Consider the following 55,200-nt stretch of genomic DNA (forward strand, 5'->3'; position numbering starts at 1 on the left):
GCCGTGGCGTAGGCGACGAAGGAGCAAGCCACGGCACCTGATCGTCGGGACTTGCGGGGCCGCGAACCTCGAGCGCGCCAGCGCTCCAGGGACATAAGCTATCCACATGCTTGCCGAGAAGGCCGCCGAGGCTATCGCCGAACGTACGGGAGTGCCGCGTCATCGCGTGGCCGTGGTGCTCGGATCGGGGTGGCAGCAGGCCGCGGCCGAGATCGGTGCGCCGCAGGCCTCGATCGCCATGCCGGAACTGCCCGGCTTCGGCAGGCCGAGCGCGCAGGGGCACGGCGGGATGGTGCACTCGGTCACCGTCGACGACAACAATGTGCTGCTGCTGATGGGCCGTCAGCACCTGTACGAGGGCTACACACCCCAGCAGGTGGTGCACCCGGTGTCGGCGGCGATCGCGGCCGGTGCGGAGATCGTGCTGCTCACCAATGCCGCGGGCGGGATCAGGGGCGGGCTGCGGGTGGGTGAACCGGTCCTCATCGCCGACCACCTGAACCTCACCGCGCGCACCCCGCTGGAGGGGGCGCGGTTCGTGGACCTGGTCGACGCGTGGGACCCCGAATTGCGCACGCTGGCAAAGGAACTCGACCCCTCGCTCGGTGAAGGCGTGTACGCCGGACTGCTCGGGCCGCAGTACGAGACACCCGCCGAGATCCGCATGCTTGCCACTCTCGGCGCCGACCTGGTCGGAATGTCGACGGTGCTGGAGGCCATCGAAGCCCGCTCACGCGGGGCGCGGGTCCTCGGCATCTCGCTGGTCACCAACCTGGCCGCCGGGGTCACCGGCCAGCATCTGTCGCATGCGGAGGTGCTGGCCGAGGGGCAGGCCGCCGCACCCCGGCTCGGCAAACTGCTGCGCGGCATCCTGGAGCGGGTGTAGATGCTGCGCTTCGGGACCGCGGGCCTGCGTGGCCCGTTGCGTGAGGGACCGGACGGGATGAACGTGACCACCGTGTCGCGGGCGACCGCAGGACTGGCCGACTGGTTGCGGGCGCGGTGTCTCGGCGGCGGCGCGGTGGTGGTCGGGCGCGACGCCAGGCACGGTTCCGCCGAATTCGCGACCGCGACAGCCGAGATCTTCACGGCAGCGGGCTTTCCCGTGACCCTCTTGCCCGAGCCCGTGCCGACGCCGGTGGTGGCGTTCGCGGTGCGTGTGCTGGGTGCGGTGGCGGGCGTGCAGATCACCGCCTCGCACAATCCGCCCGCCGACAACGGGTACAAGGTGTATCTCGACGGTGGCTCGCAGCTCATCGCACCGGCCGATACCGAGATCGAGCAGTACATCGAGAAGGTCGTCGAACCAGTTGAGCGGGCGCCTGTTTCGCCGTCCGGAGCCGAACTGGTCGACCGTTACCTGGCGCGGGTCGCCGAACTGCCCGGTGTGCTCGGCGGTCCCGGGGCGCGGGCCGAGGTGCGGATCGCCTTGACGGCCATGCACGGTGTGGGCGGCGACCTCGCCGTGCGGGCGCTGCACGCCGCGGGTTTCACCGACGTGCACGTGGTGGACGAACAGTTCGCCCCCGACCCCGACTTCCCCACCGTTGCCTTTCCCAATCCCGAGGAGCCGGGGGCGTCCGATCTGCTGCTCGCGCTGGCCGAGCGGGTGGGCGCCGACGTGGCGATCGCCCTGGATCCCGACGCCGACCGGTGTGCCGTCGGCGTGCCGGGGCCGGACGGCTGGCGCATGCTGCGCGGTGACGAAACCGGTGTGCTACTCGCCGATTACGTGCTCCGTACCGCCGCCGACGACCCGCTGGTAGCTACCACGATCGTCTCCTCGCGCCTGCTCTCGAAGCTGGCGGCCGCTCGTTCGGCCCGCTACGCCGAGACGCTCACCGGCTTCAAATGGCTGGCCCGTGCGGGTGACGGACTCGTGTACGCCTACGAGGAAGCCATCGGCCACTGCGTCGACCCGTCGAAGGTCCGCGACAAGGACGGCATCTCCGCCGCGGTGGCAGCCGCAGACCTGGTCGCTCTGTTGAAGGCGCGGAACCGCACCCTCCTCGACGAACTCGATTCCTACGCGGTCGAATTCGGCCTCCACGCAGGCGATCAGGTGTCGCTGCGCCTACCCGACCAGGCCGCGGCAACCACCCTCGCCGCCGCCCTGCGCACGAACCCACCCGTCGAGATCGCGGGCACACCGGTTGAATTCACCGATCAGGCCCAGGTCCGCGGCCGGATGCGCACGGACGCACTGATCTTCGAGGCCGACGACTTCCGCATCGTCGTCCGGCCGTCGGGCACCGAACCCAAACTCAAGTGCTACCTGGAAGTCTTCGCCCCTGTCCCCGCCCTGGCGGCCCTGCCGGCCGCCCGCACCGCCGCCAGAACCCGCCTCGACGAACTCGCCCACTTCTGCCGAGCGCTCAGCCCTGCTTGAACATCGAATCGCCCCAAGACTCCGTCATCTCGACAGGTAGCGCCGAACTGTCCTGATGCCCATCCTCGACCGAGCAGCGCCGGAAGGGGCCGTTCGGGGCTGTCAGCCGTCTGACGTGCGGGTCGGCATGGTCGAGGAACCATGTGCTTATGCCTGGGCCGCCCCGCGCACGGTAGTACTCCCAGGCACGCCACAGCGCGTCGAGTCGCACCGCGGCACCGGGATGGCGCCACCACTCGGGGCACCACAGCACCGGTTCTCCCCTCCGGTAGGCCAGGTCGTCTCCGTACAGCACGACGAAATACTCCGCGACCCACTCCACCACCGAGTCGTACGCCTGTGGCGGCGATTCCGAACTCCCCATGTCAAGCAGGGTCGCACGAAATCCGTTCGGCGGTAAGCCGATTCAGCGAGGGCCGAATTGGCGGTCGCCCGCGTCGCCGAGGCCGGGGACGATGTAGGCGTGTTCGTTGAGTTTCTCGTCGACGACGGCGGTGACGAGCCGGACGGGTAGGCCCGAGTCGGACAGGGCGGCAACGCCTTCGGGGGCGGCTACGACGCAGACGGCGGTGATGTCGGTGGCGCCGCGGGCGACGAGGAGTTCCAGGGTGTGGATCATCGAGCCGCCGGTGGCGAGCATGGGGTCGAGGACGAAGACGGGGAGGTCGGTCAGGTCGGTCGGCAGGGATTCCAGGTACGGGACGGGCTGGTGGGTTTCCTCGTCTCGGGCGATGCCGACGAAACCGACGCGGGCCTGTGGCACGAGATCGGCGGCGGCATAGACCATGCCGAGACCCGCGCGCAGCACCGGGACGAGCAGCGGTGGGGCCGCCAGCCGTACACCCTCGGTGACAGCTACCGGCGTGTTGATCGGTTCACGGACGACGGGCGCGTCACGCAGGGCCTCGTACATCAAAATGCCCGTGAGGTCGGCCAATGCGTTGCGGAAGGTGGCGTTGTCGGTGCGTGCGTCTCGCATCGTGCTCAGCAGAGTGGCGGCGAGCGGATGATCGACGGTGTCGGTGCGCATGAAAAAACGATAGGGTCACCCACGCGCTTCCGGTGCGTCCGCTGGGGAAATTTCGCGGAAGAGGGAACCGAACGCGGAGCCGGTGCGTCGAATCAGGTGAATGACGTACTCTGCCCGGGAACTCGAGGATTGGGGGAAGTTCGATGGTAAAGATGTCGGCCGATGCCGAGGGCATCGTCGCCTATAGTGCGACCGCCGGAACCATGTCCACCGAATTCGCCACGGCGGCGGCCGCATCGGTGGCGTCGAACCCGGCTCTGCTCGGCCCGGTGATGGGACTCATCGGTGGGGATTTCGTCACCGCCTACGCCGCCGCCCAGGCCGGTCACGTCGCCGCGATCGCCCAGCTCTCGGCCGTGATGGCCAGCATGGGCACCGCAACGGCAGGCGCGGCGACCACCCTCGTCGACACCGACACGGGCAATGCCGCCGCCATCGAATCGGCAGCGGGCGAACTCGCATGATCGACCTCAGCGGACTGGCTCAACCCCTGTACGACCTGCTGTCCAGCTTCGGTAGCGGTGTCCTCGGCACCGGCGGCGCGTCCGACGGCCTGCGCAGCACCTCCGCCGAGATCGACCAGATCTACCAGCTCGGCCGCACCGGCATCAACGCGGTGAACACCGCCTGGGACGGTCTGGCCGTCGACGCGGTCACCTCGAAGGCGCTGCGCGTGCAGACCTCCTCGGCCACCCTGTCCGACACCGGCAACGAGATGGCCACCGTGGTCGACCAGGCCGCCGCGTATGTGCAGACCGGGCAGAAGGAACTCGACGGGATCGTCAACTCCTTCCTCACCGAGGTCTCCGCGCTCAGCCCGGTCCTGGCCACCCCGGCGGGCCTCACCGCCGTCGTCGCCTCGGCGATCGACCACATCGGCCAGGGCATGGGCGTGGTCGGACGGGTACAGGACGAACTCGGCACCCAGACCGCCGCCATCAAGGAACTCACCCCGGCACCGTCGAGCACTCCGCTGGCCAACACCGCCAACCTGTCGACCTCGGCCGCCTCCACGCTGCTGTCCACCGCGACGAGCGCGGGCGGTTCGATGCTGAGCGCGGTGTCGTCGGGCCTGTCGACGGCCATGGGCGGCGGCGACTCGAGCAGTTCGGGCGGGACGAGCACGGGCAATTCGACCAACAACGGCAAGACCTCGACCCCCACCGGCTCGTCCACGGGCTCCACCGGCACCGGTGTCAAGGTCACCCTGCCCGACGGCAGCGTGGTCGAAGCCCCCAACGAGGAGGCCGCCACGGCGGTGCGCTCGGCCATCGGCGCGGTCGGCACCCCGTACGTGTGGGGCGGCAACGACCCGGGCTCGGGCATCGACTGCAGTGGGCTCACCAAGTACGCCTACGGCGAGGCCGGGGTGGAACTGCCTCGCCTTGCCCAGGAACAGCACATCGGACACCCACAGGTGTCACCCGGTGACCTGATGCCCGGTGACCTGGCCGTATGGGACGGCCACGTCGCCATGGTCGTCGGTAACGGGCAGCTCGTGGAGGCGGGCGACCCGGTCTCGATCAGTTCGATCCGAACGGAGAACAGTGGCATGGAGTTCTACGGCTTCTACAGGCCTACCTCATGAGCGAAACCCCGATCCCCGAGGTTCCCAATGTGGAAACCGCGGTCAGCACCAACCGGTCGGGCACCATCTCGGTGCGTGCGACCAGCATGGGCCTGCCGATCGCGCTCAAGTTCGAGCGCAGCGAATACCAGTACGGCGCGCAGGCGCTCGCCGATGAGATCCTTCGCCTGACCAGGCGTTCGACCATCGCGGCCGCCGCGCGCCTGCGTGAGGTGTACAGCGAGCAGGCCGGCATCCCCGATGCCCTGCTCGACAAGATGAACCTGCCGACCCGGCGTCAGGCCGTCGACGAGCTCGACCGCATCGACGACGCCGACACCGGTCAGACGAGCTGGATGAGGCCCCTGTGAGCGCGGAGATGGACGCCCTGGTCGCGGGCGTGACCGAGAAACTCGAGGCACTCGAGGCGGCGCTGTACGGATTGAAGCAGGTCAACGGCAAGTTCACCACCGAGGACGGGCTGGTCACCGCCGAGGTGAACAGCGACGGCGCGCTGGTCGATCTGCGCCTGGACGAGGGCATCACCGCCCTGCCGCCGGCGGAGGCCGCGCAGCTGATCCTGTCGGCGTGCAGGCAGGCCACCGAGACCGCGGGTGAGGCGCGCTCCAACATCATTGCGACACTGAACGAATCGCTCACCGGCGGCACTGCACACCCGCCCGGGGAATTAGCACCCGGGCCGGATAGTGCGCGGCGCTGAAGCTCGATAGGCTTCGCGTCATGGCTTCTGGAGACATCGTCCCGATCGAGCTCGGTCTGACCGATGGCGATCTCGTCACCCTGTGGGCACCGCGCTGGCGTGACGGTGACGACGAGTACATGGCGTTCCTCGGACACGAGGACGACCTCTACGGTTTCGAGTCCGTTGCGGAGTTGGCCGCGTTCATCCGCACCAACACCGACAACGATCTCGTCGAGCATCCGTCGTGGGCGGTGGTCGCCGGTCTGTCGGCCGCCGAACTGGAGCCGGAGGACAACTTCACCTTCGATCTGGTCTCCGTGCCCGAGTTGGCCGCGGGCGAACCCGACGGCGAGGTGGTCGGCGAGCTCGAGGACACCCTGGCCATGGTCCGCAACGTCGGCGACGTGTGCGAGCTCGACGTGGTGACGGCGTTCTTCGACGACAACCCGGTACTCGGTGTGCTGGCCAACGGTGTCGGCACCTTCACCGGGCGCGACGGCGAGGAGCTGTGGGACCAGGTCGGTGCCGCCATCGTCAAGGGCTGGGACGACGTGCTCGACGCGATCGACAGCATCGTCACCACCCCCGAGGTGGATGCCGCGGCGGTCGAGGTCGCCGAGGCCGAGCTCTTGGCCGCCGAGGAGAACGTGGTCGACGCCGACGACGTGGTCGAGGAGGACGAGGAGTTCGAAAGCGTCGACCTCACCGCCGACGACGAGGACGAGACCTTCTGGCACGAGGTCGGCATCGACCCGGTCAAGATCGTCACCTCCGACGGTGAGCACTTCACCCTGCGCTGCTACCTCGACGACGAGCCGATCTTCCTCGGCAACGGCCGCACCATCACCGTGTTCGGTTCCGAGCGCGCGCTGGCCCGCTACCTGGCCGACGACCACGAGCACGAGCTGGCCCGGGTGTCGACCTTCGGCGACGTACAGACCGCCGCGGTCGACGGTTCACTCGAGGTGGAGGTGAGCGACGAGAACGTCTACGTGCTCACCGGTCTCGTCGAGGACCTGGCCGAGGGACCGGAGGCCGTCGACATCGAACAGCTCGACCTCGCCGTCGAATTGTTCACCGACGCAGCCGATTACGCCGACGACGACAGCGTGGAACAGGCGCTTGCCGCGTCGAACCCGCTGGGTTGGTATGTCTCCTACCTGCTCAACCCGGACCCCAACCGGCTGGCTCCGAACCCGCCGTACACGGCCGAGGCCCAGCAGTTCCGCGAACTGCAACGCACGTTCGAAGCACGGCTGGTCAGCGAGTAGCGAGACGGGAAGGGTGGCACCGACGAGGTGCCACCCTTCTTCGTCATCCGACCAGGACCGCGTAGCGCGGTTTGATGATCTCGTCGATGATCTTCAGACGATCGGGGAACGGGATGAACGCCGACTTCATGGCGTTGATGGTGAAGCGTTCGAGGTCGCTCCAGCCGTAGCCGAAGGTTTCCACCAGTTTGAGCATCTCCTGGCTCATGGTGGTGTCGCTCATCAGCCGGTTGTCGGTGTTGACGGTGACCCGGAACCGCAGCCGGGCCAGCAGGTCGAAGGGGTGCTTGTCGAGCGAGGGCACCGCACCGGTCTGCACGTTCGACGACGGGCACAGTTCCAGCGGCACCCGCATGTCACGCACGTAGTCGGCGACGATCCCGAGTTGGGCGTCCTCGACGGCGCCCGGCACGCTGATGTCGTCGGTGATGCGCACACCGTGCCCGAGCCGATCGCACCCGCAGAAGGCGAGCGCCTCGTGGATCGACGGCAACCCGAACGCCTCCCCCGCGTGAATCGTGAAGTGCGCGTGGTTGACTCGCAGATATTCGAAGGCGTCCAGGTGCCGGGTGGGCGGGAACCCGGCCTCGGCCCCCGCGATGTCGAACCCACCGACCCCGCTGTCGCGGAAGCGCACCGTGAGCTCCGCGATCTCCCGCGACCGCGCGGCATGCCGCATGGCGGTGAGCAGACATGTCACCCGGATGATGTCGCCCTGCTCCGCCGCGATCGCCTCCCCCTCCCGGAACCCGGCAAGGGTGTGCTCGACCACTTCGTCGAGGGTGAGCCCCTTCTCCAGATGCTGCTCGGGTGCGAACCGCACCTCGGCGTAGACCACCCCGTCGGCGGCCAGATCGATGGCACATTCCCGAGCCACCCGTCGCAATCCCTCCGGCGTCTGCATCACCGCGACGGTGTGGGCGAACGTCTCGAGGTACAGCTCGAGCGACCCGCTGTCGGCGGCGTCCCGGAACCACGCCCCCAAACTCTCGGCATCCTGCGCGGGTAGTTGGTCGTAGCCGCACTCGGCGGCGAGCTCCAGCACCGTCTCCGGCCGCAGCCCACCATCGAGGTGGTCATGCAGCAGGGCTTTGGGTGCACGTCGGATCGAAGCGAGGTCAAGGGGCGCCGGTCCAGTCATATCCAAACGTTAGCCGTTCCGCCTCTCCGCGTCTTCAGACCAGCCGCTCAGCCGACCCGCCCGAGCACCAACTCCCCCGGCTTTCCCTCCGGCGCACTCTCGATCCCCACAGCCCCCGACAGCGACTCCAACGCCACCCCGAAAGCCTCCGGCGTATCCGTATGCAGCGTGAACAGCGGCTGGCCCGCCACCACCGAATCCCCCGGCTTCGCATGCATTTCCACCCCGGCGCCCGCCTGCACCTTCTCGCCCTGCCGGGCACGCCCGGCGCCCAACTGCCATGCCGCGAGCCCCACCCCCATCGCATCCAGGCGCATCAAGACCCCTGCCGACTCCGCACGCACGACCTCCGTGTGCCGAGCCGTGGGCAGCGGCGCATCCGGATCACCGCCCTGCGCCTGGATCATCGCCCGCCAGTGATCCATCGCCCGGCCGTCGGCGAGCACCTGCGCCGGATCCACATGCAGCCCAGCCTTCGCGACCATCTCACGCGCGAGGGTGAGCGTCAGTTCGACCACATCGGCGGGTCCACCACCGGCCAGCACCTCGACCGACTCCGCGACCTCGAGCGCATTACCCGCGGTCCGGCCGAGCGGGGTGTCCATCGCGGTCAGCAACGCGACGGTCTTCACTCCGGCATCCCGCCCGAGCTCGACCATCACGGCGGCCAGCTCGCGCGCCTCGTCGAGGGTCTTCAGGAACGCCCCGGTCCCGACTTTCACGTCGAGTACCAGCGCCGCGGTCCCTTCGGCGATCTTCTTGCTCATGATCGAGCTCGCGATCAGGGGAATCGACTCGACCGTCCCGGTCACATCACGCAGCGCGTAGAGCCGTTTGTCGGCCGGAGCGAGTTCGGCGCCCGCCGCGCAGATCACCGCGCCGATCGCCGGGTCGGCGAGGACTTCACGCATCCGTGGCACGGTGATGTCGGCCTGCCAGCCGGGGATCGACTCGAGCTTGTCCAGGGTGCCGCCGGTGTGGCCGAGGCCCCGTCCCGACAGCTGCGGCACCGCCGCGCCGCAGGCCGCCACGAGGGGCGCCAGCGGCAGCGTGATCTTGTCGCCGACGCCACCGGTCGAATGCTTGTCGACGGTGGGCCGCGGCAGGTCGGTGAAGTTCATCCGGCTCCCCGAGCCGATCATCGCCGCCGTCCAGCGCGCGATCTCGCGCCGGTTCATGCCACGCAGCAGGATGGCCATCGCCAGGGACGACATCTGTTCGTCGGCCACGATCCCCCGGGTGAACCCGTCGACCACCCAGTCGATCTGCTCGTCCGACAGCTCGCCGCCATCCCGTTTGGCCCGAATGATCGATACCGCGTCCAGTGCCGTCATGCGGCCAGTCTGGCACGCGACATCGGCCGCGGCACTCCGCACGCCGAGCCTCGGCCGCGCCTTCATCGGCTCGGATCAGGACGCGCCGCGTACCCGATCACCCTCGTTCGGGTCGGTCACCGGCTGAACCGGTGCGATCAGCGCTGCCCGGCCGCCAGATCATCGGGCCCGAACGCGTACGGCAACAGCTCGCTCAGCGTCTTGGCCCCCTCGGCATGGTCCACAACCAACTCGCCTCCGCCGTGCTCGAACAGCAGCTGTCTGCACCGCCCACACGGCATCAGGATTTCGCCACGGGAATCGCTCACCGATACCGCCAGAAGGCGACCACCACCCGATCCGAATAAGTTACCGACGAGTACGCATTCGGCACACAGGGTTAGTCCATATGAGACATTTTCCACATTGCAACCGCTCACAATTCGACCGTCCGTCGTGAGAGCAGCGGCACCGACCGGGAAACCCGAGTACGGGGCATACGCGCTACCCATTACGCGAATGGCCATGTCGCGCAAGGTATTCCAGTCGATTTCGGACATCGCGAACCTCCAGCCGATACCGCCGAACGTGTCCGCGCGGGGGCTCGGACACCAGTATTCGGCATCGAGAAAGGTAAACCTAACTCGGCCGATTCGTGCACAACGCACGGCACGCCGAATTAGTTCCGCGAAACAGAGAGGATTAGAGTCAGCCGAAGATCGGTTCAGGTTCCCGGCGGCGGGCCAGCGCTCGAGAACACAGCGCAGCCACCTGGGCATTTGCCTCTCCACGCAGCCGGCGTCGGATCTGTGACCGGGTCCATCAACGACGTTGGAGGCACCGCACTCTATGACCACGATAGAAGCTCCGGCTCCGGCCCAGCCGAAGCGGAAGACGCTGTACCGCGGCGACCCCGGCATGTGGTCCTGGGCGCTGCACCGGATCACCGGTGTCACGATCTTCTTCTTCCTCTTCGTGCACGTGCTGGACACGGCACTGGTTCGGGTCAACCCCGACACCTATGACCAGGCGATCGAGCTGTACAAGAACCCGCTCGTCGCGCTCATGGAGATGGGCCTCGTCGTCTGCGTGCTGTTCCACGCGCTCAACGGCGTCCGCGTCATCCTCGTCGACTTCTGGTCGCAGGGTCCGCGCTTCCAGAAGCAGATGCTGTGGGTCGTGCTGACCATCTGGGTCCTGGTCTCCGCCGCCGGCGTCGGCCGCCAGTTCTTCTACCTGCTGACGGAGCACTGATCATGACCGCACCTGTCCTCGGCAAGTCCTACGACCGCCCCGCCAGCCTGGACGCGCCCCGCGCGCCGCGTGGCAAGGCCAACAGCAACTTCGAGAAGTACGCGTGGCTGTTCATGCGCATCTCGGGCCTGTTCCTGATCGTGCTGGTCATCGGCCACATGTTCATCATGCTGATGATCGACGGCGGCGTGAACCGGCTGAACTTCGCGTTCGTGGCCGGTCGCTGGTCCAGCCCGTTCTGGCAGTTCTGGGATCTGTCCATGCTGTGGCTGGCTCAGCTGCACGGCGGCAACGGCCTGCGCACCGTCATCGATGACTACTCCCGCAAGGACTCCACCCGGTTCTGGCTCAAGACCATCCTCGTGGTCTCGATGATCCTGGTGATGAGCGTGGGCACCTACGTCATCTTCACCTTCGACCCCAACATCACCGGTTAGGAACAGGCCACCTCGCATGAGTGAATCCCGTCCGATTCAGGAACATCGCTACGACGTGGTCATCGTCGGCGCCGGTGGCGCGGGCATGCGCGCGGCGATCGAGGCCGGTCCCCGGGCTCGTACCGCGGTCCTGACCAAGCTCTACCCGACGCGCAGCCACACCGGCGCGGCCCAGGGCGGCATGTGCGCCGCGCTGGCCAACGTCGAAGAAGACAACTGGGAATGGCACACCTTCGACACCGTCAAGGGTGGTGACTACCTGGTCGACCAGGACGCCGCGGAGATCATGGCCAAGGAGGCCATCGACGCGGTCATGGACCTGGAGAAGATGGGCCTGCCGTTCAACCGCACGCCCGAGGGCAAGATCGACCAGCGTCGTTTCGGCGGCCACACCCGTGACCACGGCAAGGCGCCCGTGCGTCGCGCGTGTTATGCCGCCGACCGCACCGGTCACATGATCCTGCAGACGCTCTACCAGAACTGCGTCAAGCACGACGTCGAGTTCTTCAACGAGTTCTACGTGCTCGACCTGGTGATGACCGAGTCCGACCGTGGCCCCGTCGCCACCGGCGTCGTCGCCTACGAGCTTGCCACCGGCGAGATCCACGTCTTCCACGCGAAGTCGATCGTGTTCGCCACCGGCGGCTCGGGCCGCATGTACAAGACCACCTCGAACGCGCACACGCTGACCGGTGACGGCATGGCGATCGTGTTCCGCAAGGGCCTGCCGCTCGAGGACATGGAGTTCCACCAGTTCCACCCGACAGGCCTCGCGGGCCTGGGCATCCTCATCTCCGAGGCGGTTCGTGGTGAGGGTGGCATCCTGCGCAACGCCTCCGGTGAGCGCTTCATGGAGCGCTACGCCCCCACCATCAAGGACCTCGCGCCGCGTGACATCGTCGCCCGCTCGATGGTCCTCGAGGTGCTCGAGGGCCGCGGCGCCGGGCCGAACAAGGACTACGTCTACATCGACGTGACCCACCTCGGCGAGGACGTGCTCGAGGAGAAGCTGCCCGACATCACCGAGTTCGCACGCACCTACCTGGGTGTCGACCCGGTCAAGGAACTCGTGCCGGTCATGCCGACCTGCCACTACGTGATGGGCGGTATCCCCACCCGCATCCGTGGCGAGGTGCTGCGCAACAACACCGACGTGGTCCCCGGCCTCTACGCCGCCGGTGAGTGCGCGTGTGTGTCGGTGCACGGCGCGAACCGTCTGGGCACCAACTCGCTGCTCGACATCAACGTGTTCGGCCGTCGCGCCGGCATCGCGGCCGCCGAGTACGCCCAGCGCACCGAGTTCGTCGAGATGCCGGAGAACCCGGCGCAGATGGTGCAGGACTGGCTGGCGCTGATCCTGAGCGACCACGGCAACGAGCGCGTGGCCGACATCCGCACCGAACTGCAGTACACGATGGACATGAACGCCGCCGTGTTCCGCACCGAGGACACCCTCAAGCAGGCCCTCACCGATATCCACGCGCTCAAGGAGCGCTACACCCGGATCACGGTGCAGGACAAGGGCAAGCGCTACAACAGCGACCTGCTCGAGGCCGTCGAGCTGGGCTTCCTGCTCGAGCTGGCCGAGGTCACCGTCGTCGGCGCGCTCAACCGCAAGGAATCGCGTGGTGGGCACGCCCGCGAGGACTACCCGGATCGCGACGACGTGAACTTCATGCGGCACACCATGGCGTACAAGGAGGGCCCGGAGCTCATCTCCGAGATCCGTCTCGACTTCAAGCCGGTGGTGCAGACCCGCTACGAGCCGATGGAGCGTAAGTACTGATGACTGCTGTAGCAGAACCGACCACACAGAAGCCCGCGCCCGTCCCCGAGGGCTCGGTCATGGTCACCGTGAAGGTGGCCCGGTTCAGCACCGAGAACGACAAGGGCGCGTACTGGGATTCGTTCCAGGTGCCGGTCCTGCCGACCGACCGCTTCCTCAACGTGCTGATCTACATCAAGTCCTACCTGGACGGCACGCTCACCTTCCGGCGTTCCTGCGCCCACGGTGTGTGCGGTTCCGACGCGATGCGGATCAACGGGGTGAACCGGCTGGCCTGCAAGGTCCTGATGAAGGACATGCTGCCCAAGGGCGACAAGACCCTCACCATGACCGTCGAGCCGATCCGCGGCCTGCCGGTGGAGAAGGACCTCGTCGTCGATATGGAACCGTTCTTCGACGCGTTCCGTGCCGTGAAGCCGTACCTGATCACCTCGGGTAACGAGCCGACCCGCGAGCGCATCCAGTCCCAGCACGACCGCGCCCGCTTCGACGACACCACCAAGTGCATCCTGTGCGCCTGCTGCACGACCTCCTGCCCCGTGTACTGGAGCGACGGCAGCTACTTCGGCCCGGCCGCGATCGTGAACGCCCACCGCTTCATCTTCGACAGCCGTGACGAAGGCGCCCGCGAGCGCCTCGACATCCTCAACGACGTCGAAGGTGTCTGGCGCTGCCGCACCACCTTCAACTGCACCGACGCGTGCCCCCGCGGCATCGAGGTCACCAAGGCCATCCAGGAAGTCAAGCGCGCGCTGCTCTTCGCCCGCTGACCCGGCTTCGAACGAAGGCCGCCTTCATCTTTCGATGGAGGCGGCCTTCGTCGTTCCCACAACGACACAGCCCCATGGTCGACGGGTGCCAATCCAGAAGCCTTGTAGAGCTGCGACTTCCACGCACCTAGGCTCCATGCATGACTTCTTTCTGGGCGTCCAGACTCATCCGAATTAGTCAGAACGGGTACGCGATCACTGCCCGGAGCGGGGCCCTGATCACTCTCCTCGTCTTGCTGATTCTGCCTGTCTTCAGCGGCAAGATCGGCTCGCACCGGGCGGAGGCGACATCCCTGTGGGGGCTGCGCGAGTGGGGTGTGCCGGGGGTACCGGCACTCGGAATCGGGGCGTTCCTTGTCCTCGCGGGAGCGATGTTCCCGGCGGACATGCCCGCACGCCGACTACGCGCGTGTGTTGCGGGCCTGGCCGTTGCCGAGACCCTCGGCATCGTGGTGATCACCTCGTTCGGGCTCACGTTGGCTGTCGCGAGCGCGAGCAGTGTGCGCGATGTCGAACTATTGCCCGGCCTGCCGGTGCTGTTCTTCGGCTCGGCGGCGATGCTCGTCGGAACTTGGGGGCAATGGCTGGCGAATCGTGCGGATGCTGCCCCACACTGAGAATCAGGGTTCCGTGCGGTCGAGCTTCGAGTAGCCACCGGGCTTATTGTTCTTGTGCGAGGTGGGTTTTCGCGTCCTCGTAGGACCCGCTCGGGGCGGTGTCGTCCTTGGTGTAGACCAGGTGGAGTACTCCGGTTCCGAAGGTCTCCGAGGAGAGGAGGCGGAGGGGAATCGTCGTACCGTTCTCGAACAGCCGCTCCCCCTTGCCGACCACGATCGGGTGGACGAGCAGGTGCAGTTCGTCCAGGAGGCCTGCGGCCAGGAGTTGGCGCACCACCGAGACCGAACCGCTGATGGCGATATCCCCGCCCGAGCCGTTTCTCAGTTCGGCTGCGGCGGTAGTCAATTCGCCGGTAAGGCGCTCGGAGTTGCGCCAGGTGAAATCGCGGTCCTCGTGGGTCACCACCAGTTTGCGCGCGTCGCCGAGCTTCTTCGCGAACGGCGCGTCCGGTCCGCCTTCGGCTTCCCGGCCGGGCCAGGCGCCGGCGAAGCTGTCGTAGGTCACGCGGCCGAGCAACAGCGTGTCGGCGCTGCCGAGCTGGGCGTCGACGGCGGCGCCCATGGCGTCGTCGAAGTAGGGGAAATGCCAGTCCTGCGGGTCGGCGATCACGCCGTCGAGAGACATGAACAGACCGGCGGTGATCTTCCTCATCGGTACTTCTCCTCGGTGAGCGGTGAGTGTGTCGATTACTACGACGGTGCGCGGCTGCCGAATTAATCGCGGTGGAACCACGCGGGCGGGCTTGACGAAATAATGGATAGCGCTACTATCCATAGTAGACAGTGCAACTATCCACTATGGAGTCGCCGTGATCGTCCTCGTTCTTCTCGTCTCGCTCCTGGGCTTCCGGGGATTGGGCGCGCTCGGCGTCAGCCGGTTCGCCACTTGGTCCGCGGCTGCCGCGCACGCACTGGCCGTGATGTTGATCATGACCGGTTCCGCCCACTTCATGCCGTCGAGCGTCACCGTGATGCCCACTTACGACGACATGGTGGCGATGGTCCCCCCGTTCGTGCCGTTCCCCGGATTCATGGTGCTGTTCACCGGCGTGCTGGAACTGCTCGCGGCCGTCGGCCTGGTCCTCACCCGGTCGCGCCGGGTCGCGGGCTGGGCACTGGTGCCGCTGTTCGTGCTGCTGCTGCCCGCCAATATCTACGCGGCCGTCGAAAACGTCACCTTCGCAGGCGAACCCGCGTCTCCCCTCTGGCAGCGCATCCCGGAACAGCTGCTCTACATCGGCTTCGCGATCTGGGCGACGGGTGCTCTCACACCGGCCACGCGGGATCGCGTGCCTGCCCAGCGGTGACTACGCGAAACCGGTGGTGCGGGCCAGGTCGGCGAGCATGGTGTCGAACATGACTTCCGGCTCGGTGAGGGGGATGGGGTAGTTGCCGAACACCTCGAGGGTGACGTGGCCGAACAGGCGAACCCAGGTCTGCACCATCACATAGGTCACGCCGAGGTCCAGTTTCTCGGCGGGGAACTTCTGACCCGAATCCGAGAGCATGGCGAGCAGTTCGGTCTGGAAGTCGATCAGATCGTCACGCAGCTCGACCGGTATGGAATCACCTGGCGGAGTGGCGATTTCGAAGCCGACGAGCAGCCTGCCCGCGGCGGCGAGGAAGATCCGGCCGAAGGGCTCGCCGAAGCGGCGCATCATGGCACGGCTCGAGGTGGGCGAGGCGAACACCAGGGTGAATTCCCCCGGGTTGGCCAGGGCCCACCGCCGGAAGCCCCGGCAGATCGCGAGGAACTGCACAGCGCCGTCATCGGGCAGGTCCGCGATCACCGCCGACAGGTTGTCGGCGAGGTCGGCACAGAACTCCACGCGCAACCGCTCGATCAGCTCGTCACGGGAGTCGTAGTGCCGGTACAGGGCGGGCGCGGTGACACCGAGCTCGCGGGCGATGGCGCGCAGGGTGACCGCATCCGGGCCGTGCTCGACCAGCAGCGCCCGCGCGACCCGCCGGATATCGGCGTCGGCCACGACGGGCGCCCGGCCGCGTGCCCTGCCCGTCAACCGGCCACCCCCTCACTGCTGTCGGGACTCAAGAGTATTCGACTTCCCACCGCTTGATGCCGTTGAGCCAGCCGCTGCGCAAGCGCACCGGTTCGGCGACCTGACGCAGGTTCGGCATCGCGTCGGCAATGGCATTGAACATCAGGTCGATCTCCAGGCGGGCCAGATTCGCGCCGACACAGTAATGGGTTCCGGTGCCACCGAACCCGACGTGCGGGTTGGGGTTGCGCAGCACGTCGAACCGGAACGGGTCGGTGAAGGCGTTCTCGTCGAAATTGGCCGAGCTGTAGAACAAGCCGAGTCGCTGACCCTTCTTGATCTGCTGTCCGCCCAACTCGAGGTCGCGGGTGGCGGTGCGCTGGAAGGCGTGCACGGGGGTGGCCCAGCGCACGATCTCGTCGGGCGCGGTGCGCGGCCGCTGATCCTTGTAGATCTCCCACTGCTCGGGGTTGTCGACGAAGGCCTTCATGCCGTGGGTGATCGAGTTGCGGGTGGTCTCGTTGCCCGCCACCGCGAGCAGGATGACGAAGAACGCGAACTCGTCGGAGCCGAGGTGCTCGCCGTCGACATCGGCGTTCACCAGCTGGGTCACGATGTCGGAGGCCGGACACCCACGCCGCTGCTCGGCCATGTTCCACGCGTAGCCCATCACCTCGGCGGTGGCGGTGTGGTGATTGCCCTCGAACTCCGGATCGTCGTAGGAGATCATCTGGTTGGTCCAGTCGAACAACTTCATGCGGTCTTCCTGCGGCACCCCGAGCAATTCGGCGATGGCCTGCAGGGGCAGCTCGCAGGCGACCTGCTTCACGAAATCGCCTCGGCCGGACTTCTTGGCCTCCCAGACGATGCGTTCGGCCCGTTCGGTGAGCGCGGCGCGCAGGTTCTCCACCGCGCGGGGCGTGAACCCCTTCGACACGATGCGCCGGATCTTGGTGTGCTGCGGCGGATCCATGTTCAGCATGAGCATGTCGGCGAGCATGTCGATCTGCTCGCGGGTGGTTTCCTCGTTGAACCGGATGACGGCGGTGTTGTCGTGCGAGGAGAAGTCCTCGGGGTTCTTCGAGATCTCCTTGATGTCGGCCAGCGTCGACACCACCCAGTAGCCGCCGTCGTCGAAACCGCTCGCCCGGTCGGGCTGCGCGCACCACCAGACCGGCGCCGTGCGCCGCAGTTGCGCGAACTCCTCGATCGGCAGGCGCTGCGCGAGCAGGTCGGGATCGGTGAAATCGAATCCCGCGGGGATATCGGTGCTGGTCACGGTGTCTCCTTCGGCTGACTCCAGAACGTGATGTAGAACACGTTCAGGTCGATGAAACCACGGCGTACCCATTTATGAACAGGTTTTAGTAATACCCGTTTACGAAATATGGGGTGCGGAGATGACGCCGATCCGTGTGCCTGCGCGGTCCCGGCTGGGCAAGATGGCGGCGTGGACTTGCCGTACCTGCGAGCCAACCCGCACCTGCTGCCGACCTTCCTCGCGCATCAACGCCTGCGCACCACCCCGGTCGGTGGTGGGTCGATCGCGGTGGCCGAGCGCATCGGCCTCGACGACGGCACCCACCTGTTCCTCAAAACCTGGCCCGGCGGGATCTCGGCCGCACCCACCGAAGGTGCTCCCGCCGCCGCCCCGCCGGGCTTCTTCGCCGCCGAAGCGCGCGGGCTGAACTGGCTGCGGGACGCAGGTGGTGTGGCGATCCCCGAGGTCTATGCCGTGTCCGACGACCTGCTGCTCATGGAATGGGTCGACCACGCCGAACCGTCCACGGCAGCCGCCGAACGTTTCGGTGCGGGACTGGCCCGCCTCCACAACGCGGGCGCACCCGAATTCGGTGCTCCCGCAGACGGTTTCCTCGGCAGTCTGCCGCTGGACAACACTCCCGGCCACGATTGGCCGACGTGGTTCCGCGAACGCCGCATCCTCCCGTTCCTGAAACTCGCCGTCGACGCGGGCGGACTCGATCCCGCCGACGCCACCGCCGTCGAATCGATCCGCATCGAAGCCCCCACCGAGCCGCCGTCCCGCATCCACGGCGACCTCTGGCCCGGCAACATCCTCTGGGGCCCATCCGACACCCCCTGGCTGATCGACCCCGCCGCACACGGCGGCCACCGCGAAACCGACCTGTCCACCCTCCACCTCTTCGGCGGCGCCGCACACCTACCTCGAATCACCGCCGCCTACAACGACATCCATCCACTCGAGCCCGGCTGGCAGAAGCGGGTCCCACTCCACCAACTGCCTCTGCTCCTGGTACACGCCGTACTCTTCGGCCGCTCCTACCGCGCCGCCGTCCTCGACGCGGCCGGCCGATACCGATAGTCGGGCACCGACAGCTTTGTCCGCGTTCGTCCCGTCACCGGATCAGCTCATCCACCGGAATGGGCAGGAGTGTTTCGAAGTCACGGATACGGTGCGGCCGTCGCCCAGTTCTCGCCCGCTATGACGACGTGGTCGAGGTAGCGCAGGCCGACGGTGGCCGCCGCCTGGCACAGGAGGGTGCTGGCTCGGCGGTCGTCGGGGCTGGGGGTGGGGTCGCCGGAGGGATGGTTGTGGACTACGGCGAAGGCTCGGCCGTCGTGGCGCAGGACGGTGTTGAGGATTTCGCGGACGGGGACCGCGACGTGGTCGATGGCGCCCTCGGCGACGAAAATCCGGTGGCGCAGGCGGTTCTGGGTGTCGCAGATCAGGACGAGCAGGCGTTCGACGCGGGCGCCGGCGAACAGCGGGGCGGCGGCGCGTGCGATGTCCTCGGGTGCGGTGAGCCTCGGTACCGGTTCGCTGGTTCGTGAACGGGTGCCGAGGTGGAACGCGGCGATGACGGCGGCGGCCTTGGCCGGACCGATCCCGGCCCGCGATGCCAGCTCCTCGGGGCGGGCGGCGGCGAGCTCGGCCAGGCCGCCGTATTCGGCGAGCAGGTGGGCGGCGAGTTCGAGTGCCGATTGCCCGCGCGTGCCCTGACCGAGCAGCAGCGCGAGCAATTCGGTGTCGGTGAGCACGTGTGGGCCGAGCGCGAGCAAACGCTCACGCGGGCGCTGGGCGACGGGCAGATTCGCGATCGGTACCGACACTTTTCCCCCTACGTCATCGGTGACGGGACCGATACTCGCAGAGGGCACCGACAGGTTCGGCTACCGCTCAGCCACTGCGGGCGAATCCGTGCCGATATCGTGCGGTTCCGGGCTGAACACCGAGTCGGCCATCAGCCGTTCGAGGTTGCGCAGCTGGCGCTCGTGCACCACGATCCGCCGCAATGCCTCGTTGACGGTGGTGTTGCTGTCGGCCGTGCCCATGATCTCGGCGGCGGCATCCAGCAGTTCTTGATCGAGATCTATCCGCAGGCTTCGCAAGCATCCTCCTCGGGTACAAACGCAATCTTGCGCGATGCGCGGTCGGCGCGTCCGCCGTTTCACCGCGTCGTTACCGAATTCGGGCGGGCGAACTGTGCAGTTTGCGTAGTTGCGCACCGGTGTGTTGTCGCGACGCGCCAGCGGTGCTTGCCTTGAGGCATGTTCACCGAGGCCCAGCTGTATTCGCCGGTGACGCGCGAGCGCGACGGCGACGTCACTGTGCACCTGAGTGACGACCACCCCGGCGTCGGCGACGAGCACTACCGCGCCAGGCGCAATGCCATCGCCGCGCTCGCCCTCGACTACCAGCCGGCCAACCCCGTCCCGCGCATCGACTACACCGACGACGAGCAGCAGGTCTGGCGGATCGCCTCGGCCGAGCTGGCCCGCAAGCACGAGGTGTACGCCTGCCGCGAGGTGCGCGAGGCGGCCGCCCGGCTCGCCCTGCCACGCGACCACATCCCCCAGCTCGACGACGTCTCGCGGCTGCTGCATCCACTCACCGGTTTCCGGTACGTGCCCGCCGCCGGACTGGTTCCGCTGCGCGAGTTCTTCGGTTCGTTCGCGGACCGCACCTTCCACTCCACCCAGTACATCCGCCACCATTCGGCGCCGCTGTACACGCCGGAACCCGATGCGATCCACGAGATCATCGGGCACGCCAATCAGCTGGCGAGTCCGCGCTTCGCGAGTCTGTACGAGACCGTCGGCGCGGCGGTCGGGCGGCTGCAGACCGATGCCGCGCTGAAGTTCCTCGCCGACGTGTTCTGGTTCTCGCTGGAATTCGGCGTGGTTCGCGAAGACGGACAGATCCGTTGTTACGGGGCGGGTTTGCTGTCGTCCTACGGCGAGATCGACGAATTCCGCCAGGCGACGCTGCGCCCGCTCGATGTGGCGCAGATGGGCACCATCAGCTACGACATCACCCATTACCAGCCGGTGCTGTTCTGTGCGGATTCGGTGGATCAGCTCGTGGACGTGCTCGGCGAATTCTTCGCGACCATGGACGACGACACCCCGGCCCGGCTCGGCGGCCGTGCCCACCCTGCCGCGTAGTTGTCTGTAAACCGTTGGCGCAGAATATACTTGGCAATTCCGTTGCGTCTCACATAATGGGACCAGGGTGCGCGCGGGCAAAGTCGCGGCGGTAGGTTCGACCCGTTCTTCAAGCTTTGCGAAAGGGTCGGGTAGACCGAATATGACTGTGGACGTGACTGATACGCGCGACGATCAGAATCCCGAGCCGGAGGCCCCGCTGTGGCTGCAGGGTCGTGAGGCCGTGATCGCCGCGGCGACCCCCGACCAGTGGCGCGGCAACGTTCCCGATTACCACCTGAGCCACGAGGTGATCCCCCGCGAGCGCGTCGCCGAGCACGCGCCCGGTTCGCTCGAGGCCATCGTCGAGGACCTGGTGAAGGTCTTCGAGATGGAGGTTTCGCACAAGGCCGACCCCGCCACCTGGCTGTCGGTGGTCGCCGAGCAGTACCGCGGCCGGGTCAACGGCGGGGTGTGGCAGGACGCGGAGGAATTCGCGCGGATCGGCAGCTACAACATCCTGATCGGCGACAACCCGTACTACGAGTCGGCGAACGAGACGTTCGAGTCCTCGCACAAGATCTTCCACACGGCTTTCCCCGGCGGCTTCTTCTGGGAGGTGCTCGAGGTGCTGTCGGGCCCGCCGACGGTGAGCTTCCGCTGGCGGCACTGGGGCAAGTACGACGGTGAGTACAAGGGCCACCAGCCCACCGGTGAGCAGATCGAGATGTACGGCGTGACCATCGCCCGCGTCACCGAGGACCTGCGCATCGTCGAGCTCGAGCACTTCTACGACAACAACCAGCTGCTCGGTCCGCTGGCGCACGGCTGCCCCGTGCAGCACGGCAAGTCCTAGCGGTTCACGGCCTGTCGTCCGGTTCGCCGAACGGCAGGCCGTCCTGCAGCAGGTCGAGGGCGTGGCCGACCTTCGTCGCGTCGACCGGGCCGGTGGTGACGATGCCGAGCATGGCGCCGACCATCGCGCCCGCCGCCACCCGCACCTCGAAGTCGTCGACCGGGCGCCCGGTGTAGTCGGCGAGCATCTGCGCGGCCAGCTCGATACTGCGCTGGAATTCCAGTCCGATCGCCGAACGCAGTTCCGGTAGGTGGTACAGCAGTTTCTGACGTTCCTGTTCGAACGCGGCGTCCTCGGCCGACATCGCGGCGTACACCGCGTCGGTGGCTTGCCGCACCGCCGTGAGCGGGTGCAGGCCGCGCGGTTGCGCGGCGAGCGCCTCGATCATCACCGGGTCCTGGTCGTCGGCCATCACCAGCTGTTCCTTGCTGGGGAAATAGCGGAAGAAGGTGCTCGGGGAGATCTCGGCGGCTGCGGCGATCTGTTCGACGGTCGTCTCGGTGTAGCCCTGCTCCCGGAAGAGGCGGAACGCCTCGAGCCGGATGGTTCGGCGGGTCCGCTCCTTCTTCCGCGCGCGCAACGACGTCTCAACCGACATGCAGCGATTCTGCCGCATCCCCGGCTGTCACGGTGTCGCGCCGCCCCAAGGCCGCCGCGACGAGGACGGCCGCGAGCAGGCACCCCGCCGCACACACCCCGAGCATGGTGTCCATGCCGAGCACAAAAGCGTGCCGCACCTCGGCCAGCGCGACGGGGTCGTGCGCGGTCGCGGTGACACCGGCGTTGACGCCGTCGGAGATCGGCGCTCGGTTCAGGTCGCCGAGATCGGCACGGTAGACGGTGGCGAGGACCGTGCCCAGCACGGCGACGCCGATGGTGCCGCCTGCCTGCCGAAGCGCTTGCAGCAGAGCCGAACCCGACCCGGATCGCGCGGTGTCGAGTTCGCTCATCGCCAGGCCCATGGCCGCCGGCATCACCATCCCCATGCCCGCGCCGAGGATCGTCGTCCACGCGGCGGTGAGTCCGTAACCGCTGTCGACGCGGGTGAGCGCGCCGAGACCGATGCCGGCCGCGAGCACGAGGAACCCGGCGATGAGCACCGCCCGGATACCCCAGCGAGGCAACAGCAGATCCACCAGCCTGCTGCCGATCACCAACCCGCCGATCATCGGCAGCAACCGCAACCCGCTGCCGAGCGCGTCGACGCCGAGAACGGCCTGGAAGTACTGCGGCACGGTGAAGAACATGCCGAACATGGCGAAGCTGACCATGAGCGAAATAGCTGTGCCCCAGCGGGATCCGGACGAGGCGAACAGCGCCGTATCGATCAGCGGATGCGCGGCCCGCCGCTGCCACCATCCGAAGGCGGCGAGCGCACCGAGACCCGCGACGATCATCGCCCAGGCCGCCGCTTCACCCCATCCGTATTCGCCGATCCGGATGAAACCGTAGGTGAGCCCGAGCATTCCGAGCGCTGCCAGCACGGCACCGGGCAGGTCGATGCGAAAGGCCTTGTCGCCACGCGATTCCGGCACGAGAAAGATAACGGCGAGCGTGCCGAGGACGACCAGCGGCACATTGATGAGGAAAACCGAACCCCACCAGTAGTTGCGCAGCAGCCAGCCACCGACGACGGGGCCGAGCGGCAACCCGAGTGCGGTCGAGGTGACCCACACCGTGAGCGCGCGCTGGCGTTGCCCCTGGTCGGTGAACAGCACCGGGATCACCGCCATCGACAGCGGCATCATCGCCGCCGCGGCGATACCGAGCACCACGCGCGCGGCGATGAGCTGCCCGGCGGTGGTCGCGAAGGCACAGCCCAGCGAGGCGAGGCCGAACAGCACGAGCGCGCACAGCAGGACCTTCTTGCGCCCGTAGCGGTCGCCGAGCGCGCCCGCGGGCAGCATCAACGCGGCGAGGGCGAGCGTGTAAGCACTGCTGAACCATTGCAGCGCAGCGGTATTCGCGTCGAGGTCGACGGCGAGGGTGGGAATGGCCACCGTCAGCACGGTGACGTCGAGCCCGATGGTGAGCATCGCCAGGGCGAGCGCTCCGAGCGCCAGCCAGCGACGGGTGTCGTCGATTCGCATATCTCCTCCAAAAATGAAAGCTACTGTCTTTTGTTAGTAACTCTCATTTAGTAGTAGGAGTCAATAGGAGGACAGGCTCGGCGGGAAATCGGCGTGGCGGCTCGCTAGGCTCTGCGCTGATGAAGATCCGCGAACACGGCGTGCGCGCCGCCTGCCTCCTCGGCGCCGCCGCCACCGCGGCCGCTCTCACGCTCGGTCCCGCACAGGCCCAGCCCGGCCCCACCGGCTCGACCACCACCACCCCGTTCACCACGCCGAACACCGACGGCTGCCCGCAGAAGACCAGGCCACCGGCCCCGATCGACTCCTCGGAGGTCCCGGCGCCGGGCGAGTCGGCACCCGCCGAACTGCCGGTTCCCGACAAACCGATCGGCGGCGACCGGCTCGGCGAATGCGGCGTGGTGTTGCCGGTCGGCGCTCCATCGCTGCCCGCCGACATCTCGGCGACCGCGTGGATGGTGTCGGACCTCGACACCGGACGCGTGCTGGCCGCCAAGGACCCGCACGGCCGGTATCGACCGGCCAGCACGATCAAGGTGGCCCTGGCCATCGTCGCCCTGCGCACCCTCGACCTGGACAAGGTGGTGATCGGCACCCAGGCCGACGCCGATGTCGACGGCACCCGCGTCGGCATCGGACCCGGCGGCCGCTACACCAACCGTCAGCTCATGCAGGCCCTCATCATGTGCTCGGGCAACGACGCCGCGCACGCCATCGCCACCCAGCTCGGTGGCGACAAGGCGGCCGTGGCGAAGATGAACGACCTCGCGAAGTCCTTGCGCGCCATGGACACTCGCGCGGCCACGCCGTCGGGCCTCGACGGCCCCGGGATGAGCACCTCCGCCTACGACCTGTCGGTGCTGTTCCGGGAGGCGATGTCGATTCCGCTGTTCGCCGAGTTCATCCACACCGAACAGGTCGACTTCCCCGGCTACCCCGCCGACCCGAAGATCCCCGACGACAACTTTGACAAAGCAGACCACCCCGGCTTCCCCATCGGCAACGACAACCAGCTGCTCTACAACTACCCCGGCGCCATCGGCGGCAAGACCGGCTTCACCGACGACGCCCGCCAGACCTTCGTGGCCGCCGCCGAACGCGACGGACACCGCCTCGTGGTCACCCTGTTGCAGGCCGACGTGCGCCCCATCCGCCCCTGGGAACAGGCCGCACGCCTGCTCGACTACGGCTTCGCCCTCGACTCCGACGCGCGCATCGGCAAGCTGCCGGAAGTGGGCGACGACCTGATCCAGCCGAGCGTCCCGCTCGCCTCACCCCCGCCGCGCGCCGACGGCAGCCGGCCGGAGGTCTCGCGGTCCGCCCATGAAGGGGCGCGCACCGCCGCGCTCATCGCGGGCCCGGTCGTGATGCTCGCCCTGTTGCTGCTGGCCCGGCGCGCCTGGCGCAGTCGCTGAGCTACCGGCGGCGCCCGAACACGACGAGGGCCAGGGCGGCGAGCGCGCCCGCGCCGAAGGCGGCCGCACCGGCACCGGTGGACAGGTTCTTGTCGACCACGCGCGGCTGGATGACGACCGGGGCGGGCGGGGCGATCTCGGTGTGGTCGTTGTCCGACGAGGTCGCCGCCCACGCGGTGGCGAACAGCAGGATGCGGAAGGTGATGTAGCTGAAGACCATCAGACCGATGATCGAACCGAAGGTGGCGCCCGCCGGGCTCGACAGCACCATCCGCAGGTAGATCGCGGCGACGAACTTGAAGATCTCGAAGGCCACCGCGGCGATCGCCGCCGCCTTCACCGCGCTGCGCAGCGTCACCGGTTCGCGCGGCAGCCGGGCGATCACCCAGGCGAACACCGCCCAGGTCGCGAGCAGGCCGAGCGCGATGGACACGATCGACAACACCACCGACGCACCGGGAACACCGTCGAGGCCAACCGATTTCAGCAGCTTCGCGGCGAGGCCGCTGTTGGCGACCGTCGACAGACCGAGCGACACCACGAGGGCGAGGAACAGGCCGAGCAGCGCGCCGAGATCGGACAGCTTCTCCCGCCACCACGGCTTGTCGGGAGTCTGGGACTCCCACTGCTCGGTGAGCGCCGCGCGCAGGTTCGCGATCCAGCCCAGGCCGGTGTACAGACCGGTCAGCAGACCGAGCACACCGACGGTGCCGCGCGAATCGATGGCTTGCTTGATGAGGTCGTTGATCTGCTCACCGAAGGAACCAGGCACCTTCTCGATCACCTTGGCCTGCAGCTCGTTCAGCAGGTCCGGTTGCCCGACGAGGATGAAACCCGCGATCGAGAACGCGACCATCAACAGCGGAAACAGCGAAAGCACAGTGAAATACGTGATGCCCGCGGCGAAGTAGTCACCGCGCTGACGCTGGAACCGCCCACCGGCCCGGACCAGATGATCCAGCCACGGCCTGCTCTTGACCTGCTTCTCGACAGTGGCCGAGATGTTGTCGATCACCTGCATGTCACGCGCCCCTCTTCAGCCGAAACCTCGGGTGCGCGGCAGGGTCAGCGAGCGAGGAACCCGACCCGGTCGTACACCTGAGCAAGTGTGTTACCTGCGATCTCACGCGCCCGCTCGGCCCCCGAAGCCAGGATCCGGTCCAGCTCTGCCTGATCCGACAGATAGTCCTTCACCTTCTTCTGCACGGGCGTCACGAATTCGACCAGCGCGTCGGCCACTTCGGCCTTGAGCTCACCGTAGCCTTTACCCGCGAAATTCTGTTCCAAGCTGACGATGGGGGTTTCGGTGAGCGAACTGAGGATCACCAGCAGGTTGCTCACGCCCGGCTTGGTTTCGGGGTCGTAGACGATCTCGCGGCCGGTGTCGGTGACGGCCGAGCGTACCTTCTTCGCGGTGACCTTCGGGTCGTCGAGCAGGTTGATGAGCCCGGCGTCGCTGGCCGCGGACTTGCTCATCTTCGCGGTCGGATCCTGCAGGTCGTAGATCTTGGCGGTGCCCTTCACGATATGCGGTTCGGGCACGACGAAGGTCTTCTTGAAGCGAGTGTTGAAGCGCTGCGCCAGGTTTCGGGTGAGCTCGAGGTGCTGGCGCTGATCCTCGCCGACGGGCACCTGGTGCGGGCGATAGAGCAGGATGTCGGCGGCCATCAGCACCGGGTAGGTGAACAGGCCGACGGTCGCGTTCTCGGCGCCCTGCTTGGCGGACTTGTCCTTGAACTGCGTCATCCGGCCCGCCTCGCCGAAACCGGTGATGCAGCTGAGCACCCACGACAGCTCGGCGTGCTCGGGCACCTGGCTCTGCACGAACAGGGTCGACTTCCCGGGGTCGATGCCGAGGGCGAGCAGCTGGGCGACAGCGGCTTTGGTCCGCGCGCGCAGCGCCTTCGGATCCTGGCTCACGGTGATGGCGTGCAGGTCGGGGATGAAATACATCGCGTCGTAGTCGTCCTGCATCGTCACCCAGTACTGCAGCGCACCCAGGTAGTTGCCGAGGTGGAAGGAGTCGCTGGTGGGCTGGATGCCCGACAGCACCCGCTGCTTACGTTCGGCCGTCGCGGCCGGGGCAGGACTGGACATGCCCCAATCTTTCCATGCCCCTCGAACTGATTTGTCCGGCGGTGCTCCCGAGGGCCCTGCGTGGTTACGCCGGGCCGGCGTGTCCCAGCCCGCCGGTCGCACCGCAATTTCGCTGCACCCAGTTGCGCGGATCGACACCCGGCATGCTCGGCTTCCCCTGCCGGATCATGTGCTGTTCACGGCGGGCGAGCAGCTGATAGGACGGGGTGCTTCGCCCGGCGAGCGCCCCGGCGAGCACTCGTGGCGCCAGCGGCGGCGCGAGGTGCGCGGTGCGGATGCTGCGGCACAGGGCGCGGTGGGCGAGCTCGTCGGCGAGGTCCCACTCGATGCCGTACATCCGCCGGATACGCGCGGGCAAACTGCCCTGGACCAGCAGATACAGCGCACTGCCGACCTGTTCGACGGGTGGGCGCAACCGGTAGGCCTTGCGATGACCGGCCAGGTAGGAGCCGACCAGCTCGGCTTCGTCGGTGAGGAACGGTTCGGCCGAGTCGAGGTAGCCGTCGAAGTAGCGGCGGAAGGCCGGGTAGTCGGCGGGGGCGGCCTCGCGCGGCATGCCGAACAGCTCGCCCCAGCGCACGTAGTCCTGGTAGAGGTCCTCGCGTTCGGTCGGGGTGAGTTCGCGGACCAGCCGGTCGTACATCACCTCGGCGGAATCGAAGGTGAAGGCCATGGTCATGAACATCAGGTGCGGGTCGAGGGCCGCGTAGGCGGTGCCCGCCCGGTGGTGTGGGCCCGCGTCCTCGGGGAGCGCGCCGACCACCCGCTCGTGCTTGCGCCGGGTGAAGGCGAGCGCCCGGTCGGCCTCGGTCTTGCTGCCGAGGAAGACCGATTCGAACAGGGCGCCGGTGACAGCCAGGCGCGTGTAGGGAGTCGCCCGGTGGGCCGTGTGCTCGCTGGTCCCGACGAACAGCAGCGGGTGGACCGCGCCGATGACCAGGGCGCGCAGGCCGTAGGTGACGCCGACCGCACGCTTGCTCATCACCCTGCGAATCATCGAATCGTCGGCGAAATATCCGGGTTCGCCCTGCCGTGCGGCCATGTCGCGCCTCCTCGTCGAGTGCATCTGGCAATAGAATCCTCCAGAATTGATAATCTGGCAAGACTCTCTACCAAAACACCCGCGAACGGACGGTGGCAGCACAATGGAGCCCGTGGCTGCACAACGGACATACGGGGGCGTCTCCGCCGAACAACGCCAGGCGCAGCGCCGCGCAGCGCTGCTGGACGCGGCGCTCGACATCCTCGCCGAGGACGGGCAGGCCAAACTCACCGTCGCCGGGCTGTGCGCCCGCGCCGGTCTCAACGAGCGCTACTACTACGAGAATTTCGAACGACGCGAGAGCGTGCTCGAAGCACTGCTCGATCGCATCGCCGAAGAACTGGCCGCCGCCATCCTGACGGCCCTGGCAAGCGCACCGGCGGACAGCCGCGCCCAGGCGCACGCCGCGATCGACGCGGGAATCGCGGTCCTGATCGACGACCCGCGCAAGGCCCGCGCGGCGCTCATCGCCGGTATGGCCACACCGGAACTCCGTGCGCGCACCGCACGGACGGTGCGCACGTTCGCCCGGCTCGTCGCCACCGAGGGCACCGGCTTCTACGGCGGCGACGTACCGCAGAACCTGATCGACTTCCGCGCGATCTACCTGGTCGGCGGCCTGACCCAGACCCTGACGACCTGGCTGGCTGGCGACCTCGACCTGACCCGCCAGGAACTCGTCGAGCAGATCACCGACGTGTTCGTGTTGCTCGGCGACGATCTGGCCGGGCGGTACGGCTAGCTACTCACTCCCACGCACAGTTGGGGCCGAAGCTGTAGCACGGTTCCGACGACCCATTGGCCAGCCAGCCGATCAGGTTGCCCCCCAGCGAACTGAGATCCGGAAGCAGTGCCGATCCGCTGTCGGCGATCGGTTGCGCGACGGCCTGCTCGGCACTCGCGGGCCCGATCGGCGTGCACACGTCGAGCATGATGCCGTCACAAGGCTGCGCCGAACCCGAACTCAGCGCGTTCAGCAGTAGCACGGGCAGGGTCGACGCCGAACCCGTCGCGGCCGCACCGTCGTCCGCCGCAGCGGTCCCCATTCCGATCACCGTCATCGCGGCGCAAATCCCCGCGCCTGCCAGCACTCGCTTCATCGTCTCTCCTCACCGGCGGTCCGGGACGACCGCATCGGATCACAAGGTATGGCGGCGAAACGGGCTGGGGCAGCCGTCAATTCCAGTGGCACAGCCGCTCAGTCGGTGAGCGCGACCGCTGTGAAACCCGCCGGATCGCCCTGCATGACAACCCGGAACACCACATCGCGACGCGACCAGTACGCGGCGCAATCGCGCATGGCCGCCTCGAACCAGGCGCGTTCGGTCGGCTCGTCGGCGAGCAGGTCGTCGGCGGTGCGGACCACCGCGACGTAACCGGGCGCGTCGCCGACGAAATCGTCGAGGTCGCGGAGGCATTCGTCGAAGGCGTCCTTGTTCGCGCCGAAGTAGTACGGGAACTGGAAGGCGGCCGCGAACTCGTCGAACAGGGTGGCGATATCGCGCATCTTGGGGCCGCGTAGTTCGCGCACGCGGTAGTCGGCGGGGGCGTCGTAACGGATGGCGCTGAACTGATTGGCGTCCACCGCCATGGCGCCGAGCACCGGTGGGTCGGCAGCGGCGGGCGCGTCGGCGGGTGGGCGGGCAAGGAACTGCGACAGCGTCATCGGCATCAGCGCATCCTCGTGAACGTCTCGTAGTGGTCACCGGTGTACCAGGCGCTGCCGTCGCTACCGGTGACGATGCGTTCCGCGTCGCGACCACGGTTGCGCTGCTTGGGATTCACATCCCACTCCTGATACTTCACCGGATTGCCCGCCGAATCCTTGGGCGGCAGTTTGGTTCCCCGGTTCATGAACTGCTCGCCACCCTTGGTACCTGGCGCGTTCGCCGAATCCGGCCAGCGCCCCGCATCGATCTCGACGAGCGTGGCGTAGGCCCGATCCGGGACCCCCGCCACCTTGGTGACCGGCGCCGCAGACGGATTCGCCGACGGTTTCGCCGCAGGTGCCGCGGGTTTCGGCGCGGTCGACGACGCGACCGCGCGGGTGGTGGTCGCCGCCGTAGTCGAATCCGAACCACGACCACCGAACAGAGTCAGGCCGAGCGCGGCGAGGATAAGGACCAGTCCGCCGAGCAAACCGAGAGTTTTCCGTGAGATGTTCATCGATATTGCACAGTAACCGGCGCGTGGTCGGACCAGCGCTGGTCGTAGGCGGCGGCGCGTTCGACGACGGCCTGCTTGGCGCGGCCGGTGAGTTCACCTCGGGCGAGCTGGTAATCGATTCGCCACCCGGAGTCGTTGTCGAAGGCGCGGCCTCGGTAGGACCACCAGCTGTACGGGCCCGCGACATCGGGGTGCAGGGCGCGGACCACGTCGACAAAGCCCGCGGCGAGCAGTTCGGCGATCCAGGCGCGTTCCTCGGGCAGGAAGCCCGCCGACTTCTGGTTGCCCTTCCAGTTCTTCAGGTCCACCTCGGCGGGGGCGATGTTCCAGTCGCCGCTCACCACGAACTCACCGGTCCTGGCCTTCAGGTAGGCGCCGAGTTCGGCCATGAAGCGGTACTTCTCGTCCTGCTTGGGTGTGTTCTCCTCGCCCGAATGGACGTACACACTCGCCACGGTGAGCTCGCCGAAGTCGGCCTCGAGGTAGCGGCCCGACGCGGCGAACTCGGTACTGCCGAAACCGACCCGCACCGCATCGGGCGCGCGCCGCGACAGGATGCCGACACCGGCGCGGCCCTTCGACTCCGGTTCGGCATGGGTGAGCACCCACCCGGCCGCGAGTGCGGGAGCCAGCGCGGCGGCGGTTTGCGCGTCGGTGGCCCTGGTCTCCTGCAGGCAGACGATGTCGGCTTCGGTGGCGTCGAGCCAGGCGAGCATGCCTTTGGTCGCCGCCGCGCGGACGCCGTTGACGTTCACGGTCGAGAGAATGATTGCCACGCGTAGGACGGTACATCGGCGGGTATTCCCGAACGTGTAGGGGAACAACCCGGCGGCGCGAACGTTGTGATCGCCGGCCCGGCAACAGCCCGCGCTCGGCGGTTCCCCCGCGTAACCTCGGGTAACAGGACACTGTCGTCCAGGAAGGGGTGATGACGATGACGTCACGCACCGCCAAGTCCCCCGCCCGGCCGGAGCCGATCGCGGCCCTGCATCTCGGGTCCGGCGACCCCGTGCTGCTGTTGCACGGATTCATGTTGTCGCCACACTGTTGGGAGCAGGTCGCCCACCGCATGGCCGCCCACTGCGAGGTGTACGCGCCCGCGTTCGCCGGGCACTGGGGTGGACCCAAAGTCGAGGGCTGGACGCTCGACGTGTACGCCCTGGCCGACCAGATCGAGGACCAGCTCGACGAATTGGGTTGGCGCACCTGCCATATCGCGGGCAATTCGCTCGGCGGCTGGGTGGGTCTCGAGCTCGCGCGACGCGGTCGGGCCCGCACTCTCACCACCATCGCGGCGGCGGGAGGTTGGGCCTCGCCCTCGATCACCCAGGTCAGGATCGGCGTCAAGTTCGCGTCGCTGCTGCCGTTCATCGCCGTCGGCAGGCGTCTCGGTGAGGTCGCGATCAACAACCGGTTGGTGCAGCACGCCACGGCGCTGCTGCTGACCAAACGCACCGGAGCCGTGCCACGCCACGAACTGGTCACCACGCTCATCGCCGCACTGCACTGCGACGTGATCGTGCCGTTGATCCTCGGCAGCCTGCGCGCGCCCGGCATGGACGACCTCGCCGAACTGGAAACACCCATCCGCATGCTGCTCGCCGAGTACGACCGGATCATCCCCAACAGCGTCTACGCCACCCACTACCTGCGCGAGCTGCCCGCATCGGCGGATCGCATCCTGGTGCACGGGGTGGGGCACGTGCCGATGCTCGAGGCCCCCGACCGGATCGCGACACTCATCGCCGAGCACATCTACGCCAGCCGGGGACACCTGCGCGCGGTGTGATCAGCGCGCGAGCAGGCCTTTGGCGATGTGGGTCACCTGGATCTCGTTGCTGCCCGCATAGATCATCAGCGACTTGGCGTCGCGGGCGAGCTGTTCGACGCGGTACTCGCTCATGTAGCCGTTGCCGCCGAACAGCTGCACGGCCTCCATCGCCACCTCGGTGGCGGCCTCGGAGCAGTACAGCTTCATCGCCGAGGCCTCGGCCAGGCTCGGCGGCTTGCCCGCCTTGCCGCGCTCGAGCACGTTGAACACCATGTTGCGCACATTGATCCGCGCGACTTCCATCTTGGCCAGTTTGAGCTGGATGAGCTGGAAGCGCCCGATCTCCTGACCCCACAGGGTGCGGTTGCGCGCGTAGTCCACGCACAGCCGGTGGCATTCCTCGATCACGCCGAGCGCCATGAACCCCACACCGATCCGCTCGGCGGTGAAACTGGCTCGGGCGCTTTCCCTTCCGTCGCCACCTCGGTGGTCCTCGGTCTCGCCGAGCAGCCGGTCCTTACCGAGCCGGACGTTGTCGAAGAACAGCTCGCCGGTGGGTGAGGAGTGCAGGCCCATCTTCTTGAACGGTTTGCCCTGGGTGAGGCCCTCCATGCCCTTGTCGAGCACGAAGGTGAGCACCTTGCGGTCGCGTTTGTCGGCACCGTCGCCTTCGTCGAGCTTGGCGTAGACGATGATCACGTCGGCGCACGGGCCGTTGGTGATGAAGGTCTTCTGGCCGTTGAGGATGTAGTCCTCGCCGTCGCGTTCGACGCGAGTCTTCATGCCGCCGAAAGCGTCCGAGCCGGAGTCGGGTTCGGTGATCGCCCAGGAGGCCACCTTGCGCAGAGTCACGATATCGGCGAGCCAGCGCTGTTTCTGCGCGAGCGTGCCGCGCGACATGATGGTGGTGGCGCCCAGGCCGATGCTCACCCCGAGCGCGGACACCAAACCCATACACACGCCGGACAATTCGCTGATGAGAACCGCCATCATCGACTGCTGATCGCCGAACGGGCCGCGCTTGCTCCCGCCACCCTCTTCGCTTTCCTCCTTGGCGAGCATCTTGGTGACCATGTCCTCGGCCATGGTGTCGATGCCGAACTGGCTGAACAGTTTTCGCAGAATCGGGTACGGCAGCATCTCGCCGCTGTCGAGGGCGTCGAGGTGCGGGCGGACCTCCTTGTCGATGAAGGTCCGCACGGCATCGCGGATCATCAGATCGGTCTCGGACCACTCGAACACTGTTCGCTCCTGACGTTCGTCCTCTGCGAAACATACATCCGTGCTTGTTTCCGCGTGGACGGTTTCGGTGACCCCGGTCACCTCGAAGTTACGTAACAGCGGCGTAACGAATCGGAAAATACCCGTCTACATCCGTGCACGACCGTCGGTGAGTCGCCGAATTCGAGCGGCAGCGGATGAAGGAGAGAGGTAAATGGCCGGAGCTGATACCGCCGCCAAAGAAACACTCGAGGACTACACGCTGCGCTTCGCCCCCCCGGAGCTACCGAAAATGGAGCCCGGCGGTCGTCGGCATCTCCGCGCTCGGCGGCATCGCGTATCTGGCCGATTTCGCGATCGGCGCCAATATCGGCATCGCGCACGGCACCGGAAACGCCCTGATCGGCATCGGTATCTTCGCCGTCGTCGTGATGCTCACCGGCTTTCCGCTCGCCTATTACGCGGCGCGCTACAACATCGATCTCGACCTGATCACGCGCGGTAGCGGATTCGGTTACTACGGGTCGGTGATCACCAATATCGTGTTCGCGTCGTTCACCTTCATCTTCTTCGCACTCGAAGGTTCGATCATGGCGCAAGGCCTGGAATTAGGGCTCGGAATTCCGTTGTGGCTGGGATATCTCGCCTCGACGGTGATCATCTTCCCGCTGGTCATCTACGGCATGAACACCCTGGCCGAATTGCAGGTGTGGACCACGCCGCTGTGGCTGTTGCTGATGGTCGCGCCGTTCGGGTTCCTGCTGGTTCGCCACCCCGAATCGGTCGGTTCGTTCTTCGCCTACGGCGGTAAGGACGGCCAGGGCGTGAGCGTGTCCGGTGCGCTGCTGGCCGCCGGTGTGTGCCTGTCGCTGATCGCTCAGATCGCCGAGCAGATCGACTACCTGCGCTTCATGCCGCCGCGCACCCCGCAGAACCGGGCCAAGTGGTGGGGCTGGATGCTGCTGGCCGGGCCCGGCTGGGTGCTGTTCGGCGCGGCCAAGCAGGTGGTCGGCCTGTTCCTCGCGGTGTACCTGATCGCGAATCTGCCTGCGGCGCAGTCGATCGCGAACCAGCCGGTGCACCAGTTCCTGGAGATCTACCGCGACATGGTTCCCGGCTGGCTCGCCATGACGCTCGCGGTGGTGCTCGTGGTCATCAGCCAGGTGAAGATCAATGTCACCAACGCCTACTCCGGCTCGCTGGCCTGGACCAACTCCTACACCCGCGTCACCAAGACCTACCCTGGCCGCCTGGTGTTCCTCGTGGTGAACCTGGTCGTCGCGCTGATCCTGATGGAAGCCGACATGTTCGACTTCCTCAACAGCATTCTCGGCTTCTACGCCAACTGCGGCATCGCCTGGATCGTCACCGTCGCCACCGACATCGCGGTCAACAAGTACCTGCTGAAGATCTCGCCGAAGGTTCCGGAGTTCCGGCGCGGCATGCTCTACGACTTCAACCCCGTGGGCCTGGTCGGTTTCGGGTTGTCGGCGGTGCTGTCGATCATGACCTTCTTCGGCCTGTTCGGTGAGCTGCTGAAGCCGTACTCCCCGCTGGTCGCGGTCCTCGTATCGTTCATCGCCACCCCGCTCACCGCGCTGGCGACCAAGGGCAAGTACTACCTGCGCCGCTCCGACGACGGCATCGAGACCCCGATGTTCGACGAACACGGCAACCCCTCGGGCGAACTACTCCCCTGCCACGTCACCGGCCTGGAGTTCGAGCGCCCCGACATGATCGCCTCGGCCGTCCCCGGTCCCGAGGGAGAGATCCAGTACATCTCCTCACTGGCCTTGTCCACCGACAAGCACGGCGTGCACCTGCTGCCGCGTCAGCACTGATCCACCATCGGAGGCCGTGCGGGCGATCATCTTCGCCCGCACGGCCTCCGTGGTGTTCACAGCATTTTGCGCACGACAGGCGATGGCAGGATGCGCAGGGCGTAGCCCAGGGGCACCCACGGCCAGCTGGGGACATACGCCTTGGTGCGGCGCTTCTCGATCGCCGCGACCATGGCGCGTACGCCGGTTTCGGTGTCCACCATGAACTTCGGCTCGTGCTTGATGCGGTCGTTCATCTCCGAGCGGATATAGCCCGGGTAGATCACCGACACATCCACGCCAGGAACAGCTTCGGCGCGGAGTCCCTCGGCGAGTGCGGCGACTCCGGCCTTGGTCGCGGCATAGGTGGTGAGGGTTTTCGGCATTCCACGCAGGCCGGAGATCGAGGAGATCATCACCAGGTGGCCCCGCGCCTGAGCGCGGAAGATCTTCATGGCCGCCTCGGTTTGGGCAAGCGCCGCAAGGAAATTCACCACGGCGGTTTCACGGTTGGCCGCATGCTTACCGGTACCCAGCGGTGCGCCCTTGCCGAGTCCGGCGTTGACGATCACCCGGTCGAGGGTGCCGAACTCGTCGGCGAACTCGTCGAAGACGGTGAACACAGCAGTGTCGTCGGTGACATCGAGCTGTTTCACCGAGACGACCCGGTCGGGGTGTTCGGCGAGGATCTCGGTGCGCAGCTCGTCGAGGCGCTCGGTGCGGCGGGCGCACAGGCCGAGGTCGTAGCCGAGGGCCGCGAACTGGCGGGCCATCTCCGCGCCGAGCCCCGAGCTGGCACCGGTGATGAGGATGGTGCTCATGACGGCGTCCCTGTCGACGGGCACGTTTCGTAGTGCGATTCCATCCACCCACGCTAGCCAGTGGGGACGGCAACGCCGACCGGATCTGTCGATCCGGTCGGCGTTGGTGGTCAGCTCTTGTTGTACTTGCTGAAGTCGCCGCGCCAGATCAGCTCTTCGGAGGTGATGACCGCGGGGTTCAGCTTGTCGACCGGGACCGCGTAGGCGATCTTGATGGTCTGCTTGGAACCGGGCGGCAGCTTGCCCTCCATGCCGTACTGGTACTTCTTGTCCAGGGACAGCACGTATTCGGCGGCGGTGCCGTCGGCGCCGTACACCAGGGTGGGGCGCGACCAGTGTTCGAGCGTGGTCTTTCCCGTGTTGTTGAGCTGGAAGGTGAACACCGAAACGGTGCCCTCGCGCTCCACCTCGTCGGCCTCGACCTTCAGGATCGACAGTTCGACACCCGATTCGAGCTTGCCGATGTCACCCGGGTTCAGCACGCCGTCAGCGTTCGGCGTCGCGGGCGCCTGGGCGGTAGTCGTGGCGGACGTCGACGGGGCGGGCTTGCCACTCGGCAGCTCTTCCTGACATCCGGCCAGCAGCATTCCCGTAGCCACGACGGTGGCGCACAGCGCAATTCGGTTTCGCACGGACAACCCCTCCTGTTGAAAGACGCGCGGGGTCTCCATGAGATCTTCCCCCCGAGCACAGCGAGTGGATCATATACAGCGCGAACCGTCCGCTCGCCTGCCCGGCACCCAACGTCAGCGCCCCACCTGCGATTTCCGCGCCGGAGTTGCCGTCACTGACCTCCGATCACGAGCCGACAAAAAAATACTGTTCGTTCCATTTCTGCCGGAAAACAGCCCGGGGGCAAGGGTTTACGTCTCACATCTATTGAGACTGATCGGTCAACTATGCGAGACTGCGAACCGCTATCCACCATCGAGAACCGAACAGGATCCACTATGTCGTTCACCAAGCTGATCGCCGCGGGCATCACCGCACTGGCATTCGGAGCAGTCCTCACCGCAGCCCCCGCCACCGCGGCTCCCCTCGCCCCCGTGGTCGCCCCCGGCGAGCCCGCCCCGGGCGGAGCAACCTCCGGCAGCGCCATCCTCGATGACTTCGCCGACCTCTTCCGCCAGCTCCAGTGCGGCTCCGCCGCCGTCTGCCCCGCCTAATTCGCACCTGCCCGGGCGGCCTCGACTCCGCCCGGGCAAATCCGGGATTCAGCCGAAGAGTTCGTCCGTACTGGTCGCCGTGACGGCTTGCTCCAGCCACGCATCGAGCTGGTCCAGATCAGTACAGGCGGCGAGCCGCGCGCGTTGAGCGGCAGACAATTCGAGCCCCCGCGCAGTGAGCACGGTCGACACCGCCCGTGCTGCCTGCTCGGCCCGGCCCTCCTCACGCCCTTTCGCCACATATTTCGTGGCGATGCGACCCCGGTACTCGGGAGTGTTCTTCATGAGGTCCTCCAGGCGTCGGCTTGCCGCGAGGGTCAACGCGTCGTCGACCAGATCAAGATACATTTTCGCATGTTCGTCGTCGGTTTTCATCAGGCTGGCGAGGAAGGCAGCGAGGACCTCCTCCATGTGCGGTCCCGCACCGTGGGCGATCGCCGACAACGTGGCGCGCTCGGGACGGCGTCTGGCGTCCTCGGGGTCGGTTACGACCGGGAAGCGGTCGGGACCGAGCACCAATGGCTGGACGACGGATCCGACATTGTCGAGCTCGATCCGCCAATTGGACCTCGACACAGACCCCGAGCACCGGCAGATCACGATCGTCGTGTGTGCTGAGTGCGAGGTCTCCACGGAACTCCTTCGGCCCGATATCGGTGAAGTCGCACGACTCGGCCCGCATGCGGGACAAGCCGGGTAGCGGGATGCCGAACTCCTCTGCCAGCAACGTCGGTGCCAGCAGAGCGTCGGTGCGGAACAGATCAAGCAAACCCTCGTGGAGGTAGCTCGGCATGCGGAGTCCCTTATGCCGCAAGGTATTCCGCGCGGAATCGGTTACGGCGTGTTGGGGGTGGTGCGGCGTGCCAGGAGGACGGTGACGGTGAAGAGGGCGACGCCTGCGATGGCGAGGACGGCGCCGACCAGAGCGGGCGCGGTGTAGCCGAGGCCCGCGGCGATGACGAGGCCGCCGAGCCAGGCGCCCGCGGCGTTGGCGATGTTGAGGGCGGCGTGGTTGAGGGCGGCGGCCAGGGTTTGGGCGTCGGCGGCGACGTCCATGAGGCGGGTTTGCAGGCCGGGGGCCAGGGCGGCGCCGGAGGCGCCGACGAGGAAGGCGCCGATGGCGGCGGTGATCGGGTTGTGGGCGGCGAGGACGAAGCCGGCCAGGATGACCATCATCGCGATCATCGCGGCGAAGATCGAACGGTCGACGCCGCGGTCGGCGAGGATGCCGCCGACGATGTTGCCCGCGATCATGCCGAGGCCGAACAGGGCGAGCACGATGGGCACGGCACCGATCGGCATGCCCGCGACGTCGGTCATGGTGGTGGCGATGTAGGTGTACACCGCGAACATGCCGCCGAAGCCGATGGCGCCGACCGCGAGGGTGAGCAGGACCTGGGGGCGGCGCAGGGCACCGAGTTCGGTCATCGGGTTGGTGATCTTCATGTCGCTCAGGGCAGGCAGGTAGCGCCACAGCGCGGCCACCGTCGCGACCCCGATGAAAGTGACGACGACGTAGGCGTCGCGCCAGCCGAAGTGCTGTCCGAGCCAGGTCGCGCCGGGGACACCGACCACATTCGCCACGCTCAGACCGAGCATCACCGCCGCCACCGCCTTGGCCCGCTGCCCGACAGGCGCGAGCGTCGCGGCGGCGAGGGAGGCCACACCGAAGTACGCGCCGTGCGGCAGACCGGACACGAATCGGGCCGCCACCAGCGTCCCGAAGGTCGGTGCGAGCACCGTCGCCGCGTTGCCGAGGGTGAACGCGGCCATCAGCACGATGAGCAGTTTCTTGCGCGGCACCCGCGCGCACAGCGCCGCGATCAACGGCGCGCCCACCACGACGCCGAGCGCATACGCCGACACCGCGTGCCCGGCCGACGGCTCGGAGATGCCGAAGGCCGCGGCGATATCGGGCAGCAGGCCCATGGTCACGAACTCGGTGGTGCCGATACCGAACCCTCCCAGCGCCAACGCGAGCATCGCCGGGACATGCCAGCTGGTGCGTGGCGCGTCGAGGCGTTCGGAGGTCGCGAGGGAAGAAGTCACGCTTCTATGCAACGGGCCCGAGCATCCCACCGCATCCCGAGACAGCCGTGAGTTATCCCACCTGCGACGGCTTCGGTCGACGACAGCACCGGATCGGACCTGCGAAAGCGTTCATCAAGCCTGCTGAAACAGAAACGCTCGCATCAGGCGTTCGATGCGAGCGTTTCACCGCTGTGCGGGTTCGCGGCGCGAACCCGCGCGAGGTCACTTCAGTGCGCGAGCCAGGTTGGCGTCCAGCGCGCCGAGGAATTCCTCGGTGCTCAGGTAGCCCTGATCGCCGCCGACGAGCAGCGCCAGGTCCTTGGTCATCTGCCCCCCTTCGACGGTCTTGATGACGACGTCCTCGAGCGCCTGCGCGAAGCCGATCACCTCGGGGGTGTTGTCCAGCTTGCCGCGGTGCTCGAGTCCACGGGTCCAGGCGAAGATCGACGCGATCGGGTTGGTCGAGGTCGGCTTGCCCTGCTGGTGCTGGCGGTAGTGCCGGGTGACGGTGCCGTGTGCGGCCTCGGCCTCGCAGGTCTTGCCGTCCGGGGTGAGCAGCACCGAGGTCATCAGGCCGAGCGAGCCGAAACCCTGGGCGACGGTGTCGGACTGCACGTCGCCGTCGTAGTTCTTACAGGCCCACACGTAACCGCCCTCCCACTTCATGGAGGAGGCGACCATGTCGTCGATGAGGCGGTGCTCGTAGGTGAGGCCCGCCGCGTCGAACTCGGCCTTGAACTCGGCGTCGAAGACTTCCTGGAAGGTGTCCTTGAACATGCCGTCGTAGGCCTTGAGGATGGTGTTCTTCGTGGAGAGGTACACCGGGTAGTTCTGCTGCAGGCCGTAGTTGAACGAGGCCCGCGCGAAGTCCTCGATGGACTTCTTGAAGTTGTACATACCCATGACGACGCCGCCGTCCTCGGGCATCTTCACGACCTCGTGCACGATCGGCTCGCTGCCGTCCTCCGGGGTGAAGGTCAGCGTGACGGTGCCCGCCTCGTAGACCTTGAAGTCGGTGGCGCGGTACTGGTCGCCGAACGCGTGGCGCCCGATGATGATCGGCTTGGTCCAGCCGGGCACCAGGCGCGGCACGTTGGAGATGATGATCGGCGCGCGGAAGATGGTGCCACCCAGGATGTTTCGGATGGTGCCGTTGGGCGAGCGCCACATCTTCTTGAGACCGAATTCCTTCACCCGCGCTTCGTCGGGGGTGATGGTGGCGCACTTCACGCCGACGCCGTGCTTCTTGATGGCGTTCGCCGCGTCGATGGTGACCTGGTCGTCTGTCTTGTCGCGGTACTCGATACCGAGGTCGTAGTACTCGAGATTCACGTCGAGATAGGGATGGATCAGCTTGTCCTTGATGAACTGCCAGATGATCCGGGTCATCTCGTCGCCGTCGAGTTCTACGACGGTGCCTTCAACCTTGATCTTGGACATGGATCTTCGTGTCCTCCTCGGTGGGTGCCCTCATTGCACGGCCGGGCGAACACGCTTGTGAGCGGACCCCAGCAGTTCCAACAGACAACGTATATGCCCCGCGTTGTCTGCGGGACGTGTAGGTGCAAACATGACGAGCGTACTGCTGCCCGGGACCTCACCGCGACGGGAGGTCCCGCTGTGCGGCACACCTCGAAACTACTCCGCGCACCCGCACCCCATCCGCCGTCGATCGGTTACCGGACGGTAACCCCGGCGATGGCCTCGCGGACCTGCCCGTCCCTGGTCAGACGACAATCGGCGCGGCCGTCGCGCGCTCGTCGCCTTCGATCAGGTTTTCCGGCTTGTCCTTGATCATCAGGGCGATCACCACGGCCGCGGCGAGGAAGAAGCCCGCCCCGACATAGAAGGCGACGTCGTAGCTGTAGATCGAGGCACGTTCGACGAGATGGTCGACGGTGGGGTGCTCGGCGATGTAGTGCTCGGCGGCCTGCACCGACAGCGTGGTGAGCAGTGCGGTACCCACCGCGCCGCCGACCTGCTGGGCGGCGTTGAGCAGGGCGCTGGCCACACCGGAATCCTCGGCGCGCACCTGGTGCAGCGCGACGGCCTGCATACCGACGAACAGCGGGCCCATGCCGAAGGCCATCACGACCTGGGCGGGCAGCACGCTCAGCGCGTAACCGTCGCCGTAGCTCAGCTGCGCCAGCCAGACCAGCCCGATCACGCCGAGCAGGGCGCCGACCACCATCACCGGGCGCGGGCCGAACTTGGGCAGCAGCGAACTGGTGATGCCCGCCGCGATGCCGATGCCGATCGGGAAGGGCAGGAACGCGATGCCCGCCTCGAGCGGCGAATATCCCAGGGTGTTCTGGTAGTAGAAGCTGAGGAACAGGAACATGGCGAACATCGCGATGGGGATCAGCAGCGCGGTGAGCAAAGCACCGCCGCGGTTGATCTCCCCGGGAATACGAAGGGGCAGTAGCGGATTCGTCGATCGGGCCTCGATGACGACGAAGACCAGGAGCAACGCGCAACCGGCACCGAGCAGTCCGAGGGTGCTCGGCGCCAGCCAGCCGTGCTCGGCGGCCCGGCTGAATCCGTAGACGATCGCGACCAGACCGAGAGTCACGGTGACGGCACCGGGCAGGTCGTAGCCGCCGGTGCGCGGTGCGGGGATGTCACGGGCGATCACGGCGAGCGCACCGGCCACCGCGACCAGGGCGATCGGGGTGTTGATCAGCAACGTCCACCGCCAGGACGCGAACTCGGTGAGCGCGCCGCCGACGATCAGCCCGAACGCCACCCCACCGGCGGTGATCCCGGCGAACACCGCGAACGCGCGCGCCCGTTCGCGCACGTCGGTGAAGATCACCGACAGCAGCGACAGCGCCGCGGGCGCGAGCAGGGCGGCGAACGCGCCCTGGAGTCCACGGCCGAGGAACAACTGCACGGTGTTCTGCGCCAGGCCCGCCAGCGCCGAGGCGACGGCGAAGCCGACGAGGCCGACCAGGAAGATGCGGCGGCGGCCCAGGTAGTCGGCCATCCGCCCACCGAGCAGCAGCAACCCGCCGAAGATGAGCGTGTAGGCGGTGATGGCCCACTGTTTATCACCGTCGGTGATGGCGAGGTCGCGCTGGGCGTACGGCAGCGCGATGGTGATGACGGTGGCGTCGAGCACCACCATCAGCTGCGCGGCGGAGAGCACGACGAGCGCCCACCATCGCATCGAATTCGCCGGGGCTGCAGCATATTCGGATTTCAGTTCGGTGCCGGTCACCTGGGCTCCTCATCACTCGGCATGCGTCGGCCAATCCTGGCACCGTGCGACAATTGGCGTCAAGAGAAATTTGTCTGAACGCGCCACTTGGCAGGTCGCGCCAGCTTGCCATGCTGAAACGCTAAGCTGGCGAAATGCTCGACTCGACCACTCCGACCGCCTCCGACCGGCCGGCTCCGCCGAGCCTGCGCGAGCGCAAGAAGGCGCAGACCAGGGCCGCGATCGTCGCGATCGGACTCGACCTGTGCGATACCCAGGGCTTCGACGCGACCACCGTCGAGCAGATCGCCGCCGGAGCCGACGTATCCCCCCGCACCGTCAACCGGTACTTCGCGCTCAAAGAGGACATCGTGCTCGCCCCGATCGACGACTTCGGCCACGCCGTCGCCGTCGCGCTGCGCGGCCAGCCCGATACCGGCAACGAACTGCGAGCCCTGTGCGGCGCCTACCTCCAGGTGGTCGAGTCCGAGGCCGATGCCGACGGTCTGCGGTTCCTGCACCAGTTCCTGCAGACGCAGCGGATCATGCGGGCCAGCCAGGCGGTCAACGCGCGGGCCCTGGAATACGCGGAGAAGAAGAACGTCGCGGTGTGCGAGGAACTGGCCCGGCGGATGGGGACCACACCCGACGATTTTCTGGTGAAGCTGGTCGCGGGCACGTGGCAGACGCTGTGTCACCTCGCGGTCGCCGACACCGAGCACGTACTGCCCACCTCACCGGAGGCGGCGGTGCGGGTCACCCGCGAAGCGATCCTGCGCGCCTATCACGGATTGCGGCAGGTCTGCGGCGCACCGGGCGACGACACACCCGGCTTCGCCGCACCGGCGGCACGGTGATGTGAGGCAGGAAACGCGGGGGAAGTTTCCCCACCGGCGCGATGTCCGGTTAACATGTCGTCCAAGGTCATGAGTACCAGCGCGAAGCCCCGGCTCGCTGGTCGGCAACCCTCCAGCTGCGGTGGGGTGCTCCGGGTGATGACCGGGCTCCCGAAGGTCGGGAGCAAGCGCGCATTTCAGGAGGCCCCCATGTGTTGTTGTCCGTCGATCCGCCCCAGCTGAACCCTGACGCACAACCCCTGGAGCATTGACCATGACCGACGCCGCCCTGCCCGAGAACTGGTCGTTCGAGACCAAGCAGATCCACGCGGGCCAGGCCCCCGACGCGACCACCAACGCGCGGGCACTGCCGATCTACCAGACCACCTCCTACACCTTCCGCGACACCGAGCACGCCGCCGCGCTGTTCGGGCTCGCCGAACCGGGCAACATCTACACCCGGATCATGAACCCCACCCAGGACGCGGTGGAGCAGCGGGTCGCCGCCCTCGAAGGCGGTGTCGCGGCGCTGCTGGTGGCCTCGGGCCAAGCGGCCGAGACCTACGCCATCCTGAATCTGGCAGGCGCCGGTGACCACATCGTGTCCAGCCCGCACCTGTACGGCGGCACCTACAACCTCTTCCACTACTCGCTGCCCAAGCTCGGCATCGAGGTGTCGTTCGTCGAGGACCCCGACGACCTCGCGCAGTGGCAGGCCGCGATCCGCCCCAACACCAAGGCGTTCTACGGCGAGACCATCGCCAACCCGAGCAGCGCGGTCTTCGACATCCCGGGTATCGCCGGGGTCGCTCACGACAACGGGCTGCCGCTGATCGTGGACAACACCGTCGCCACTCCGTACCTGATCCAGCCGCTGGCCCACGGCGCCGACATCGTGGTGCACTCGGCCACGAAGTACCTCGGTGGCCACGGCGCGGCGGTGGCGGGCGTGATCGTCGACGGCGGCACCTTCGACTGGACCGTGCGTGACGCCGAGGGCAACGCCCGGTACCCCGGCTTCACCGAGCCCGATCCGAGCTACCACGGCGCGGTCTTCGCCGATCTCGGTGCCCCGGCGTTCGCGCTCAAGGCGCGCGTGCAGTTGTTGCGCGACCTCGGCGCGGCGGTGTCACCGTTCAACGCCTTCCTGATCGCCCAGGGCATCGAGACGCTGAGCCTGCGGGTGGAACGGCACGTGAGCAACGCGGTCGAGGTGGCGAAGTTCGTCGCCGCGCAGCCCGGTGTCGACGCGGTGCACTACGCGGGACTCGAGTCCTCGCCCTGGCACGAGCGGGCCAAGCAGCTGGCACCCAAGGGTGCGGGCGCGATCGTGTCGTTCGAGCTGGCAGGTGGTGTCGACGCGGGCAAGAAGTTCGTGGACGCGCTCAGCCTGCACAGCCATGTGGCTAACATCGGTGATGTGCGTTCTCTCGTGATCCACCCGGCGTCGACCACGCACTCGCAGTTGACACCGGAGGAGCAGCTGGCCGCCGGCGTCACTCCCGGCCTGGTCCGGCTCGCGGTGGGTATCGAGGGAATCGACGACATCCTGGCCGATCTGCGGGCCGGTTTCGCGGCGGCGACGACGTGACTGTGAGCACCGAATCGCCGATCACCCGTCCCGGCACCGGGGTGGCCCTGCTGCCACCACCGGACGGGCGACTCGGCGTGGTCGCCATCGGGGACGTGACGCTGGAGAACGGCGCGGTCGTCCCCGATGTGCGGCTGGCGGTGCAACGGTGGGGTGAGCTCTCCCCCACGCTCGACAATGTGGTGCTCGTCGAACACGCGCTCACCGGCGACTCCCATGTCGTCGGTGGGCCCGACGGGGCGCCCGGCTGGTGGGAGGGCATGGTCGGGCCCGGCGCGCCGATCGACACCGACGAGTGGTGTGTGATCGCCACCAATGTGCTCGGTGGCTGTAAGGGCAGCACGGGCCCGTCTTCGCTCGCGCCCGACGGAAAGCCTTGGGGCGCACGGTTTCCCTGGGTGACCATTCGCGACCAGGTGACCGCCGAGGCGCAGTTGCTCGACCTGCTCGGCATCGAGCGGCTCGGTGCCGTCGTCGGCGGGTCGATGGGTGGCATGCGGGTGCTCGAGTGGATCATCGGGCATCCACAGCGGGTGTCGGCGGCGCTGGTGCTCGCCGTCGGCGCACGTGCCACCGCCGATCAGATCGGCACTCAGACCACCCAGATGGCCATCATCACCGCCGACCCGGACTGGCAGGACGGCAACTATCACGGCACCGGGCGCGCGCCGATGACGGGCATGGGCCTGGCCCGGCGCATCGCCCATCTCACCTACCGCACCGAGGGCGAGCTCGAGCACCGCTTCGCCAATCACGCGCAGGGTGACGAGGACCCGTGGGCGGGCGGCCGGTACGCGGTGCAGAGCTATCTCGAGCACCAGGCCGACAAGCTCGGCCAGCGTTTCGACCCGGCCACCTATGTGCTGCTCAGCGAGGCCATGAACCGGCACGACGTGGGCCGCGGCCGCGGTGGCGTGGCCGCCGCGCTGGCCTCGACCCAGGTTCCGTGCGTGGTCGGCGGCGTCGACTCGGATCGCCTGTACCCCTTGCACACTCAGGCCGAGCTGGCCGAAGGTCTGCCCGGCTGTGCGGGTTTGGAGATCGTGCACTCCCGCGACGGGCACGACGGCTTCCTCACCGAGGCCGCGGCGGTGTCCAAACTGCTCACCGAAACGATGCGATTGGCCCGCGAAAACCGCTGAGCGCGTTCAGGACGCGGTGAGCAACGCGGGCCGCACGTAGGGTTCGCACGGGTACTCCTGCGGCGAGCCGACCGTCGGCCTGCCGAGCATCTCGGCGACGGTAAGCGTCAGTTCGCCGGCAATTCGGCATCCATGACTACACCGGGCGGCGCCTGGCGTCCTCGATGCGATTGATGTTCGTCTCGATCCATTCGCGCAGGGCCGTGATCGGTTCGCGCAGGCTGCGGCCGAGATCGGTGAGGGCGTACTCGACGCGCGGCGGCACCGTCGGATACACGGTGCGTTCGACGAACCCGTCCGCCTCCAGTTGCCGCAGGGTCTGGGTGAGCATCTTCTGCGAGATGCCGTCGATGCGGCGGCGCAGATCGGTGTAGCGCAAGGTGCCCTCTGCGAGCGCGTCGACGATCAGCACGGTCCATTTCCCCGCGATGGTGTCGAGTACCTCGCGCGTCGGGCATTTCGCCGAGTACACGTCGGCCGGTAGTCCGCTGAGTTCGTGAATGGTGGCCACCCGATCGAGCTTAACGCACTTTCAGGTGCCTACTTCCCAATCGAATGTAACTCTCCGATAGTTAGAAACATGATCACGCAGACACTTTCGGTCACCGACGCCATCCGCACCCGTCGCACGGTTCGCCACTACCGGCCCGACCCGATCCCGCCCACCGTCCTCGACGAGTTGCTCGACCTGGTCGTGGAGGCGCCGAGCGCATGGAACATGCAGGACCGGTCCATCGTCCTGGTACGCGGCGAACAGGGCCGGCGAGCCCTGTCGGAGGCCGCATTCGGGCAGCCACAGCCGTTGGAAGCGCCCGCGGTACTGGTTTTCGTCGCCGACCCGAACGCTTGGCGCGGTGCCCGGACCGATATCGCGGAGCGGGCCGTCGCCAACGGGGCGTGGAACGAGGAGTTCCGGGCGATGTTCGACGGGCGCGCGGAGTACCACTCGCTGAGCGAGCGGGGGTTGCTGCGCGAGAACGCGGTGAAGAACGCGATGATCGCGGCCACCTACGTCATGCTCGCCGCGACCGGACTCGGTTTGGCGTCGGCACCGATGAACGGGTGGGACGAGGCGGCGGTGAAACGCGCGGTCGACATCGACCCGGAATCGGACCTGGCGATCGCCGTGCTGGTGACGGTCGGATACGGCGCCGGGACTCCGCCGCATCCCGGGCGCAGGCCCCGTCCGCAGACGGTGTTCGCGGAGCGCTACCCGACGCTCAGCTGACGCCGAGGGTGTTGATGGTGGCCGCGAGGAAGACGATGGCGCTGCCGAGGGCGGTGAGCCAGGCGACGTCGAAGGGCTTGCTGCGAACCGCGAGCAGGCCGACCTGCACGGTCGGCAGGCACAGCCGGAACGCGGCGGCCACCAGAGCCGCGCTGCCGAAGATGAGGGCGCCGCGTCGCCAGCGGTCCCAGGCGACGAACGCGACCGCGATCACGATCAGCACGCTCACCACGGTCATCGGCAGGTGGCTGCGCAGGTACTGCTGCCACGCGCTCAGCCGCACGACGCGATGCTTGCCGGTGGTCTGCGCCTCGTTCACGATGCCGATTGTCGCAGTGCGGCGCGCTGTCCGCACACAGGGGCCCGTTACCCTGCTGCGGGTGTTCAATGTGATGTTCCATCAGCCGGTGATCCCGCCGAACACCGGTAACGCGATCCGGTTGGTCGCGGGCACCGGGTGCGCCCTGCATCTGATCGAGCCCCTCGGTTTCGACCTGTCGGAATCGAAACTGCGCCGCGCGGGCCTGGACTACCACGATCTGGCCTCGGTCACCGTGCACCCCGACCTCGAGACGGCCTGGGCGGCGATCGGACCGCAGCGGGTCTTCGCGTTCACCACCCAGGCCACCACCCGCTACACCGATATCGCCTACCAGCCCGGCGACATCCTGCTGTTCGGCACGGAACCGACGGGCCTGCCGCCGGAGGTCCTCACCGATCCGCACATCACCGACCAGGTGCGCGTCCCGATGCTGCCCGGCCGCCGCTCGATGAACCTGTCGAACACCGCCGCCGTCGCGGTGTACGAGGCGTGGCGACAGCACGGGTTCCCGGACGCGGTGTGATCAGTCGATCTCGAAGCGTTGCGGGCCTTTACGGCTGTTCGGCTTGATCGTCACCCGCACTGTGGGCACCGGAGGTCTCCTTCGCGGTGTGGGATCGCGGTTTCCGGCGGACAACGCGCAGGACTGCGTAGAGCACGCCGCCGAGCAGGGCGAACAGGCCCAGCCACGGCACCGCCTTGCCCGCGAAGACGACCGCGTCGCCGAGCCAGTCGACCAGCGAGTTCCAGCCGGAGACGATGCCGTCCCAGAACGAGTCGGGCTCGCCCGGCGCCTGCTTCTTCTCGGCGGTGAGGGTGATCGTGAGGGTCGACAGGGCCACCTGGTCGTCGAGGCTGCGCTTCTGGGCGGTGAGGCTGTCGAGTTCGCCCTGTCTGCTCGACAGCGCCTCCTCGGCGGCGATCAGGTCGGCGGTGTTGTTCGCGCCCGCGATCAACGCTTCGAGCCGGTCGACGGAGGCGCGCAGGGCGTTGATGCGGGCGTCGAGGTCCTGCCACTGCATGGTGACGTCGTCGCGGTTGGTGCTGATCTCGGTGACCGTGCCCGCGTCGCCGAGGTCGGTGATGAAGGCGTCGGTCTTGTCGGCGGGCACCCGCACGCTCAGCACGGCGCGCGCGACCCGCTTGTCGGTGCCGGGCTGTTCGGTGCGGCTGTCGACGCGCCCGTTCAGCGCCGTCACCCGGTCGACGACGGTGCCAGCGGCGGCGATCGGGTCGTCGGCGGTGATGTCGACCGAGCCGGTGATCACCTCTTTGCGGGTCGACGAATCCGACGGCGCGGGACTTTCTTTCGACGGCGCGCCCTCCCGGAAACCGGGTGCTACCGCGGGAGCGGACGCGTCGAGGGCTCCCGGTTCGGGACTTCGAACGCCTGCTTCGTCGTCTCCGCACCCGGCCAGGAACACCAGTCCGAGCAACGCGATCATCACCACGGCAAGCTTGCGCATGGTCGCAGCGTAATGCGTTGTGGGCGTGCGGCGGGGCGAGTGCTCAGCGGAAGTCGCGGGACCGGGCGACGATGCGCAGGTCGAGATGTTCCAGATGCTCGGCGAGCAGGCTCGCCACCCCCTCGGCGTTCTGGATGCGGCCACGGATGAGCAGGGCGGTCGCGCTCTGGGCCAGGCGCCGGTAGCGGCTCCACAGCCCGACCGAGCAGACGACATTGATCATGCCGGTCTCGTCCTCGAGGTTCAGGAAGGTGACGCCGGCGGCGGTGGCCGGACGCTGCCGGTGGGTGACCGCCCCCGCGACGAGGATCCGCGAACCGTCCTCGACGAGCAGCAGGTCGGCGGCGGGCACCACGCCGAGCGAATTCAGGTGGGCGCGCAGGAATTCGGTGGGGTAGGTATCGGGCGAGATACCGGTCGCCCACACGTCGGCGGCGGCCAGCTCGAGCGCGCTCATCCCGGGCAACGACGGAGCCTGCGTCACCGCACCGGTCCCCGGCAACAAATCGGGCCGCTCCCCCGCCGCCGCACCCGCCGCCCACAACGCGGCCCGCCGCACACTGCTCCCCCGCCCACCCCCCACCGACCCGCCGCCGTCCACCAAGGCCCCACTCGCAGCCGACGACGGATCAGTGTCGACCAGCACGTCGAGGGCGCCTGCGGTGGCGAGGGATTCCGCTTGGGCGACAGTCAATCCCACGCGCGCGGTGAGGTCGAGCATCGAGGTGTAGGGGCCGTGTTCGGCGCGTTCGGTGACGAGGCGTTCGGCGAGGTCGTCGCCGATGTGGCGGACGGCGGCGAGGCCGAGGCGCACCTCGGTGCCCGCGTTCTCCAAGGTGGGTTCGGCGCGGCTGGCGTTGATGTCGGGACCGTGCACGAGCACACCGTGGCGGCGGGCATCGGCGACCAGCGACTGCGGTGAGTAGAACCCCATCGGCTGGGCGCGCAGCAGCCCGGCGCAGAATGCGGCCGGGTGGTGCAGCTTGAACCACGACGAGTAGAACACCAGCGCGGCGAAGCTCTGCGAATGACTTTCGGGGAAACCGAAATTGGCGAAGGCATAGAGCTTTTCGTAGATACGGTCGGCCAGGTCGCCGGTGATGCCGTGCAGGTCACGCATGCCCTGGTAGAGGCGACTCTTGAGCCGTTCCATCTTCTCCGGTGAACGTTTGGACCCCATGGCGCGGCGCAGCTGATCGGCTTCGGCGGCGCTGAAACCGGCGACATCGATGGCCATCTGCATCAGCTGCTCCTGGAACAGCGGGATGCCGAGGGTGCGCGACAGCGAGTTCTCCAGCGCCGGATGGTCGCAGACCGGGGGCTCCTTGCCGTTGCGCCTGCGGATGTAGGGGTGCACCGAGCCGCCCTGGATGGGCCCCGGCCGGATGAGCGCGACCTCCACCACCAGGTCGTAGAACTCGCGCGGCTTCAACCGCGGCAGGGTCGCCATCTGCGCACGCGATTCCACTTGGAACACCCCGATCGAATCGGCGCGCTGCAGCATCTCGTAGACGGCCGGTTCGGTGAGGTCGAGGGCGTGCAGTTCCACCCGCTCGCCCTTGTGCGCACGCACCAGGTCGATCATGTAGTGCAGGGCCGAGAGCATGCCGAGGCCGAGCAGGTCGAACTTCACCAGACCGACCGCCGCACAGTCGTCCTTGTCCCACTGCAGCACGCTGCGGCCCGCCATGCGCGCCCATTCCACCGGGCACACATCGGCGATGGGACGGTCACAGATCACCATGCCGCCGGAGTGGATGCCCAGATGCCGTGGCAGACCGTCGAGTTCGCCGGCGAGCTCGAGCACGGCGTCGGGGATATCGGTGCCGGTCTCCTGGCTCACCCCGGACCAGCGGCTCACCTGCTTGCTCCACGCGTCCTGCTGACCGGGCGAGAAGCCGAGCGCCCGGGCGGCATCGCGCACGGCCGACTTGCCGCGATAAGTGATCACGTTCGCCACCTGAGCCGCGTAGTCACGGCCGTACTTGGCGTAGACGTGCTGGATGGCCTCTTCGCGCCGGTCGGATTCGATGTCGACATCGATGTCGGGTGGGCCGTCGCGTTCGGGCGAGAGGAACCGCTCGAACAACAGGTTATGGGCGACCGGATCGACATTGGTGATGCCGATGGCGAAGCAGACCGCGGAATTGGCCGCGGACCCACGGCCCTGGCACAGGATGTCGTTGTGCTTGCAGAACTCGACGATGTCGTGCACGACAAGGAAGTAGCCGGGGAACTCCAGTTGCCGGATCACCGCGAGTTCGTGCTCGATCTGCTTGTACGCCTTGGGGTTGCGTTCGGGAGATCCATATCGTTCGGCGGCACCGCGGTAGGTGATCTCACGGAGCCAGGAGTTCTCGTCGTGGCCCGGGGGCACCTCGAACGGTGGCAGTTTCGGCGCGATCAGGCTCAGGTCGAAACCGCATTCGCGGGCCAGCTCCACCGCGTGCGCCACCGCATGCGGATACTGGGCGAACAACCGCGCCATCTCCGCACCCGAACGCAGATGCGCACCGCCGGTGCTCGGCAGCCAGCCCGCCATGTCGTCGAGGCTGCTGCGCGAACGGATCGCGGCCAGCGCCATCGCGCGGCGCCGCTGGGCGGGCGCGGCGAAGTGCGCGCCGGTGGTGGCCAGCACAGGCAGCCCGAGCCGATCGGCGAGGGCCACCAGATAGCCGTTGCGTTCGTCGTCGGTGGCGATGCCGTGGTGGGTCAGTTCCACACTCACCCGGTCGGCGCCGAACCGATCGACCAGATCACGCAGGGCCGCTTCGGCTTTGGGCAGGTCGGTGTCACCCGCGAGCAGGTCTTGCTCGAGGGCGGTACGCAGGTGACCTTTGCGACAGCCGGTGAGGATGTGCCAATGCCCGCCCGCCGCGGCGGTGAGCGTGTCCAGGTCGTAACGCAGGACACCCTTCTCCCCAGCCGCCATGTGCGCCGCCGCCATCTCGCGGGAAAGACGGCGGTAACCCTCCTGCCCCCGGGCCAGAATCAACAGGTGCGGGCCCGCCGGGTCGGGAAAACCGGTGCGGGGCATCGAGTCCGGAGCCGCATAGTGCCCGCGCGGCGTACCGCCTGGACCTACCTCCTCCACCGAGGGCGGGCCGGCCGAGCCGAGACCGCGCGCATCGCCGATCTCGCGCAGCCCGCCGCGCGGAACAGTACGGCGCCGGACCGCATCCCCTCGGCCCGGCGCCGCCTTCGCATCGGTTCCCAGTGACAGTTCGGCACCGAAAACCGTTGGCATTCCCCATTCCCTGGCCGCCTCGGCGAACCGGACGGTCCCGTAGAACCCGTTGTGGTCGGTGAGCGCGAGCGCCTCGAGGCCGAGCCGAACCGCCTCCTCCACCAGTTCCTCGGGTGGGCTCGCGCCGTCGAGGAAGCTGTAGGCCGAGTGGGCGTGCAGTTCGGCGTAGGGCACCGCCGGGCCCGCCGGGAGTTCCAGTTCGGGAGCACGGTATTCGCCGCGTTTGCGCGACCAGGCCGGACTGTCGCCCCCATCGCCCGGGTGCATTTCCTCGGCCGGGCGGGCACTCGGTTTGCCCGAGAGCACCCGCTCCAGCTCCGACCAGGTCGGCGGCCCGTTGCTCCAACCCACGCACCTGCTCCTCTCCCTACCCCCTCACCCCGATTGCCCTGCCGGACACCTCAATTCGCAGGCAACCGTTCCATCGACTGCGACTCCAGCGCCGCCTCCACATGGGCGAGACCCGCCCGGATCACCGCGCCGTAGGCGTCGTTGGCGAGCACGTCCAGGTGGCCGCGGGCGATGGTCAGCTGCATGCGCGCCATGTCGAAATCGCCTACCCGGCGGTGACTGTCGGCCAGATTCAGATACAGCGAGGGCAGGAATCCGCGCAGCCCCTCGTCCAGCGGGATGCCCGGCCCGAACACCGCGGCCAGGGCCCGCTGATCCCACAGCAACGCGCCCTCGGGTAGTTCCTGCACATCGGCAAGGTGATGTGCCACCACGCAGCGATGCAACGGGTCGCCGCCCTCCCCTAGTTCGTCCCAGAGCCGGGTCAGCGCCGCGCGCGCCGCCGCCGGGTCGAATCCGCCGAGCCGCACCGCGGCATAGATGTCCGCCATCCGATCGTCCGCCATGCCCCCAGTATCGCACATACGTTCGAATATTCACCAGAGGCGTTCGAACATATTTTCGAGTTTCTCACAGGTCTGGTCGCGTAACTTACTTTGAAGTAAGTTAGAGGGAACGAGCTGCAAAGGAGCAGTGATGTCCCAGGTTTCCCCGAAGAACCGGCGCGATCTCACCGGAAGGCACGTGGTGATCACCGGCGCGTCCTCCGGCATCGGACGTGCCGCCGCCCTCGCCGTGGCCGACAAAGGCGCCGTCGTCCTGCTGCTGGCGCGCCGCGGCGACGAGCTGGCCCAGGTGGTCGCCGAGATCCGCGCGGCGGGCGGGCAGGCGCACGGCTACCAGTGCGATGTGACCGACGCCGAATCCGTCGAATCGACCGTGAAGACCATCCTCGACCAGCACGATCACGTCGACATGCTGGTCAACAACGCGGGCCGGTCCATCCGCCGCGCCATCCACCGTTCCACCGACCGCCTGCACGACTACGAGCGGACCATGGCGGTCAACTACTTCGGCGCGCTGCGGATGACCATGGCGTTGCTGCCGCAGATGCGCGAACGCGGCTTCGGCCACATCGTCAACATCTCCAGCGCGGGCGTGCAGGTGGCGACGCCGCGCTTCTCCGCCTACCTCGCCAGCAAGGCGGCGCTGGACAAGTTCACCGAGGTGGCGGCCGTCGAAACCCTCGCCGACGGGGTCACTTTCACCACCATCCACATGCCGCTCGTGCGCACACCCATGATCGCACCGACCGGCGAACAGGGCCCCGCCGAATCACCGGAATGGGCCGCGGCCACCATCGTCCGCGCCCTCACCGAACGCCCCAAACGCATCGATGTCCCCCTCGGCACCCTCGCCGAGTACGGCGCCCTGTTCACCCCCAAACTCCGCGACCGCATCCTGCACCGTTACTACCGCGCCATCCCGGATTCCCCCGCGGCCAAGGGCGAGGCGAGCACTCCCGAGCCCGAGCCCGCACCCCCGGCACCGCAGCCGGAGCCGAAGAAATCCCCCGCCCGCACCGCCGCAGGCGCCGCCGTCCGCCGAGCCGCCCGCTGGGTACCCGGCACCCACTGGTAGCCGTTTCAAGATCACCACGCTCTGGTGGCGGCGTTTCCCGGGAAGGCACCTGCACCAGAGCATGGTGATCAGTCGTCCAGCACGGTAGCCGGCTGCCTGGCTTGGGTCAGCCTCCGGGTGAGTTCTTGCGCACGGGCAGATCGGAGAGCTCGGGCGGCCGCCGTGGGAACGGGCGTCGCAGGGCCTGACGGGACCGCTTGTAGGGCGTCGTCGGGTGGTCAGGGGGTGAGGATTTGTTCGATGGACACCGGTTCGAGGTAGCCGGCGGGTTTAGGTTTGGCGTTGCAGCTGGCCTGGCGGGGTGGGGCGGGGACGGTGCGGGTGGTCACGCGCCAGCGGCGGCCGTCGCGGTGGGTGACGATGGCGGCGCCGGCGAGGGTCGGGTCGTGCGTGGGGGTGGGGTCGAGGGCGACGGTGAGGGCGTCGGCGGGGGCCGGGACCTGTTCGCGGACAGCGACTTCGGCGAGCTGGGCGATCGGCGGGTAGCAGCTGCGGCCGCGCAGGCCGGTGAGGGAGACCTCGCCGGAGTCGGCGGCGGCGAGCAGGTCGCGGGCGGCGGGAATGTCGACGCGACCGTAGGTGAGGCCCGACGGGAGCAGGACGACGGCGGGGGCGAACCGGTGGCCGCCGGTGTGGGACGCCTCCCACACGCGGCCGGGCTGTTCGGCGGCCAAGGCGGCGGCGATCGGGCGACCGAGGCGGGCGCAGCACTGGTCGCGTTTGCCGTGAGCGCAGACCAGAACGATCGGATCGTCCACCGGCACACCGATTTCGGGGGCGGGCCCGTCCACCAGGTGCAGATCGATATCGAAAAGCTCACGTAGGTCGGTGATCTCGAACCGCACACACCACGAACCCTCGGGCCGTGCACTGGCCAGCAGCACCGTGCGCGTGCCGGTGAACTCGTAGCGTCCGGGACGGCGGATCAAGGTGGGGCGCACCTTCGCCGCCGACGTGCGCGCGGCCAGTTCAGCGGTGATCTCCGGCCCGAGCACCTCGTCACCCAGCACATCACGCCCCCACGCCCCGGGATGCTCGATACACAGCCACCCCGTG

58 protein-coding genes, 1 pseudogene and 1 riboswitch (1 of these 60 only partly in view) are annotated in these 55,200 nt (G+C 67.7%); of the genes and pseudogenes, 27 read left to right on the top strand and 32 right to left on the bottom strand.

Annotated elements, in window-relative coordinates:
- Positions 1 to 106: 106 nt before the first annotated feature.
- Positions 107 to 886, top strand: coding sequence for a purine-nucleoside phosphorylase (locus AB0I35_RS28490; protein WP_357399427.1), 780 nt, complete (start codon positions 107 to 109; stop codon positions 884 to 886).
- A complete protein-coding gene (locus tag AB0I35_RS28495) occupies positions 887 to 2,389 on the top strand; it encodes a phospho-sugar mutase (RefSeq protein ID WP_357399428.1) in 1,503 nt (500 codons plus the stop codon). It abuts the gene before it with no gap.
- Here AB0I35_RS28495 and AB0I35_RS28500 read toward each other — a convergent pair.
- Both AB0I35_RS28500 and upp read right to left on the bottom strand, forming a co-directional pair.
- Positions 2,376 to 2,753, bottom strand: a complete 378-nt coding sequence (locus AB0I35_RS28500; protein ID WP_357399429.1) for a DUF4913 domain-containing protein — start codon at positions 2,751 to 2,753, stop codon at positions 2,376 to 2,378. The genes AB0I35_RS28495 and AB0I35_RS28500 overlap by 14 nt on opposite strands.
- Positions 2,754 to 2,795: 42 nt before the next feature.
- Positions 2,796 to 3,419 carry a uracil phosphoribosyltransferase gene (gene upp, locus AB0I35_RS28505; protein WP_357399430.1) on the bottom strand — a complete coding sequence of 208 codons (624 nt, stop codon included), beginning with the start codon at positions 3,417 to 3,419 and terminating at the stop codon, positions 2,796 to 2,798.
- 143 nt (positions 3,420 to 3,562) lie between these two features.
- Between upp and AB0I35_RS28510 the strand changes: the two genes are divergently transcribed.
- Genes AB0I35_RS28510 through AB0I35_RS28530 form a run of 5 tightly spaced genes read left to right on the top strand, consistent with a single transcriptional unit; the run spans position 3,563 to position 6,960 of the window.
- The gene (locus tag AB0I35_RS28510; protein WP_067490775.1) at positions 3,563 to 3,883 is read left to right on the top strand and encodes a hypothetical protein; all 321 of its coding nucleotides are present in this window, start codon (positions 3,563 to 3,565) and stop codon (positions 3,881 to 3,883) included.
- Complete coding sequence (locus AB0I35_RS28515) at positions 3,880 to 5,007, top strand: C40 family peptidase (protein WP_067490777.1); 1,128 nt, start codon at positions 3,880 to 3,882, stop codon at positions 5,005 to 5,007. The genes AB0I35_RS28510 and AB0I35_RS28515 overlap by 4 nt, the downstream gene beginning before the upstream one ends.
- On the top strand, positions 5,004 to 5,357 hold the full coding sequence (locus AB0I35_RS28520) for a hypothetical protein (RefSeq protein WP_067490779.1): 354 nt from the start codon (positions 5,004 to 5,006) through the stop codon (positions 5,355 to 5,357). Before AB0I35_RS28515 ends, AB0I35_RS28520 begins: the two co-directional genes overlap by 4 nt.
- Positions 5,354 to 5,707, top strand: coding sequence for a YbaB/EbfC family nucleoid-associated protein (locus AB0I35_RS28525; protein ID WP_166655760.1), 354 nt, complete (start codon positions 5,354 to 5,356; stop codon positions 5,705 to 5,707). Before AB0I35_RS28520 ends, AB0I35_RS28525 begins: the two co-directional genes overlap by 4 nt.
- 20 nt (positions 5,708 to 5,727) lie before the next feature.
- Positions 5,728 to 6,960 carry a primosomal protein gene (locus AB0I35_RS28530; RefSeq protein ID WP_357399431.1) on the top strand — a complete coding sequence of 411 codons (1,233 nt, stop codon included), beginning with the start codon at positions 5,728 to 5,730 and terminating at the stop codon, positions 6,958 to 6,960.
- 43 nt (positions 6,961 to 7,003) lie between these two features.
- Here AB0I35_RS28530 and AB0I35_RS28535 read toward each other — a convergent pair whose 3' ends face one another.
- The 3 genes from AB0I35_RS28535 to AB0I35_RS28545 form a co-directional block, all read right to left on the bottom strand.
- Positions 7,004 to 8,101 (bottom strand): adenosine deaminase, encoded by a 1,098-nt coding sequence (locus tag AB0I35_RS28535; protein ID WP_357399432.1) that lies wholly within the window; start codon positions 8,099 to 8,101, stop codon positions 7,004 to 7,006.
- A 47-nt stretch (positions 8,102 to 8,148) separates the two neighbouring features.
- Complete coding sequence (locus tag AB0I35_RS28540; RefSeq protein WP_357399433.1) at positions 8,149 to 9,435, bottom strand: thymidine phosphorylase; 1,287 nt, start codon at positions 9,433 to 9,435, stop codon at positions 8,149 to 8,151.
- Between the two features lie 137 nt (positions 9,436 to 9,572).
- Complete coding sequence (locus AB0I35_RS28545; RefSeq protein WP_357399434.1) at positions 9,573 to 9,974, bottom strand: cytidine deaminase; 402 nt, start codon at positions 9,972 to 9,974, stop codon at positions 9,573 to 9,575.
- A gap of 289 nt (positions 9,975 to 10,263) precedes the next feature.
- On the opposite strand from AB0I35_RS28545, the gene sdhC reads away from it, so the two are divergent.
- The 5 genes from sdhC (at position 10,264) to AB0I35_RS28570 (ending at position 14,278) form a co-directional block, all read left to right on the top strand.
- Positions 10,264 to 10,668, top strand: a complete 405-nt coding sequence (gene sdhC, locus AB0I35_RS28550; protein WP_357399435.1) for a succinate dehydrogenase, cytochrome b556 subunit — start codon at positions 10,264 to 10,266, stop codon at positions 10,666 to 10,668.
- Positions 10,669 to 10,670: 2 nt separating this feature from the next.
- Positions 10,671 to 11,105 (top strand): succinate dehydrogenase hydrophobic membrane anchor subunit, encoded by a 435-nt coding sequence (locus AB0I35_RS28555; RefSeq protein ID WP_067490791.1) that lies wholly within the window; start codon positions 10,671 to 10,673, stop codon positions 11,103 to 11,105.
- Positions 11,106 to 11,121: 16 nt separating this feature from the next.
- Entirely contained in the window at positions 11,122 to 12,891 is a 1,770-nt protein-coding gene (sdhA, locus tag AB0I35_RS28560) for a succinate dehydrogenase flavoprotein subunit (protein ID WP_133733979.1), read from the top strand.
- A complete protein-coding gene (locus AB0I35_RS28565; RefSeq protein ID WP_067490793.1) occupies positions 12,891 to 13,661 on the top strand; it encodes a succinate dehydrogenase iron-sulfur subunit in 771 nt (256 codons plus the stop codon). The genes sdhA and AB0I35_RS28565 overlap by 1 nt, the downstream gene beginning before the upstream one ends.
- 233 nt (positions 13,662 to 13,894) lie before the next feature.
- The gene (locus AB0I35_RS28570) at positions 13,895 to 14,278 is read left to right on the top strand and encodes a hypothetical protein (protein ID WP_357399436.1); all 384 of its coding nucleotides are present in this window, start codon (positions 13,895 to 13,897) and stop codon (positions 14,276 to 14,278) included.
- A gap of 43 nt (positions 14,279 to 14,321) precedes the next feature.
- Here AB0I35_RS28570 and AB0I35_RS28575 read toward each other — a convergent pair whose 3' ends face one another.
- Positions 14,322 to 14,930, bottom strand: coding sequence for a dihydrofolate reductase family protein (locus tag AB0I35_RS28575; protein ID WP_357399437.1), 609 nt, complete (start codon positions 14,928 to 14,930; stop codon positions 14,322 to 14,324).
- Between the two features lie 157 nt (positions 14,931 to 15,087).
- Here AB0I35_RS28575 and AB0I35_RS28580 point away from each other — a divergent pair, with 157 nt between their 5' ends.
- Positions 15,088 to 15,585 (top strand): hypothetical protein, encoded by a 498-nt coding sequence (locus AB0I35_RS28580; RefSeq protein WP_357399438.1) that lies wholly within the window; start codon positions 15,088 to 15,090, stop codon positions 15,583 to 15,585.
- On the opposite strand, the gene AB0I35_RS28585 is transcribed toward AB0I35_RS28580, so the two are convergent.
- Entirely contained in the window at positions 15,586 to 16,299 is a 714-nt protein-coding gene (locus AB0I35_RS28585) for a TetR/AcrR family transcriptional regulator (RefSeq protein WP_357399439.1), read from the bottom strand. It lies immediately after the preceding gene.
- A gap of 28 nt (positions 16,300 to 16,327) precedes the next feature.
- Complete coding sequence (locus AB0I35_RS28590; protein WP_357399440.1) at positions 16,328 to 17,557, bottom strand: cytochrome P450; 1,230 nt, start codon at positions 17,555 to 17,557, stop codon at positions 16,328 to 16,330.
- Positions 17,558 to 17,728: 171 nt separating this feature from the next.
- Here AB0I35_RS28590 and AB0I35_RS28595 point away from each other — a divergent pair, with 171 nt between their 5' ends.
- Positions 17,729 to 18,622 (top strand): fructosamine kinase family protein, encoded by an 894-nt coding sequence (locus tag AB0I35_RS28595; protein ID WP_357399441.1) that lies wholly within the window; start codon positions 17,729 to 17,731, stop codon positions 18,620 to 18,622.
- 80 nt (positions 18,623 to 18,702) lie between these two features.
- Here AB0I35_RS28595 and radC read toward each other — a convergent pair whose 3' ends face one another.
- Together radC and AB0I35_RS28605 are read right to left on the bottom strand one after the other, a co-directional pair.
- A complete protein-coding gene (radC, locus tag AB0I35_RS28600; protein ID WP_357399442.1) occupies positions 18,703 to 19,371 on the bottom strand; it encodes a DNA repair protein RadC in 669 nt (222 codons plus the stop codon).
- 60 nt (positions 19,372 to 19,431) lie between these two features.
- Positions 19,432 to 19,650: a type II toxin-antitoxin system VapB family antitoxin gene (locus tag AB0I35_RS28605; protein WP_357399443.1), complete on the bottom strand. Its 219-nt coding sequence runs from the start codon at positions 19,648 to 19,650 to the stop codon at positions 19,432 to 19,434.
- A gap of 159 nt (positions 19,651 to 19,809) precedes the next feature.
- Between AB0I35_RS28605 and AB0I35_RS28610 the strand changes: the two genes are divergently transcribed.
- Both AB0I35_RS28610 and AB0I35_RS28615 read left to right on the top strand, forming a co-directional pair.
- Positions 19,810 to 20,706: a phenylalanine 4-monooxygenase gene (locus AB0I35_RS28610; RefSeq protein WP_357399444.1), complete on the top strand. Its 897-nt coding sequence runs from the start codon at positions 19,810 to 19,812 to the stop codon at positions 20,704 to 20,706.
- Between the two features lie 154 nt (positions 20,707 to 20,860).
- Complete coding sequence (locus AB0I35_RS28615; protein WP_357399445.1) at positions 20,861 to 21,541, top strand: ester cyclase; 681 nt, start codon at positions 20,861 to 20,863, stop codon at positions 21,539 to 21,541.
- Positions 21,542 to 21,545: 4 nt separating this feature from the next.
- Here AB0I35_RS28615 and AB0I35_RS28620 read toward each other — a convergent pair whose 3' ends face one another.
- Together AB0I35_RS28620 and AB0I35_RS28625 are read right to left on the bottom strand one after the other, a co-directional pair.
- Positions 21,546 to 22,139 carry a TetR family transcriptional regulator gene (locus AB0I35_RS28620; protein WP_357399446.1) on the bottom strand — a complete coding sequence of 198 codons (594 nt, stop codon included), beginning with the start codon at positions 22,137 to 22,139 and terminating at the stop codon, positions 21,546 to 21,548.
- Positions 22,129 to 23,631 (bottom strand): MFS transporter, encoded by a 1,503-nt coding sequence (locus AB0I35_RS28625; protein WP_357399447.1) that lies wholly within the window; start codon positions 23,629 to 23,631, stop codon positions 22,129 to 22,131. Before AB0I35_RS28625 ends, AB0I35_RS28620 begins: the two co-directional genes overlap by 11 nt.
- 119 nt (positions 23,632 to 23,750) lie before the next feature.
- Between AB0I35_RS28625 and AB0I35_RS28630 the strand changes: the two genes are divergently transcribed.
- Positions 23,751 to 25,046 (top strand): D-alanyl-D-alanine carboxypeptidase family protein, encoded by a 1,296-nt coding sequence (locus tag AB0I35_RS28630; protein WP_357399448.1) that lies wholly within the window; start codon positions 23,751 to 23,753, stop codon positions 25,044 to 25,046.
- Position 25,047: 1 nt separating this feature from the next.
- Here the strand turns inward: AB0I35_RS28630 and yhjD are convergent, their stop codons facing one another.
- The 3 genes from yhjD to AB0I35_RS28645 all read right to left on the bottom strand — a co-directional run bounded on the left by yhjD (position 25,048) and on the right by AB0I35_RS28645 (position 28,185).
- Positions 25,048 to 26,067 (bottom strand): inner membrane protein YhjD, encoded by a 1,020-nt coding sequence (gene yhjD / locus AB0I35_RS28635; protein ID WP_357399449.1) that lies wholly within the window; start codon positions 26,065 to 26,067, stop codon positions 25,048 to 25,050.
- A gap of 44 nt (positions 26,068 to 26,111) precedes the next feature.
- Complete coding sequence (trpS, locus tag AB0I35_RS28640; protein ID WP_357399450.1) at positions 26,112 to 27,143, bottom strand: tryptophan--tRNA ligase; 1,032 nt, start codon at positions 27,141 to 27,143, stop codon at positions 26,112 to 26,114.
- A gap of 64 nt (positions 27,144 to 27,207) precedes the next feature.
- The gene (locus AB0I35_RS28645; protein WP_357399451.1) at positions 27,208 to 28,185 is read right to left on the bottom strand and encodes an oxygenase MpaB family protein; all 978 of its coding nucleotides are present in this window, start codon (positions 28,183 to 28,185) and stop codon (positions 27,208 to 27,210) included.
- Between the two features lie 103 nt (positions 28,186 to 28,288).
- On the opposite strand from AB0I35_RS28645, the gene AB0I35_RS28650 reads away from it, so the two are divergent.
- A complete protein-coding gene (locus AB0I35_RS28650) occupies positions 28,289 to 28,927 on the top strand; it encodes a TetR/AcrR family transcriptional regulator (RefSeq protein ID WP_357399452.1) in 639 nt (212 codons plus the stop codon).
- 4 nt (positions 28,928 to 28,931) lie between these two features.
- On the opposite strand, the gene AB0I35_RS28655 is transcribed toward AB0I35_RS28650, so the two are convergent.
- The 4 genes from AB0I35_RS28655 to AB0I35_RS28670 all read right to left on the bottom strand — a co-directional run bounded on the left by AB0I35_RS28655 (position 28,932) and on the right by AB0I35_RS28670 (position 31,127).
- Entirely contained in the window at positions 28,932 to 29,285 is a 354-nt protein-coding gene (locus AB0I35_RS28655) for a hypothetical protein (RefSeq protein WP_357399453.1), read from the bottom strand.
- Positions 29,286 to 29,383: 98 nt separating this feature from the next.
- On the bottom strand, positions 29,384 to 29,857 hold the full coding sequence (locus AB0I35_RS28660; protein WP_357399454.1) for a barstar family protein: 474 nt from the start codon (positions 29,855 to 29,857) through the stop codon (positions 29,384 to 29,386).
- A complete protein-coding gene (locus tag AB0I35_RS28665) occupies positions 29,857 to 30,351 on the bottom strand; it encodes a ribonuclease domain-containing protein (protein WP_357399455.1) in 495 nt (164 codons plus the stop codon). The genes AB0I35_RS28660 and AB0I35_RS28665 overlap by 1 nt, the downstream gene beginning before the upstream one ends.
- The gene (locus tag AB0I35_RS28670) at positions 30,348 to 31,127 is read right to left on the bottom strand and encodes an exodeoxyribonuclease III (RefSeq protein ID WP_357399456.1); all 780 of its coding nucleotides are present in this window, start codon (positions 31,125 to 31,127) and stop codon (positions 30,348 to 30,350) included. The genes AB0I35_RS28665 and AB0I35_RS28670 overlap by 4 nt, the downstream gene beginning before the upstream one ends.
- Positions 31,128 to 31,279: 152 nt before the next feature.
- Between AB0I35_RS28670 and AB0I35_RS28675 the strand changes: the two genes are divergently transcribed.
- Positions 31,280 to 32,140 carry an alpha/beta hydrolase gene (locus tag AB0I35_RS28675; RefSeq protein WP_357399457.1) on the top strand — a complete coding sequence of 287 codons (861 nt, stop codon included), beginning with the start codon at positions 31,280 to 31,282 and terminating at the stop codon, positions 32,138 to 32,140.
- Here AB0I35_RS28675 and AB0I35_RS28680 read toward each other — a convergent pair whose 3' ends face one another.
- Positions 32,141 to 33,364 (bottom strand): acyl-CoA dehydrogenase family protein, encoded by a 1,224-nt coding sequence (locus AB0I35_RS28680; protein WP_357399458.1) that lies wholly within the window; start codon positions 33,362 to 33,364, stop codon positions 32,141 to 32,143.
- Between the two features lie 193 nt (positions 33,365 to 33,557).
- Between AB0I35_RS28680 and AB0I35_RS28685 the strand changes: the two are divergent.
- A pseudogene (locus AB0I35_RS28685) lies at positions 33,558 to 35,184 on the top strand (hypothetical protein).
- A gap of 56 nt (positions 35,185 to 35,240) precedes the next feature.
- Here AB0I35_RS28685 and AB0I35_RS28690 read toward each other — a convergent pair.
- Both AB0I35_RS28690 and AB0I35_RS28695 read right to left on the bottom strand, forming a co-directional pair.
- The gene (locus AB0I35_RS28690; protein WP_357399459.1) at positions 35,241 to 35,984 is read right to left on the bottom strand and encodes an SDR family oxidoreductase; all 744 of its coding nucleotides are present in this window, start codon (positions 35,982 to 35,984) and stop codon (positions 35,241 to 35,243) included.
- A 110-nt stretch (positions 35,985 to 36,094) separates the two neighbouring features.
- Positions 36,095 to 36,616, bottom strand: a complete 522-nt coding sequence (locus AB0I35_RS28695) for a hypothetical protein (RefSeq protein WP_357399460.1) — start codon at positions 36,614 to 36,616, stop codon at positions 36,095 to 36,097.
- A 318-nt stretch (positions 36,617 to 36,934) separates the two neighbouring features.
- On the opposite strand from AB0I35_RS28695, the gene AB0I35_RS28700 reads away from it, so the two are divergent.
- Positions 36,935 to 37,150: a hypothetical protein gene (locus tag AB0I35_RS28700; RefSeq protein WP_357399461.1), complete on the top strand. Its 216-nt coding sequence runs from the start codon at positions 36,935 to 36,937 to the stop codon at positions 37,148 to 37,150.
- Between the two features lie 48 nt (positions 37,151 to 37,198).
- Here AB0I35_RS28700 and AB0I35_RS28705 read toward each other — a convergent pair whose 3' ends face one another.
- The 4 genes from AB0I35_RS28705 to AB0I35_RS28720 all read right to left on the bottom strand — a co-directional run bounded on the left by AB0I35_RS28705 (position 37,199) and on the right by AB0I35_RS28720 (position 42,401).
- Complete coding sequence (locus tag AB0I35_RS28705; protein WP_357399462.1) at positions 37,199 to 37,561, bottom strand: hypothetical protein; 363 nt, start codon at positions 37,559 to 37,561, stop codon at positions 37,199 to 37,201.
- 423 nt (positions 37,562 to 37,984) lie between these two features.
- A complete protein-coding gene (locus AB0I35_RS28710) occupies positions 37,985 to 39,133 on the bottom strand; it encodes an MFS transporter (protein WP_357399509.1) in 1,149 nt (382 codons plus the stop codon).
- A gap of 270 nt (positions 39,134 to 39,403) precedes the next feature.
- Positions 39,404 to 40,621 carry an NADP-dependent isocitrate dehydrogenase gene (locus tag AB0I35_RS28715; RefSeq protein WP_357399463.1) on the bottom strand — a complete coding sequence of 406 codons (1,218 nt, stop codon included), beginning with the start codon at positions 40,619 to 40,621 and terminating at the stop codon, positions 39,404 to 39,406.
- A 286-nt stretch (positions 40,622 to 40,907) separates the two neighbouring features.
- On the bottom strand, positions 40,908 to 42,401 hold the full coding sequence (locus AB0I35_RS28720; RefSeq protein ID WP_357399464.1) for an MFS transporter: 1,494 nt from the start codon (positions 42,399 to 42,401) through the stop codon (positions 40,908 to 40,910).
- Positions 42,402 to 42,535: 134 nt separating this feature from the next.
- Between AB0I35_RS28720 and AB0I35_RS28725 the strand changes: the two genes are divergently transcribed.
- The 3 genes from AB0I35_RS28725 (at position 42,536) to AB0I35_RS28735 (ending at position 45,949) form a co-directional block, all read left to right on the top strand.
- Positions 42,536 to 43,237, top strand: a complete 702-nt coding sequence (locus AB0I35_RS28725) for a TetR family transcriptional regulator (RefSeq protein ID WP_357399465.1) — start codon at positions 42,536 to 42,538, stop codon at positions 43,235 to 43,237.
- A 65-nt stretch (positions 43,238 to 43,302) separates the two neighbouring features.
- A riboswitch (SAM riboswitch) is annotated at positions 43,303 to 43,413 on the top strand.
- 77 nt (positions 43,414 to 43,490) lie between these two features.
- On the top strand, positions 43,491 to 44,807 hold the full coding sequence (locus AB0I35_RS28730; RefSeq protein ID WP_357399466.1) for a bifunctional o-acetylhomoserine/o-acetylserine sulfhydrylase: 1,317 nt from the start codon (positions 43,491 to 43,493) through the stop codon (positions 44,805 to 44,807).
- Entirely contained in the window at positions 44,804 to 45,949 is a 1,146-nt protein-coding gene (locus AB0I35_RS28735) for a homoserine O-acetyltransferase (RefSeq protein ID WP_357399467.1), read from the top strand. The genes AB0I35_RS28730 and AB0I35_RS28735 overlap by 4 nt, the downstream gene beginning before the upstream one ends.
- Positions 45,950 to 46,085: 136 nt before the next feature.
- On the opposite strand, the gene AB0I35_RS28740 is transcribed toward AB0I35_RS28735, so the two are convergent.
- Complete coding sequence (locus tag AB0I35_RS28740) at positions 46,086 to 46,460, bottom strand: helix-turn-helix domain-containing protein (protein WP_357399468.1); 375 nt, start codon at positions 46,458 to 46,460, stop codon at positions 46,086 to 46,088.
- A 69-nt stretch (positions 46,461 to 46,529) separates the two neighbouring features.
- Between AB0I35_RS28740 and AB0I35_RS28745 the strand changes: the two genes are divergently transcribed.
- Positions 46,530 to 47,177 (top strand): nitroreductase family protein, encoded by a 648-nt coding sequence (locus AB0I35_RS28745; RefSeq protein WP_357399469.1) that lies wholly within the window; start codon positions 46,530 to 46,532, stop codon positions 47,175 to 47,177.
- Here AB0I35_RS28745 and AB0I35_RS28750 read toward each other — a convergent pair.
- Positions 47,170 to 47,496: a DUF3017 domain-containing protein gene (locus AB0I35_RS28750; protein WP_225282012.1), complete on the bottom strand. Its 327-nt coding sequence runs from the start codon at positions 47,494 to 47,496 to the stop codon at positions 47,170 to 47,172. The two genes, AB0I35_RS28745 and AB0I35_RS28750, sit on opposite strands and share 8 nt — an antisense overlap.
- 61 nt (positions 47,497 to 47,557) lie before the next feature.
- On the opposite strand from AB0I35_RS28750, the gene AB0I35_RS28755 reads away from it, so the two are divergent.
- Complete coding sequence (locus AB0I35_RS28755) at positions 47,558 to 48,022, top strand: tRNA (cytidine(34)-2'-O)-methyltransferase (protein WP_357399470.1); 465 nt, start codon at positions 47,558 to 47,560, stop codon at positions 48,020 to 48,022.
- A gap of 28 nt (positions 48,023 to 48,050) precedes the next feature.
- Here AB0I35_RS28755 and AB0I35_RS28760 read toward each other — a convergent pair whose 3' ends face one another.
- The 3 genes from AB0I35_RS28760 to AB0I35_RS28770 are packed head-to-tail and all read right to left on the bottom strand — an operon-like array spanning position 48,051 to position 53,069.
- Complete coding sequence (locus AB0I35_RS28760) at positions 48,051 to 48,965, bottom strand: DUF4349 domain-containing protein (RefSeq protein WP_357399471.1); 915 nt, start codon at positions 48,963 to 48,965, stop codon at positions 48,051 to 48,053.
- 43 nt (positions 48,966 to 49,008) lie between these two features.
- Positions 49,009 to 52,563 (bottom strand): error-prone DNA polymerase, encoded by a 3,555-nt coding sequence (locus AB0I35_RS28765; protein ID WP_357399472.1) that lies wholly within the window; start codon positions 52,561 to 52,563, stop codon positions 49,009 to 49,011.
- Between the two features lie 50 nt (positions 52,564 to 52,613).
- Entirely contained in the window at positions 52,614 to 53,069 is a 456-nt protein-coding gene (locus tag AB0I35_RS28770) for a hypothetical protein (protein ID WP_084457285.1), read from the bottom strand.
- Positions 53,070 to 53,199: 130 nt separating this feature from the next.
- Here AB0I35_RS28770 and AB0I35_RS28775 point away from each other — a divergent pair, with 130 nt between their 5' ends.
- Positions 53,200 to 54,144: an SDR family NAD(P)-dependent oxidoreductase gene (locus AB0I35_RS28775; RefSeq protein WP_357399473.1), complete on the top strand. Its 945-nt coding sequence runs from the start codon at positions 53,200 to 53,202 to the stop codon at positions 54,142 to 54,144.
- A 218-nt stretch (positions 54,145 to 54,362) separates the two neighbouring features.
- Here the strand turns inward: AB0I35_RS28775 and AB0I35_RS28780 are convergent, their stop codons facing one another.
- Positions 54,363 to 55,200, bottom strand: partial view of a sucrase ferredoxin gene (locus AB0I35_RS28780; protein ID WP_357399474.1) — the 3' portion only. It continues 74 nt past the right edge of the window; the window shows 838 of its 912 coding nt (coding positions 75-912); its start codon lies beyond the right edge, outside the window; it ends in the stop codon at positions 54,363 to 54,365.

This window comes from Nocardia sp. NPDC050378 (genome assembly GCF_040655675.1).
Lineage (GTDB): Bacteria > Actinomycetota > Actinomycetes > Mycobacteriales > Mycobacteriaceae > Nocardia > Nocardia coubleae.

Bases quoted from the DNA above. Each gene is read 5' to 3' on its own strand.
- AB0I35_RS28710 (WP_357399509.1), bottom strand. From the start codon at position 39,133: ATGCTCGCGTTGGCGCTGGGAGGGTTCGGTATCGGCACCACCGAGTTC.
- AB0I35_RS28665 (WP_357399455.1), bottom strand. From the start codon at position 30,351: ATGAACATCTCACGGAAAACTCTCGGTTTGCTCGGCGGACTGGTCCTT.
- AB0I35_RS28625 (WP_357399447.1), bottom strand. From the start codon at position 23,631: ATGCGAATCGACGACACCCGTCGCTGGCTGGCGCTCGGAGCGCTCGCC.
- AB0I35_RS28620 (WP_357399446.1), bottom strand. From the start codon at position 22,139: ATGTCGGTTGAGACGTCGTTGCGCGCGCGGAAGAAGGAGCGGACCCGC.
- AB0I35_RS28715 (WP_357399463.1), bottom strand. From the start codon at position 40,621: ATGTCCAAGATCAAGGTTGAAGGCACCGTCGTAGAACTCGACGGCGAC.
- AB0I35_RS28495 (WP_357399428.1), top strand. From the start codon at position 887: ATGCTGCGCTTCGGGACCGCGGGCCTGCGTGGCCCGTTGCGTGAGGGA.
- AB0I35_RS28540 (WP_357399433.1), bottom strand. From the start codon at position 9,435: ATGACGGCACTGGACGCGGTATCGATCATTCGGGCCAAACGGGATGGC.
- AB0I35_RS28770 (WP_084457285.1), bottom strand. From the start codon at position 53,069: ATGGCGGACGATCGGATGGCGGACATCTATGCCGCGGTGCGGCTCGGC.
- AB0I35_RS28575 (WP_357399437.1), bottom strand. From the start codon at position 14,930: ATGAGGAAGATCACCGCCGGTCTGTTCATGTCTCTCGACGGCGTGATC.
- trpS (WP_357399450.1), bottom strand. From the start codon at position 27,143: ATGTCCAGTCCTGCCCCGGCCGCGACGGCCGAACGTAAGCAGCGGGTG.
- AB0I35_RS28515 (WP_067490777.1), top strand. From the start codon at position 3,880: ATGATCGACCTCAGCGGACTGGCTCAACCCCTGTACGACCTGCTGTCC.
- AB0I35_RS28775 (WP_357399473.1), top strand. From the start codon at position 53,200: ATGTCCCAGGTTTCCCCGAAGAACCGGCGCGATCTCACCGGAAGGCAC.
- AB0I35_RS28745 (WP_357399469.1), top strand. From the start codon at position 46,530: ATGATCACGCAGACACTTTCGGTCACCGACGCCATCCGCACCCGTCGC.
- AB0I35_RS28725 (WP_357399465.1), top strand. From the start codon at position 42,536: ATGCTCGACTCGACCACTCCGACCGCCTCCGACCGGCCGGCTCCGCCG.
- AB0I35_RS28660 (WP_357399454.1), bottom strand. From the start codon at position 29,857: ATGCCGATGACGCTGTCGCAGTTCCTTGCCCGCCCACCCGCCGACGCG.
- AB0I35_RS28565 (WP_067490793.1), top strand. From the start codon at position 12,891: ATGACTGCTGTAGCAGAACCGACCACACAGAAGCCCGCGCCCGTCCCC.
- upp (WP_357399430.1), bottom strand. From the start codon at position 3,419: ATGCGCACCGACACCGTCGATCATCCGCTCGCCGCCACTCTGCTGAGC.
- AB0I35_RS28630 (WP_357399448.1), top strand. From the start codon at position 23,751: ATGAAGATCCGCGAACACGGCGTGCGCGCCGCCTGCCTCCTCGGCGCC.
- AB0I35_RS28760 (WP_357399471.1), bottom strand. From the start codon at position 48,965: ATGCGCAAGCTTGCCGTGGTGATGATCGCGTTGCTCGGACTGGTGTTC.
- AB0I35_RS28655 (WP_357399453.1), bottom strand. From the start codon at position 29,285: ATGAAGCGAGTGCTGGCAGGCGCGGGGATTTGCGCCGCGATGACGGTG.
- AB0I35_RS28645 (WP_357399451.1), bottom strand. From the start codon at position 28,185: ATGGCCGCACGGCAGGGCGAACCCGGATATTTCGCCGACGATTCGATG.
- yhjD (WP_357399449.1), bottom strand. From the start codon at position 26,067: ATGCAGGTGATCGACAACATCTCGGCCACTGTCGAGAAGCAGGTCAAG.
- AB0I35_RS28730 (WP_357399466.1), top strand. From the start codon at position 43,491: ATGACCGACGCCGCCCTGCCCGAGAACTGGTCGTTCGAGACCAAGCAG.
- AB0I35_RS28530 (WP_357399431.1), top strand. From the start codon at position 5,728: ATGGCTTCTGGAGACATCGTCCCGATCGAGCTCGGTCTGACCGATGGC.
- AB0I35_RS28500 (WP_357399429.1), bottom strand. From the start codon at position 2,753: ATGGGGAGTTCGGAATCGCCGCCACAGGCGTACGACTCGGTGGTGGAG.
- sdhA (WP_133733979.1), top strand. From the start codon at position 11,122: ATGAGTGAATCCCGTCCGATTCAGGAACATCGCTACGACGTGGTCATC.
- AB0I35_RS28690 (WP_357399459.1), bottom strand. From the start codon at position 35,984: ATGAGCACCATCCTCATCACCGGTGCCAGCTCGGGGCTCGGCGCGGAG.
- AB0I35_RS28705 (WP_357399462.1), bottom strand. From the start codon at position 37,561: ATGGAGGAGGTCCTCGCTGCCTTCCTCGCCAGCCTGATGAAAACCGAC.
- AB0I35_RS28535 (WP_357399432.1), bottom strand. From the start codon at position 8,101: ATGACTGGACCGGCGCCCCTTGACCTCGCTTCGATCCGACGTGCACCC.
- AB0I35_RS28545 (WP_357399434.1), bottom strand. From the start codon at position 9,974: ATGTCCGAAATCGACTGGAATACCTTGCGCGACATGGCCATTCGCGTA.
- sdhC (WP_357399435.1), top strand. From the start codon at position 10,264: ATGACCACGATAGAAGCTCCGGCTCCGGCCCAGCCGAAGCGGAAGACG.
- AB0I35_RS28610 (WP_357399444.1), top strand. From the start codon at position 19,810: ATGTTCACCGAGGCCCAGCTGTATTCGCCGGTGACGCGCGAGCGCGAC.
- AB0I35_RS28650 (WP_357399452.1), top strand. From the start codon at position 28,289: ATGGAGCCCGTGGCTGCACAACGGACATACGGGGGCGTCTCCGCCGAA.
- AB0I35_RS28510 (WP_067490775.1), top strand. From the start codon at position 3,563: ATGGTAAAGATGTCGGCCGATGCCGAGGGCATCGTCGCCTATAGTGCG.
- AB0I35_RS28490 (WP_357399427.1), top strand. From the start codon at position 107: ATGCTTGCCGAGAAGGCCGCCGAGGCTATCGCCGAACGTACGGGAGTG.
- AB0I35_RS28700 (WP_357399461.1), top strand. From the start codon at position 36,935: ATGTCGTTCACCAAGCTGATCGCCGCGGGCATCACCGCACTGGCATTC.
- AB0I35_RS28675 (WP_357399457.1), top strand. From the start codon at position 31,280: ATGACGATGACGTCACGCACCGCCAAGTCCCCCGCCCGGCCGGAGCCG.
- AB0I35_RS28520 (WP_067490779.1), top strand. From the start codon at position 5,004: ATGAGCGAAACCCCGATCCCCGAGGTTCCCAATGTGGAAACCGCGGTC.
- AB0I35_RS28555 (WP_067490791.1), top strand. From the start codon at position 10,671: ATGACCGCACCTGTCCTCGGCAAGTCCTACGACCGCCCCGCCAGCCTG.